We start from the raw sequence: 57,248 nt of genomic DNA, 5'->3' as shown, positions 1-57,248 counted from the left end.
CTGGTCGTAGACGACGTCCGGGGTCATCCGGCACAGGGTCAGGTCACGCTTGCGCTGGCGGATGATCTCGTGCCCCGCGGCGAAGCAGATCAGGTGGGTGAACCCCTCGATGGCCACCGAGTCGCCGTCGCGGACCAGCTCGCGCACGGCCTCGCGCATGGACGTGACCTTCGACTCGGCCGGGGTCACCGGGTGGCGGCGACCTCGGCGCAGGCTTCCTCGAAGATCCCGAGCGCGGTCTCGGCCTGGTCGGGCCGGACCACCAGCGGCGGCGACATTCGCACGGCGCTGTCCCCGGCCCCCAGCACCAGCAGGCCCCGCCGGAAGCAGGCCTTCTCCACCGCGTCGGCCAGGTCGTGGTCGGGGAACTCGATCCCGATCATGAGGCCGAGCCCGCGAACGTCCTCGATCAGGCCGACCCGGGCGGCGACCGCCCTGAGGCCGTCCAGCAACTGGCCACCCACCTTCTCGGCGTTGGCCGCCAGCGCGCCCTCGATCAGCTCGAACGTGGCCAGCGCGGCCGCGCACGACAGCGGGTTCCCACCGTACGTCGAGCCGTGCATGCCGGTGGTCCACGTCATGAGGTCCTCGCGTGCGATCATGGCCCCGAGCGGGAGGCCGCTGGCGATGCCCTTTCCGGCCAGCACGATGTCCGGCTCGACGCCCCAGCGCTCCATGGCCCACATCCGGCCGGTCCGGCCCATGCCGCTCTGGACCTCGTCGGCCACGAGCAGGATCCCGTGGCGGGTGCACAGCTCGCGGAGGGCCGCCAGCCACCCATCCGGCGCCGGGACATACCCGCCCTCGCCGAGGATCGGCTCGACCACCACGGCGGCCACCTCGTCCGGCTTCACCAGCCGCTTGAACACGACCTCCTCGATGAAGTCGCCGTCGAACGCCTGCGGGGAGTCCGGCTTGTTCGGCCGGAACTGGTTGCCGAACGGCGCGTGGATGATTCCGGGGAGCAGGGGCCCGAACGTCGCCCGGTACAGGGACTTCGACGCCGTCAGCGACACGCTGCCGTAGGACCGCCCGTGGAACGCACCGAAGAAGCCGATGACGTACTGCCGGCCGGTGTGGTGCCGAGCGAGCTTGATGGCGGCCTCCACCGCCTCGGTCCCCGAGTTCGTGAGGAATGAACGAGCCGGGCCTCCCACCGGCGTGATGCGGTCGAGCTCCTCGCACACCTCCGAGTACACCGGCAGGTAGAAGTCCGTCCCGGAGTAGTGCAGCAGCTCCTCGGCCTGGCGGCGGACCGCCTCGACCACGCGAGGGTGGGTGTGCCCCGTCGAGCACACGGCGATGCCGGCGTTGAAGTCGAGGAACCGGTTCCCGTCGACGTCCTCGAGCACCGACCCGGCCCCCCGCCGGGGGACCAGGGGGTAGGCCCGGGGAAGCGACGGAGAGGTCACCCTGCCGTCGCGTTCCATGACCTCACGAGCCCGGGGCCCGGGGACGTCGGTGACCAGCCGGGGCGCGGCCGCGGAGGCCAGGTCCTCGGCCGCCGCGGCGACCTCGCGAGTCTGCACGCTAGCCCTCGATGACCGTGCGGCTCTGCTCACGCATGTACTGGAGCAGGTAGTAGTCGCCGCCGCCGGCCTTGCCGCTGGTGCCGGAGCCCTTCCAGCCGCCGAAGGGCTGGTAGCCCGGCCACGCGCCGGTGGTCGCGCCGGCCCGGCGGTTCACGTACACCACGCCGGCCTCGATCCTGTCCAGGAACTGGTCGACCTCGCCCCGGTCCTCGCTGAAGAACCCGGCGGTCAGCCCGTACTCGGTGTCGTTGGCCAGCTCGAAGGCCTCGTCGAGCGAGTCCACCGGCCCCACCGCCACGAAGGGCACGAACAGCTCCTTCTTCCAGATCCAGTTGTCCAGCGGGACCTCGGCCACGGTCGGCTTCACGAAGTTGCCGCGGGACAGGTCGCCCTCGGTGAGCCGTTCGCCGCCCGCGACGATGCGGCCGTTCTTGCGGGCTTCCTCGGCGGCCTCCTCGAAGGTCTGGACGGCGTCCTCGTTGATGACCGGCCCCAGCCAGTTCTCCCGCTTCAGCGGGTCCCCGACCTTGATCGCTTCCGCCTTCTGCTTCAGCAGGTCCACGAACTGTTCGTACACCTCGCGCTGGACGTACACGCGCGAGGTGGCCGAGCACTTCTGCCCGCCGAACCCGAACGCCGAGCGCATGACGCCGTCGGTGGCCTTGTCCAGGTCCGCCTTGGCGCTCACGATCGTGGGGTTCTTCCCGCCCATCTCACAGATGGCCGGCTTGGGGAAGTCCTTCGGGAAGTTCCGGTAGATGCCCATCCCGACCTCGTACGAGCCGGTGAACGTGAGGCCGTCGACGTCGGGGTTGTCCTGGAGCTCCTGGCCGACCTGCGAGCCGCGCCCGGTGATCATGTGGAACGCGCCCGCCGGGACGCCGGCGTCGCGCAGCGCCTCGTACAGCTTCACGCCCATGTACGCGCCGGCGTTGGAGGGCTTCAGCACGACGGTGTTCCCGCTGACCAGGGCGCCGCCCACGGGGCCCGCCGCCAGCGCGAGGGGGAAGTTGAACGGGCTGATCACGGCCCACACCCCGTAGGGCCGCAGCACGTCGATGTTCGTCTCCGCCTCCGACAGCCGGCCCATGGGCTTGGTGAAGCCCTCGTTGCGCTCCATGGCGTCGCAGTAGTAGGCGATGAGGTCCGCCGACTCCTGGACGTCGCCCATGGCCTCCAGGCGGTTCTTGCCGACCTCGATGGCCATGAGGGCGGCGATGTCGAACACCCGCTCGGAGATGAGGTCGGCGGCCCGGCGCAGGATGGCCACCCGCTCCTGCCACGGCGTGGAGGCCCAGGTCGGGGCGAACGCGCGAGCCGCGGCGATGGCGTCCTTGGCATCCTGCTTCGTTCCCTGCGCGAACTTCCCGACCACGATCTCGGAGTCGATCGGCGAGCGCTCCTCGTGGAAGCCCTCGCCGTGTCGTTCCTCGCCATTCACGAAGAAGGGGTGCTCCTTGCCCAGGTCGCCCCGGGCGCGCTCGACGGCCTCGTCGTAGCGCTGGTGCAGTTCCTCGTTGTCGGCCGTCATGGTGGCGTAGGTGATCCGGAACGTCTGCTGAGCCATGGAGAGCTCCCTTCGCGATTGCCTTGCCCTGTATCGTAGACGGGGGTTCGCACGGGTGCCCAGGCAGGGCCACGGAGGATGACCTGGCAGGGTCGATCAGACCCGGATGACCTGGAGTCCCGGCACGTCGTCGTAGTCGTCGTCCTGCGAGACGACCGGGATGTGGTGGGCGATCGCCGTCGCCGCGATCCACGAGTCGTTGATCGGCATGCGCTTGCCCTGGTCACGGAGGGCGAGGCGCAGGGTGGCCCACGCGTGCGCGACCGGCGCATCGATCGGTAGGGGGTCGAGAGCCTCCACTCGAGACAGCGTCTCCAGACGTCGGGCTCGGGTCGGCCCATCTGCCGCTGCCAGCACTCCCAACCGAAGCTCACCCACAGTGATCACCGACACGGCGACGCGTTCGGGCGGCGCTCCGGCCAGGGGTCGGTCGCGCTCCACCGCGATGAAGAGCGACGTGTTGGCGAGAGCCAGCTCGACCGGCCGGCGTCCCCGGCCCGTCACTGGATTGGGACGTCGTCGGTGGTCTCGGGAAGGAGGTCGCGAAGCTCACTGGCCAATCCCGGGTCCGCGCGCCAGTCCTCGCTGCCGCGGATGAAATCGTCCCACCCGATGGAACGTGGCCGCCCGGGCAAGGGAACCAGTTCGGCGATCGGGCGGCCACTGACCGTCACCCGGAGCCGCTCCCCGGACGTGGCGCGCCGTGACGACTTCGTGGAACCCGCCCCGTGATCGGCGCCACGGCGGCGCGGCGGGAAACGGCCGGCCGCAGGCCATCACCGGTCGCACCGCCTTCATGTGAGCAACCCGCGCCGCAGAAAAGCCTCGCCGCTTCCATGAAAACGGTCCTTGCCAGGGGTACCATCGCGGTCCCTGTGAAGCTCGTCAGCTATGACAAGCGGGGGCACAGGCGGCTGGGGGCACTGACTGGGGGAAGGGTCGTGGACCTGCCGGACGCCGTCGGGCATCCGGTATTCCCCACCACCATGGAAGCCCTTGTTTCCTCCAGTCGGGGGACCGTGCTCGACGCGGCCCGCGAGGCGCTGGAGCGGGACGGCGCGCTCGAGTTCGCCGTCCGAGGGCCACGCCTGCTGGTCCCGCTGCTGCCCACCTCGATCCGGACGGTCCGCCCTCCCACGCCGGCCAGGGGCAAGCGCGACCCCATGGCCTGGTACGGCATGCCCGGCTACGCCGAACGCGACCCCCGCCGTGTCACGGGCCCGGACGAGGAGGTTTCCGGCCCCGGCCCCGGCCGCGCCACCGGGTTCGAGCTGTGGCTGGCCTGCGTGGCCGGCTCGGCGGGCCGGGGCCTGTCTCCGGAGGAGGCCGGCGCGAGGATCCTCGGCTACACCGTGATGACCGGGTCGGTGGAGACCGACGGATGGACATCGCTCGGTCCCTGCGTCGTCACCGCCGACGAGATCGACCCCCAGTCGGTGGTGCTGACCGCGCGCGTGGGCGCCGATGTCCCCGCCCAGTCCGCCATCCAGGACGTCCCCTGGGGGTTCCCCGAGTTGATGGCCCATCTGTCGTGGAACCGCGACGTCTGCCCGGGAGACGTCCTGGGGGCAGGTGGCGTTCGGCTTGCGAGACCGGTGCCGTCGGGCTCGGTGGTGGAGGTGGAGGCGCCGGGGATCGGGGTCCTCAGGAACCGGATCGGCTGACTCCCGAGCCGGCGGCCGCCGCGGTCGCCGGTCCCGGTGCGGCCGTGGGCGCACTCAGGGGTGCGTTCGCCGGAGGGGTCGCCGGCTTCCGCAGCCACAGCGATGCCTGCGACGGCTGCATGGTGTCCTGGACCACGGCCACGAGATCCGCCGCCAGCGCCTCGAGATCCACCTCGTCGCGGAGCTGGGCGGTGAACGACTGGAGTGTCCGTATGGCGTCGTACTTCCGGCGGTAGAAGCGCCGGTCGATGAACGACTGCACGCGGCGGCGGAACCCTCGGAACAGCGCCGCCACCAGCAGGGTGGAGCCCGCCACCACCACCGCGCTGTCGGACTGGCGGGTCACCGAGCGCGCCGCGGCACCCAGCCCGAGCACCGCCCCCAGATACACGCCCGCCAGGAGCGCGGTGAGGACCAGGTAGACCAGCGTGCGGTTGACCAGGCGCTCGATGTCGTAGAGGCGGTACTTCAGGATGGCCACCCCGAACGCGGCCGGGATGCCGAGGGCCACGATGGCCGGGAAGCCCCGAGAGATGACCTTGCCGAGCGGGCCGCCCCACAGGAACTGAAGCGCGTTCCCCAGCACGAACAGGACCGCGGCCGCGATCGCCGCGTAGCGAAGCCACTTGATCTGCTGCCGCTCCTCGCCCCGGGACCGGCGGTACCGCCGCGCGAGCGAGACCACCGCGGCGAAGGCGGCACCCAATCCGCCCAGCCCGGCGAAGCCCAGCAGGCTGCCGGCATGGCGCCGGAAGCCGTGGACGCCGGTGGGATTGGCGATGTGGAGGTCCCTGCCGGCGAACGGAACGTACATGGGCTTGGGATTGAGGACGGTGGCGATGATGGCGACGATCCCCGCGGCGACGGCGATCGCCACCACCGGCCACCACCGCCTGGACAGGAGCCGGCCGTTCGGGAACAGCAGGAACAGCAGCGAGATGGGCGTCGCCGCCCCCACCAGCACCCAGCCGGCCAGCCACGCGGCCCACCGGGCCGCAGGAAGCGATCCCGGGGCCAGCGCCAGGCCCCGCGCTGCGTACCCGGTGCAGACCGCCTCGATGGCGAACCCGAGGCCCATGAGGCACAGCAGCCAGCCGAGCGGGTTCCCGGGCTGCCTCGATGCGACGAGGGCGCCCACCGCGCCGTAGGCGATCCCCGCCAGGAGCACGAGCATCGCGAGGAACACGTCCTCCTGCCCGATGTCCGGCGCATTCTCGGCCAGCAGCACGGCGGCGGGGACGTCCAGCGCGACGGTGAGGCCGGCCGCCGACCACGCCAGCCGAGCGGAGCTCCTTGCCGTCATCCGCGGGAGAGAACCGTGCCTCCCATGCCCACCTCCTTGGTGTCGCGCCCGCTCGGGCGCCGGGCTCCTTCTACACCCTCAGCGTTCCGGAACCGTTACGGGAGCGGCAGAAGCGCGGTCTCGCCGTCAGCCTGCCCTCGGAGCCAGAGTGACACGTGCGCCGGCTGCATGGTCTCCTTCACCACCCCGACCAGATGACCGCGTAACTCGTCGAGGTCCACCTCGTCCCGCATCCGGGTGCCGAACCGCTCCAGCGTGCGGATGGCGTCGTACTTCCGACGGTAGAACCGCCGGTCGATGAATCCCTGGATGCGCCTCCGGGCCGGACGGAAGAGGGCGGCGGCGACCAGCGTCGACCCCGCGATGACGAGCGAGTTCTGGGAACCGGCGATCGAACCCAGCCCCACGGCGAGGCCCGCGTACAACCCTCCCAGGAGCAGGGTGAGTCCTCCGTACACGAGCGTCCGGTTGATGATCCGGTCGATGTCGTACAGGCGGTACCTCAGGATGGCCAGCCCCACCGCTCCCGGCACCACGAGGCCGATCCCGAGGTTGAACCCGATGAACAGCCCCACGCCGCCCACGATCTGTGACGCACCGGTCACCTGCTCGGTGGTGATAACCACGACCGACACTGCGGTGAGCACCATGGAGGCGCTCATGGCGTACACGACCCACTTGAGCTGCTGGCGCTCCTCACCGCGGGCACCGCGGAGGCGGAGGACCAACGACGCGATTGCCAGTGCCAGCGGGATGGTGAGGGTGAACCACAGGAGGCCGAGGGAGCTCGTTCCACTCTGGAACCCGCGGATGGCCCGGATCGCCGTGGGGCTCTGCACAGGGGGGAGGCGCGGCGAGAGACGGAGCGGCGAGGGGTCCAGGGCGGAGAGGGTCGTGAGCATAACGATGACGAGGACCACCGTCCAGGCACCCCATCGCCACCGCCGGCTGCGCAGCTTGCCGTTGGGAAAGAGCAGGAAGACGAAGATCAGCAGGAATGCGGAGAGAAGCGGAGTCAGGTTCTGTAGCCAGGCGAGCCACCGAACCCACCCGTGAACCGTCGCTTCAGCCAGCAGGCCGTGGATGGCGACGAACAGCGCCAGCGCGGCCACGCCGAGGGCGGCCCCGGCCCCGAGCAGCAGCCAGCCGATCGGGTTTCCAGGCCGGCGCGAGGCAACGAGCGCTCCCAGCACCGCGAGGACCAGGGCCGAGACGATGGATGGCAGGCTCTGGGCGGCCAAGGACGAATCGATCGCAGCCCGGTCCAGGTAGAGAAGCACGAGGATCGCGGTGATCATGGCGAAGCACGCGAGCGCGATCGCCCATGCCAGCCGGGCCGCCGTCCGCGGGGTCACGGCCTCGCCGTCCCGGTCGGGGCGCGTAACCACAGCGACACCCTGGCGGGCTGCATGGTCTCGTGCACCACCGATATCAGGTGCCCCTGGAGCGCGTTCAGGTCGACCTCCTGGCGAAGGCGGGCGCTGAAGGCCTCCAGCGTGCGGGCGGCGTCGTACTTCCGGCGGTAGAACCGCCGGTCGATGAAGGCCTGGACCCAGCGGCGGGCTGGCCGGAAGAGCGCGGCCACGGCGAGCGTGGAGACGGCGACGACGAGTGAGTTGTTCTTGCCGCCCGAAACGGACCGGGCGACGGCCCCCAACCCGAACACGCCACCCACGTACACGCCCGCCAGCAGCGCGGTCAGCGCTCCGTAGACGAGGGTTCGGTTGATGATGACGTCGATCTCGTACAGGCCGTACCGGAGGATCGCGAGGGCAGCCGCCCCCGGGAGGGCGACGGCGAACCCGAAGGTGAAGGCCGCGCCGAACGCAGCGTTGGAGAGCGCCTCGCTGACGGAGGACAAGGGGATCGCGACGACGAGGAGGCCGACGGAGAGGGCGGCCGCGAAAGCGAACCACTTCAGCTGTTGGCGCTCCTCTCCACGGGACCGGCGCAGGCGCAGGAGCAGCGCCGCCACCCCCATGACCAGGAGGACCACGATCCCCAGGAACGCGGGCGAATTGGCGAACCCCGCCAGTGCCTTGATCCCGATCGGATTCCCCAGCCGTGGCAGGCGCGGGGAGAGCTGTACCGGCGCGGGGTCGAGGGCCACAGCGGCCACGAACCAGACCGAGACGAGGACCGTGACCGACGTGACCCACCGCCACCGTTTGCTGAGGGGCTTGCCGCTCGGGAACAGCAGGAGCAGAAGGATCAACAGCCCCAGACTCAGGTTCCCGACCCAGTTGTGGAGCCACGCCCACCAGCGAGGCCAGCCGTGCGAGGACACCCCGGCGAGCAGGGCGTGCATCGCGACGTGGCCGGCCAGCAGGGAGACTCCCACGAAGGCCGCGATGCCGAGGAGCAGCCACCCGATGGCGTTCGCCGGCCGGCGGAATGCGACGAGCGCCCCGAGCGCGCCGACGGTCACGGTCGGGACGAGGTCGCCGACGTCCCCCGACCCGACGGAGCGGATCGCCGTCCGGTCCAGGTAGAGGAACACCAGGGTCGCGACGACCATCGCAGCGCACGCGAGCGCGATCGCCCATGCCAGCCGGGTCGCCGTCCGCTCGGTCATCCGCCCTCTCCCATCTCCGCCTGCCGCGCCGTCCGCGTGGCGGCGCCCAATGTGTCACGCGCGTGTCGAAAACGCCCGTCCGGTCAGGAGCGGGTTGGCTCGGCCCCCGAACGGGCCGCGACCCCGTCTCCCGACGCGCGAAGCCACAGCGAGACCTGCGCGGGCTGCATGGTCTCTTGCACCACCCCCACCAGGTGGCCGGAGAGCTCGTCCAGATCCACGTCGTCGCGGAGCCTCGCGCCGAACGATTCGAGCGTCCTGGCGGCGTCGTACTTCCTCCGGTAGAACCGCCGGTCGATGAAGGCCTGGAGGCCCCGGCGGGCCGGGCTGAACAGCGCCGCCACGGCCAGCGTGGACGCCGCCACCACCAGGCCGTTGTTCCCGTGCCCACCGATCGACCGGACCAGTGCACCCAGGCCGAACACCGCCCCCACGTAGATCCCGCCGAGCAGCGCGGTGAGGCCGCCGTACACCAGAGTCCGGTTGACGATGAGGTCGATGTCGAGCAGCCGGTAGCGCAGGATGGCCACGGCGACGCACGCGGCGAACCACAGCGAGCCCGAGATGGCGGCTCCCCACTGGAACCAATTGCCGGGGATCCACACGGCGGCCAGGGCCGCCGCGAGCCCGATGGAGCCGTACGTCCCCCACTTCAGCTGCTGACGCAGATCGGCGGATGCCCGACGGTATCGAGCGACCACCGCAACCACCGATCCAACCAGGCAGCATCCCCCCAGCACCTCCCCGAGGAACACCGCGAACTGGAGATGCAGCAGAAGCGGTGTGGGGGTGGGCTCGCGGCCGGCGAACAGATCGCCCTGGATGAGCCACGACTCGAGGGCGTGCAGCGCGGTCGTGGCGATGATGACCGCCGCCGAAGCGATGGCAAGCGGCCACCACCGGCGCGAAGGCAGATGACCGTCGGGGAACAACAGCAGGACGAACGTGGCCAGCAGCCCGAGAGCGGGCATCCAGTTCCACGACCCGATCCACATCACGGTCCACGCCCCGGGAAGCCAGGACCCGGTCCTGGTGAGGTGATCGAAGTAGCCCTCGCTGACCGTCCCGGCCGCATACAGCAGCCCAACGGCCAGGATGATCCAGCCGACCCTGTTTCGAGGTTGCCTCGCTGCGATGACCGCTCCAACCGAAGCGAAGATGAGAGCGAGCAGGTCGGACCCGCCGATCCCCTGCTGGATGAACTGGCGGCTCACGTGCCCGGCCTCGAGGATCTGGACGCCGGAGAACGCGACCATCGCGATCGCCGCCAGCCAGGCCGCTCTGGCCAGCCAGGACAGGGGCGACCGTTCCGTTCGGGCCGCTGGCACGGCGACCGTGGCCATCAGCTCTTCGGCCCCAGCTTCTTCAGCGCCGCCTTCGTCGCGTGGTGGCCGCACATGCCGTGCACACCACCTCCCGGAGGCGTCGACGACGAGCACAGGAACACGCCGTCGAGCGGCGTCTCGTAGGGCGAGAACAGTCCGGTCGGCCGGGAGAACAGCTGGCCGAGGTCCTGGAGGCCGCCGTTAATGTCGCCGCCGACGTAGTTCTCGTCGTAGCGCTCCAGGTCGGCCGCCACCACCGTTCGCCGGCCCAGGATCCGGTCCCGAAACCCGGGCGCGAACCGTTCCACCTGCTCCTCGATCCGCTCGGTCATGTCCACGTCGGAGCCGTTGGGCACGTGGCAGTAGGCCCATGCGGTGTGCTTGCCCTGGGGCGCCCGCGAGGGGTCGAACGGCGTCTGCTGGGCCAGGACCACGAAGGGCCGCTCGGCGTGCTCGCCCCGCCACACGGCGTTCTCGCTGGCGTCCAGCTCCTCGATGGTCCCGCCGACGTGGACGGTGGCCGCCCGCTCGCACCCGTCCGCCTTCCACGGGATCGGGGCGTCCAGGGCCCAGTCCACCTTGCACACACCGGGCCCGTAGCGGTAGCGCTCCAGGGCCCGGCGGTAGCGCGACGGAACGCGATCGCCCGCGATGGCCAGGAACTGCCGCGGGGTCACGTCCAGCAGCACGGCCCGCGCCTGGGGCAACTCGTCCAGCGAGCCGATCCGGCGCCCGGCCTCGATCTGGCCCCCCAATTCCCGGAGGTACGAGGCCATGGCGTCCACGATGGCCTGCGACCCACCCTTGGCCATGGGCCACCCCACCAGGTGGCCCAGCATCCCGAAGGTCAGCGCATAGGCGCCGGTGGGTGACTGGTCCAGCTTGAGCATGGAGTGAGCCGCCAGGCCGGCGAACAGCGCCTTCGGCCCATCCGAGGAGAACCGACCGGCCAGCCCCGACACGGACCGCAGGGCCCGCAGGCCGAACCGGACCAGCGTGAACGGGTGCCGCGGCAGCTTCACCGGCCCCAGGAACTGCTCCAGGATGACCTCGCCGGAGCGGAGCATCGGGTTCATGAGCCCGCGGTAGGCGCGTCCGTCCTCGCCGAACGCGTCCGCCGTCTCGTCGACCGACCGTTCCAGCACCGCGGCCGTCCCGTCGGGCATGGGGTGGGCCAGCGGTGCGTCCGGCTGGACCCATTCCAGCCCGTGATCGGCCAGCGGGACCGAGCGAAAGAACGGCGACGCCAGACCGAGGGGGTGGATGGCCGAGCACACGTCGTGGCGGAATCCCGGCAGCGTCACCTCGGCCGTCCGGGAGCCGCCTCCCACGGTGTCCGCGGCCTCGATGACCTTGACGGACCATCCGGCCCGGGCCAGCTCGATCGCCGCCGCCAGGCCGTTGGGCCCGGCTCCGACGACGACCGCGTCCAGGTCAGGCACCGGCAGCGCGGACAACGGCGGGCGTCCGCGCCTCGAGGACCATCCGCATGCCATGTGCCGGGCGGAGCGTGAACCTGGCCTGTGGCTCCACCGGATGGCCTTCCACCAGCCGGAACCGGAACCGCTGCGCCATGGTGGCCAGCAGTAGCGTGGCCTCCATCGTGGCGAACGAGCTTCCGATGCAGGTCCGCTGCCCTCCCCCGAACGGGAAGTAGGCGAACCGGGGGATCCGCCGGGCCAGGTCGTCCTCCCAGCGTTCCGGCCGGAAGGCTTCCGGGTCGTCGAACCACCGGGGGTCCCGCTGGATGACCCACTGGCTCACGATGACGTCCGTGCCCTTCCGAACCGGGTAGCCGGCGACCTCGCAGCCCTCCACGGCCTCGCGGCCCAGGGCCGGGGCGGGCGGATACAGCCGGAGCGTCTCGGTCACGACGTGCCCGGCGTACTGGAGGTTCGGGACGTCCGCCACCGTCGGGGCCCGACCGCCGAGCACGTCGTCCAGCTCCTCGTGCAGCCGCGCCTCGGCTTCGGGATGCTGCGAGAGCAGGTACCAGGCCCACGTCAGCGCGATCGACGTGGTCTCGTGCCCGGCCAGGAACAGCGTCATGGCCTCGTCCCGGACCTGCCGGTCGGTCATGTGGCTGCCGTCGTCCTCGTCCCGGGCCCGCAGCAGCGTGGACAGCAGGTCGCCCCGGTCGATGCCAGAGGCCCGGTGCTCCTCGATGATCCGGTACAGCACGGCGTCGAGCCGCTTCACGGCCCGCTTCAGCCGCAGGTTCGTGGGGATGGGGACGCCCGGCGGCACGAAGAACAGGAAGCTCGTCAGCACCTCGTTCAGGCACCCCACGGCGACCTCGACGGCCGAGCCGACCTCGGTCTCGGCCTCCCGTGACACGTCGGCGTCGAACAAGGTCTTGACCACGATCTCCAGGGTCAGGCCCATCAGCTCCTCGTGGACGTCTCGGGTCTCGCCGTCCGACCACGTGTCGAGGCGCCGCTCGGTGAAGGCCACCATCGTGTCGCCGTACGCAGCGATCCGGCCATGATGGAACGCCGGCTGGATCAGCCGGCGCTGGCGGCGCCAGAAGTCCCCCTCGCTGACCACCAGGCCGTCGCCGGTGACCCGCCCGATCAGCAGCACGGCCTTGCCCTTGGCGAACGAGCGCCGCTGGGTCACCAGCACCTGCTCCACCTGGTCGGGATGGGACAGCAGCAGGGCCCGGCTCGGGCCGAACCGGAGCCCCACCACGTCCCCGTGCTCGCGGGCGGCCCGGGTCATGAACCCCAGCGAGTCCCGCCGCATGGGGACGATGTGCCCGGACAGCAACCGTCCCTTCGGGCTCGGCGGCCGTCCGGGGGCGGGCATCAGCCTCGCCTCTTCCTCCGGAACAGGCCGGCCAGCGCCCGGAACGGACGCCCCAGCGGGTGCAGGATCGAGCGGATGGCCGCGTTGTGCCGGATGTTCGTCCAGTACTTCCACTGGCGATGCCGGTCCACGCACACCGCTTCCTTGGAAAACGTTCCCTCCACCAGGAAGTGGCCCGCCAGGTTGCGCAGCACCTGCTCCCAGAACCGGTCCTCCTTTCGGAGGATCACCGGCATTCCCAGCTCGAACAGCGGGTCGTTGGCCCGGATCAGCGGCTGGACCTGCGCGACGGTCTCGCCATTGTCCTCGTAGGCGCTGAACGTGATCCAGCCCGCGAACATGTGCCCCTCGGGGTCCATGAAGGTGAACGACTCGTCGTCCGCGTACATCACCATGATCCCGGTGGAGAGCTTGGCCCGCCCCGCCAGGGCCAGGTTCAGCACGGCCACCTCGCCCGGCGCGATCCCGGAGAGGGAGCCGAAGAACTTCCCCTGCTCGGGCCAGAACTTGGGGAAGTTCTGCTTCCAGGCCCGGATCACGTCCTTCGGCGGGACCTGGACGGGGCCGAACCGCATGCGGTAGGTCTTCTGCCACAGCCGTCCGAAGCCCTGGAGCGGACTGACCACCCGCCGCCCCTCGACGTTCAGGTTGACCGCCCCGGGGGCGACCTCGCCGACCGTCAGCGTCTTCACGGTCTTGGCCCAGTACCCGGCGTCGCGCGCGGCCGGCGCCGACGCGGGCTCGGGCTCCGGCTGCTCCTCCTCCACCTCGACCTCGTGGGTCTCCATCTCGCCGACCCTCCCTACGCCGAGGTGGCCGCGGCGATCGCCTCGGCCTCGGAGTCGAAGATGCCGATGGCCTCGTCCAGCCGGGTCAGCTCGAAGATCTGCCGGTAGTGGTCGTTCAGGCCGAGGGCCAGCAGGCGCTGCTTCTGCCGGTTGGCCCGCACCAGCAGCGTCACCAGCAGGCCGATCCCGCCACTGTTCATGTAGCCGAGGCCGCTGAAGTTCAGGATCAGCGAACGCGCGCCCTCGTCGGTGGCCCGCGAGTACGCGTCCATCAGCGGGCCCTCGCTGGCCGCGGTGATCTCGCCCGAGATGTCGACGATGCTGGTGCGGTCGGCGATCGAGCGGACCTCCATGGTCACGGTTCCCTGGGTCATTCCTCGCTCCTTCCTGTTGCTCGTTCCTCGTGCGGTGCCTTGATGCCTTACGACGCCGGGGCCGGCGACGGCGTCCCTGCCAGGGCAGCGTCCTCGTCGGAGAACATCGGCATGAAGTCCGACAGCCGGGTGACCTGGAAGATCTCCTGGTAGTGCGGCGAAAGCCCGCACGCCAGCACGGTCTGGTGGGCCTTCCGGGCCTCGGCCAGCAACCCGACGATCAGCGCGATGCCGGTGCTGTTGATGTAGCTGACCTGCTCGAAGTTGAGCACGACGGTGGCCGGGCCTCCGGCGACGGCCTCGTGGTACAGGGCCCGCAGGCCCTGCTCGGCGTTGCCGTCGATGTCGCCACTGAGGTCGAGCAGGACGGATGGACCTCTTGGTCGTACCTCTCCGTGGAATTGCTGTGCGCTCATTGCTCCCCTCCTTCCAGGTGGAGCACCAATTCGATGGTGTGATGGGTGTCGTCCGAGCTGACGTGCATCTCGTCGACCATGTTCTTGATCAGGAACAGCCCCCAGCCCCGAGGCGTCTGCTTGCCCTCGAGCTTGGCATCGAGGTCGGGCACCTCCGCCTCCGGGATGTCGCGGCCGCCCCCGTGGTCGGTGATCCGGACGGACAGGTCGCCGCCCTTCTGGGTGACCACGACGGCCACGGGAAGCTCCGCCTGGAACCCGTTGCCGTGCTCGATGGCGTTCATCGCGGCTTCGGACACGGCGGTCTTGAGGCGCTCCCGGCGCGCGTCTTCGAAATCGACGTCAGCCACCGCTTCCGCCACCCGGTCCATGACCAGCCGCTCGTTGCCCGACACGCTGGGGAGGCTGAACTCCGCGAGCACGCGTCCGGCCTCGGCGGATTCCGGCACCGCCGTCGACTGGGCCCCCCGCTCCGCCATCTCCTCGCTGGACATGGGCGGAGCGCTGGCCCGCCACAGCGTGACCAGGGTGACGTCGTCCTCCTGGTCCCACCCCGGACCGACGAACCGCCGCAGCTCGGACAGCAGGTGGTCCAGCAGCCCACTCCCGCCGGGATGCTCCGCCATGAGCTGGCGGAGCCGCGGGAATCCGAACATCTCCCCGTCGGGGCTGTGGGCCTCGACCAGGCCGTCGCTCGACAGCAGCATGGTCTCGCCCGCGCCGAGCACGGCCTCCTTCTCGTCGTAGGACATGTCCGGCATGAGCCCGAGGGGCAGGCCCGTGGCCCGGAACTCCACCACGCCGTCCTCTGTCCGCGTGTAGGGGAGGTTGTGCCCCGCGTTCGCATAGCGGAAATGCCCGGTGCTCGGGTCGAGCACGCCGTACAGACAGGTCACGAACATGTTCGGGGGCATGTCCGGGCACAGGATGTCGTTGACCCGCCGCAGCACCTCGTTCGGCGAGATCAGCCGCGGCGCCGCCGCCCGCAGGACGCTTCGGGTCGCCGCCATGACCAGCGCGGCGGGGACGCCCTTGTCGGTGACGTCGCCGATCACCAGGCCCATCTGCCCCTCGGGCAGCTCGATGAAGTCGTAGAAGTCGCCGCCCACGGCCTGCTGCGGCTGGTAGTACGCGGCCAGCTGCCAGCCCGGCAGGTCCGGGATCGTCTTCGGCAGGAAGTTCTGCTGGATCAGCTGGGCCACCTGGAGCTCGTGCTCGACCCGCTCCCGGCGGCGGGCCTCCGCCTCCTGCTCCCGGACCAGCTGGGCCACCCGCACCGCCGGAGCGGCCTGGGCGGCCAGGTTCTCGAGCAGCTTGCGGTCGTCGGTGGAGTACTCCTGCTCCGACAGCCGAGGCCCCAGGTTCAGCAGGCCGATCAGCTCACCCTGGGCCACCAGCGGCACCACCAGGCGCAGGCCCATCGAGCGCATCTGCTCGAGGGCCACCGAGTCGAGCTGGAGCTTGTCCACGTCCACCGGGCCCGGCGAGCTCTGGAGGTACGCCAGCAGAGGGTCGTTCGGGGCGATGTCGAGCGGAGGAGCCTCCGCCCGCTCCGGCGCCGGGGCCGGACTGGTCGCCTCGGGGGGCGCCTGGCGGTCCGCCCGGCGTCCGGTTCGTCTCACTCTCGTCAAGATGGTTGCCATAGCGCCTCCTGTATACAGCCGTCAGCGTTCGGAAATCGTTACGGAAGCCGTGACGGCGGCCGAAACCGTCGCGATCGTCGAGCCCCCCTTCAGCCACAGCGCCACGTGCGCTGGCCGCATGGTCTGCTGCACCACGTCGACCAGGTCCGACGACAGCGCATCGATGTCGGTCTCGTGCCGGAGCCGAACGCTGAACGCCTCCAGCGTCCGCGCGGCGTCGTAGCGGGTCCGGTAGAAGCGGCGGTCGATGACGTCCTGGGTCCGCCGCCTCCCCGGGCGGAACATCGCGGCCACGGCGAGCGTCGAGGCCGCCGTCACCACCGGGCTCTGGCGGTGGCCGGTGATGGATCGGGCTGTCGTGCCGAACGCGAGCACCAGTCCGAAGTACACGGCCGCCAGCACCCCGGTGAGGACCGTGTACACGATGGTGCGGTTGATGACGACGTCGATGTCGTAGAGGCGGTACTTCAGGACAGCCACCCCTGCCGAGATGGGCAGGAGCACCGCAACGATCGGGGCGAACCGCTCGACGGCGGGGATCCGCACGCCCGCCCCCACCAGCACGATGAAGGCGGCCAGCCCTCCCACCACCACGGCGCTCGCGAACGTCAGCCACTTCAGCTGCTGCCGCTCGTCACCGTGGGCCCGGGACAGCCGCACGAACAGCGCCGCCATGCCGACCAGCCCCAGCGCCACCAGGGCGGGCACGCCGATGAACTTCACCCACCGACCGGCGTGTCCCGTCGCGGCGCCGAACACCCCCAGCGGGTTGGCCTGGAACGGGTAGTTCGGGAACGGCCCCCTGGCCAGCATGGCGCCGACGACGTAGGCCACGTCGACGATCCCGAGCGTCCAGGCCAGCCATCGCCACCGCGGCGACGGCAGCCGCCCCTCCGGGAACAGCAGGTACAGGAAGCCGATGAGCCCCCATCCCGGGATCCAGACCCAGTTCCCCACCCAGGCCATGTACGCACCCCCCGGGAGAGACCCGGGGTGGGCGCGGAGCGTGTAGATGGCCCAGCCGTCCGCCAGGACCCACACGGCCATGGACATGCCGACGCCGAGCAGGATCCAGCCGATGGCGATCTCGGGACGGCGGAGCGCGATCAGCGCGCCCACCACCGGCATGGCCAGGAACACCACGGCCAGCACGAGGTTGGCCTCGCGGGAGCTGAAGTCCATCGGGACGTGCGTGTCGAACGTGAAGACCTGGAGCGCCAGGCCGGCCACGGTGAGGGCCAGGCACAGCCCCCCGATCCCCCAGGCCAGCCCCCTCGCCGTCGTCGTGCTCACTCTCACGGCTGGCCCTTCTCCGTCCGCAGCCACAGCGACGCCTGGGCCGGCTGCATCGTGTCCCGCACCACGCCCAGCAGGTGGAGCTGGAGGTCGTCCAGGTCGACCTCCTCCCGGAGCCGGGAGGTGAAGGATTCGAGCGTCCGGGTGGCGTCGTACCGGCGACGGTAGAAGCGCCGGTCGATGAAGCGCTGGATCCGCCGGCGAGCGGGGCCGAACAGCGCCGCGACCGCCAGCGTGGACCCGGCGATGACGAAGGAGTTGCTTTGCCCCGTGAGCGAGCCGAGTCCAACCGCCAAACCGGCGTACACACCTCCCAACACCACCGAGAGGAGGACGTAGACCAGCGACCGGTTGATGATCCGGTCGATGTCGTACAGGCGGTGTCGAAGGATGGCGACGCCGATCGCCATCGGTACGAGGGCGATCGTTCCGGAGCTGATGGCATTCTCGGCATCGCTGAGCGCCTGCGGAGACTTGATGACAGCCGACAAGGGCACCTGCGCCAGGAGACCCAGCCCCACCGCGGCCACGGCGTACACGAGCCACTTGATCTGCTCTCGTTCCGCCCCCCTGGCACGCCTGAAACGAACCACGATGGAGACGAGGGCAAGCACGCCGGAGATCGCTACCAGTCCGAAGCCACCCTGCAATCCCCCGAGCACGTGGCCCACCGCCCCGCCGATCGCGAAGGGATTGCGGATGTGGGTCCCGCCGATGAACCGCGTCCCGAAGCCCATCCCCACGACGAACCCCACCAACCCGACCACCGCGAGCCACAGGACCGGCCGCCACCTCCTGGATGGCGGCCTGCCGTCGGGGAACACCAAGAGGGACAGGACGGCCAGCCCCAGGCCGACTCCCCACATCCAGGCGCCGGCCCACTGCCCCAGAACGACGGGCGAGAAACGGCCTCCCCCAGTGCTCCCGGGAAGGGTGAGCCCGAATCCCGCCAACGTGAAGGAGAGCGCCGAGCCCAGGAGCAGCCACCCGATTGCGTTTCCGGGACGCTTCGCGGCGACCAGCGCTCCAACGGTCGAGAACGCGATGACCCACGCCATGTACGCGACCGTGTTGGCCAGGTCTCCCGTCTGGTCGCTCCCAGGCTGGGTGGCGCTGTACACGTTGAACACGACGACGAAGGCCAGGACCAGTAGCCACGTGGACCACGCCAGCCGGCCGGCGGCCCGCGTCTTCATCGGGCGGTCTCCGAAACCCGAAGCCACAACGAGGCGTGGTCCGGCTGCATGGTCTCGGCGACCACCCCCAGGAGGTGCTCGCGGAGCTCCTCCATGTCGACCTCGTCGCGAAGACGCGACGTGAAGGCCTCGAGCGTGCGGACAGCGTCGTACTTCCTGCGGTAGAACCGCCGGTCGATGAACCCCTGGATCCGGCCGCGGACCGGCCGGAACAGCGCCGCCACCACCAGCGTGGAGCCGGCGATGACCAGCGAGTTCTGGTTCGACCCGACCACCGACCCGAGCCCCACGGCAAGCCCCGCGTAGACCGCGGCGAGCAGTGCGGTGACCGCGCCGTACACGAGCGTCCGGTTGACGATCCGGTCGATGTCGTACAGGCGATACCGGAGCATGGCCACCGCCACGCAAACGGTGAACCAGGTGAACCCGAAGGCGGGAACCAGCGCGCTCACCAGCGCGCTCTGCCCGAAGCTGCCCGCGAGCCCGGCGGCGAGGGCGATGGCCCCGTACGTGAACCACTGGAGCTGCTGGTGCTCCCGACCCGTGGACCGCCGCAATCGCACGACGGTCGCGACCACCGACGCGACCATGCAGACCGCGCCCACCAGGACACCGATCTCGAAGACGGCCTGCGGCACCGGCCCCGCTTGAAGGTTGGGGAGCCGGTGTCGCGCCATGTCGGCGAACTGCCGCGGGCTGGCCCGGAAGACGATCGGGGCAGCCCCGGCCGCGTAGCCCGCCGTCGCGGCCGAGATGGCGAGCCCCGAGAGCCAGCCCACCCAGCGCCAGCGTCCGGACGGGAGGTGGCCGTCGGGGAACAGCAGGAACAGGAAGGTCGCCGTCATCCCGAGCGCCGGCGCCCACGACCACAGCCCCGCCCACAGCAGTTCCCGGTCGGCCGGGAGCGGCCAGTGGTGGGCGACCGCTGCGGTTCCGTACTCGGCGGAGAACACCAGGTAGGCGTAGCAGCCACCGATGGCGAGCAAGACCCAGCCGATCCGGTTCCGGGGCTGCGCCCTGACCACCAGCACCCCGACCGTGGAGAACATGAGCGTGATGGCGCCGATGTACGCCACGGAGTTCACCGCCACGAACAGCAGCCCGAAGGCCGCCAGGACCATGGCGATGGAGACGGCCCACACGGCGACGCCCAGGCGAACCCGCGTCCGGTCGGTCACCGGGAGGCCTCCGCCGCTCGAAGCCACAGCGACGCGTGCGCGGGCTGCATCGTCTCGTCGACCACGGTGAGCAGGTGGTCTTGGAGCTCCCCGAGATCGACCTCGTCCCGGAGCCGGGCCGTGAAGGACTCCAGCGTCCGTACCGCGTCGTATTTCTTGCGGTAGAACCGCCGGTCGATGAAGGCCTGGACCCGCCGCCGGGCCGGGCTGAACAGCGCCGCCACCACGAGGGTGGAACCGGCGATGACCAGCGAGTTCGTGTTCGACCCGGCCAAGGACCCGAGTCCCACGGCCAGGCCCGCGTAGATCGCTCCCAGCAGAATGGTGACCGCCCCGTAGACCAGCGTTCGGTTGATGACCCGGTCGATGTCGTACAGGCGGTGGCGCAGCAGGGCCACGGCGGCGCCGACGGGCGGGCCGAAGAACCCGACGGTGGAGACCGTGCCCGACGCCCCCGGATGCCCCAGGCCACTCAGCACCCCGCCCACGGCGAAGCAGACCACCAAGAAGGCCGCGCCGTACACGAACCACTTGATCTGGATCCGCTCCTCGCCGCGGGTCCGGCGGTATCGCAGCACCAGTGACCCGGCGCATGCGATCGACAGGACCAGGGCGATGGGCAGGCTCACGCTGGCCAAAAGGACGAGGAGGCCCCGCGCGCTTCGGAGCCCCAACGGATTGGAGGTGGGCAGGTCCTCGTACCGGCCGGGCAGGATCATGTAGACCGCCATCGTCAGGGCCAGGAAACACCCCGTCGCCCAGGCGAACGGTCGCCACCTCGGGGACGGCAGCCGGCCGTCCGGGAACAGCAGCGGCAGGAAGGTGAGGAGCATTCCGATCGGGACCAGCCACAGCCAGTTCTCCAGCCACGCCCACCACACGGCGCCGGGCACCGATCCCCGATGGAACTCCAGCCCGTGGAGGGCGAGGGCGTTGGCCGTGGCCTCAACGATCGCGACAAGCCCGCTTCCCAGGAACAGCCATCCGATCGGGTTCCGGGGCCGGCGCGACGCGACCACCGCCCCGACGCTTGCGAGGACCAGGAAGAGCCCCAGGGTCGCCAGCAGGCCACCGACCGGACGGTCCTGGACCAGCACGAAGACGTCGAACCCTGCGAACGCGAGGCCTGCGGCCCACGACGACCAAGCCAGCCGGGCCGCTCCCTTGGCCGTCACCGGATGCCCTCCGCCGTCCGGAGCCACAGCGTCGCTTGCGCCGGCTGCATCGTCTCCCCGACCACGTCGAGCAGGTGCTCGCGGAGCTCCTCCAGGTCGACCTCTTCGCGCAGGCGCGCCGTGAACGCCTCCAGCGTTCGCGCGGCGTCGTACTTCCTCCGGTAGAACCGCCGGTCGACCAGGCCCTGCAAACGCCGCCGGGCCGGCCGGAACAGCGCCGCCACCACGAGCGTCGAGCCCGCGATCACGAGCGAGTTGTCCCGGCCGGCGACCGAGCCCAGTCCCACGGCCAGGGCCACGTACACGCCAACCAGCACCGCGGTCAGCGCACCGTAGACCAGGGTCCGGTTGACGACCCGGTCGATGTCGTACAGGCGGTACCGGAGGATGGCCAGTCCCGCCGCGACAGGAAGGATGGGGATGCTGAGGAGGCCGAGGGCGACCATCGCCGGAACGTGCGCGAAGACGATCACCCTCCCCGGGATCAGGACGACCGTGGCCACGCCCGCGTAGGCGAACCACTTCATCTGCTGACGCTCGGCACCTGTGGAACGGCGAAACCGGCGGACCAGCGCCACGACCGAGGCGACGGACGCGACCAGCGCCGAGAACGAGCTGGAGAGCTGGAAGAAGCCGACGACCGAGTCAGGCCAGGTGGGAAGCGGGCTCTGGTATCCGGCGGTTCCTCCCGCAGTGCGGTCGAACACCCCTGCCAGGACCATCAGGACGACCGCGGTGCCCGTCACCCAGGCCACCCATGCCCACCGGCGCGAGGGCAGGCGGCCGTCCGGGAACAGGAGCAGCAGGTACGTGATCATGAACACCCAGCCGGGAGCCCAGCTCCAGGTCTGGAGCCAAGTTCCCCACTGCCAGGTGGCGCTCCGGAACGCGAACACGTCCGTGATCGCGCCGCCGACGGCGGAGATGCCGAAGGACACGCCGATGGCCAGGAACAGCCAACCGAGGGGGTTCTCCTTCCGGCGGGAGGCCACGATCGCTCCGACGGTCGGGAAGACCAGGGCCCCGAGGGCCTCCTGGGCGTTGAACCAGCTACCGCCGAGATCCGAAGAGTGCCTGGTGGTCTCGAGGACCACGAACACCGCACAGCCCGCCACGCCCACGGCCCACAGTGCCCACGCCAGCCGGGTGGCCGAGCGTGTGCTCATGCGACGGCCCTGATTGCGGTTCGGATTGATTCCGGGCACGGTGCGGCACTTTCAGACCACTGGAAACCATTACAAAGGCCCACGAATATTACGAGACGGCGGGCCGACTGACCCCGCCGGGCAGAAGGAACACCTCCGCGAACCGTCACGGGCGCGCCCCGGTTCCCCGCAGCCAGAGAGAGGCCTGCGCCGGCTGCATGGTCTCGTCCACCACCGCCAAGAGGTGGAGCCGGAGCTGCTCCAGGTCGACGTGGTCGCGGAGCCGCGCCGTGAAGGCCTCGAGCGTCCGCTGCGCGTCGTACTTCCGCCGGTAGAACCGCCGGTCGATGAACTCCTGGACCCTGCGACGGGCCGGTCGAAACAGGGCCGCCACGACCAGCGTGGACCCCGCGATGACCAGGGAGTTGTTCCTGCCGGCCAGCGAGCCCAGGCCCACGGCGAGACCCACGTACAGGCCTCCCAGGAGCACGGTCAACGCGCCGTACACCAGGGTCCGGTTGATGATCCGGTCGATGTCGTACAGGCGGTACCGCATGACCGCGATGCCCGTCGCCACGGGCAGCGCGAGCAGCCCTGCCGAGAGGGGGTAGTTCACCCAGAACCCCGCGCCCAGCGAGTCCCCCACCACGCCAACCGTGACGGTGGCGGCGAAGAGCGCTCCGGCGTAGACGAACCAGAGCAGTTGCTGCCGCTCCTCACCCCGGGCCCGGCGCAGGCGTATCAGCGGCACCGCACCCGCGACCACGAACACGGCCCCCGCCACCACCCAGCCACCCTGGTTGACGGCCCAGGGAAGGGAGCCCAGCGCGTGGACGCCGGTCAGGTTCGAGGTGTGGAGCGGCACGAGCCGGAACCAGCTCTCCACGCGCTTGGCGCTCAGCATCGCCGAGGCCACCAGCACCGCGGCGACTCCGACCAGCCCCCACGCCAGCCACCGCCATCGCCTCGACAGGAGCCGGCCGTCCGGGAACAGCACCACCAGGAACCAGAGCAGGGTAAACGCCAGATATCCCCCCCAGTTCTGGAACCACGCCGCGACGCGCGCCCACTCGAGCGACCCGGGCGCCGATACCAGGCCTCGCGTCGCGTACTCCTCGGCCAGGGCCGTCAGCGCGATGACCAGCCCGTTCGCGCAGAAGATCCATCCGATCGGGTTGGACGGCCGCCTGGACGCCAGGATGGCCCCCACCGTCGCGTAGCCCACGGTCCACAGGGTCCCCAGGAGGGCGAACGTGGTTGCCCGCCCCGCGCCCCCCAGCGTGTCGACGTTGCGAGATGCGAGGGCGATGGCTCCGGCAGTGAGCAGCACGGTTGCCGCCCACGCCGACCAGGCCAGACGCGCCGCCGACCGGTTGCTCATACCGACGGCCCTCGCAGCCACAGCGACGCGTGGGCGGGCTGCATGGTCTCGTGCACCACCGCCTCGAGGTGCGCGCGGAGCTCGTCCAGGTCCACCTCGTCACGGAGCCGCGCGCTGAACGCCTCCAGCGTGCGCACGGCGTCGTACTTGCGCCGGTAGAACCGCCGGTCGATGAAGCCTTGGATCCCCCGGCGGGCCGGCCGGAACAGGGCCGCCACGACCAACGTCGACCCCGCGATGACGAGCGAATTGTTCTTTCCCACGAGCGAACCGAGCCCCACGGCCAGGCCCACATACAGGCCGGCCAGCACCGCCGTGAGCACACCATAGACGAGGGCGCGGTTGATGACCCGGTCGATGTCGTAGAGGCGGTACTTCAGGATCGCCACCGCGATCGCCACCCACAGGCAGGTCAGCGCCACCTGGAAGAGGACGTCGAGCCACGGGGTGGACCAGAAGCTGTTCGGGACGAAGACGGCCCCCACGAGGGCCGCCGAGAAGACGAACCACTTGAGCTGCTGGCGCTCCTCCCCGCGGCTGCGCCGGTACCGCATGATCGAGGCGGCGGGCCCACCCAGCATCCCGACCAGGAAGAGGATGAAGCTCACCCAGAACACGGCCGCCACCACGGGCGACGGGCTCGGCCCCGAATGGTTCGTGAACGGCCGCGACCATTCCGACGACGCCTGGATCAGGGAGAAAAGCGTGATCAAGGCTGCCCCCGCTCCTGCCGCCCACGCCACGGGACGCCACCGGCGTGAAGGCAGCCGTCCCGTCGGGAACAGCAGGAGCAGGAACGCCAGCGCCCCGATGGGGATCCCCCACGTCCAGTTTCCGAACCACGCCAGGGCGTACGCACCTGGAAGCGAGCCCGGGTCCGCGTACAGGGCGTGCGCGGCGTACGACTGCCCGAATTGCCCGACGGCCAAGGCCAGCGCGGCGACGCAGAAGATCCACCCGATCGGGTTCTCTCTCCGCTTCGACACGAGGAGGGCTCCGATGGCCGGAACGGCCAGGTTCGAGACGATGTCCACGATCTGCTGCGACGTCGGGCTGAGGCCGGGCGGATGTCGGGCGGACCGGTCGATCACGACGAAGACCAGCGCCACGACGTACATGGACGTGGACACCGCCCAGGAAGACCACGCCAGCCGGGACGCCGTGCGCTGCGTCATCCCGCCTGCTCTCTGAGCCATAGCGACATCGATGCGGGCCGCACGGTCTCGTCGACGACCTGGAGCAGATGGGCGTGCAGCTCGTCCAGGTCGACGTGCTCGCGCAGCCGGGCGGTGAACGCCTCCAGCGTCCGCTGCGCGTCGTACTTGCGGCGGTAGAAGCGCCGGTCGATGAGTTCCTGGATCCGATGGCGAACCGGCCGGAACAACGCCGCCACCACCAGGGTCGACCCCGCGATGACCAGCGAGTTGTCCTTTCCCGCGAGCGAGCCGATTCCCACGGCGAGCCCCACGTACACGCCGGCCAGGACGGCCGTGAGCGCTCCGTAGACGAGCGCCCGGTTGATGATCCGGTCGAGGTCGTACAGCCGATACTTAGTGATGGCGATGGCGATCGCGGCGGGGATGCCGAACAGGACGATGAGTGCCGTTACCGTGTACACGACGACCAGGACCGGTGAAAGGTCACACTGGCAGGCGGCGTTGTCCAGCAAGGCTACCACCTGGCCCACGAGCAGGACCGCCGCTGCAAAGGCGATCCACTTGATCTGCTGGCGCAGCTCGCGGCCGCCGGCTCGATACCGCCCTGCGACGGCCACGACTGCCCCGACCAGGAGCACCGCCAGCAGTGTGGCCACTCCGTTGATGGTCCCGGCCAGCGACGTCGGGAGGACCCGGCCGAACCACTCGACGCCCAGCGGGTTCGGGAACTTCACCGAGACGCCGCCCGGCGCCGGCAGCGCGACGAGCCTCGGCGTCCAGACGAGGGCCACCAGCTCGACCACGCTCGCCAGGACCCCCAGCGTCACGATGGGGCGCCAGCGCCTCGACGGCAGCGCGCCGGTCGGGAAGACGAAGAAGATGAACGCGACCCCGGCGGCGCACGGGACGAAGTCCCACTCGGCGATCGCGCCCACCAGCCTGGGGGCGGGGAGCGCGCCCGGGTGCGCGACGACTCCCACGACGGAGTAGGCCGAGGCCAGGCACAGGATGGCAAAGCTGACCCCCTCGCCGAGCAGCATCCATCCGATGAGGTTGCCCGCGCGCCGCACGATGAGCACCCCGAGCCCCGCGTACACCAGGCCCGCGGCGGCAGCGCCCGCGTTCGCGAGCGCGTCTCCGAGCGCCAGATCGCCCCACGCCACGCCGGTCAGCGCCGCGCCGGCCGCCGCGATCAACGCCGTGGCGACCAGGACCCACCGGGCGGCTCGAACGGCCCTTCGGTCAGCCACCCGGGACATCCCCGGGCGCCTCCTCGGCTGCGTCACTGCCCTGGCGGGCCTCCCATTCCGCGACGGCGATGAACCCCAAGCCGCCGACCAGCGCCACCAGGCCCCATCCGACTCCCTCGCTCCCGGGGTAGGGAACCTGGGTTCCCGGAAAGCGTGAGAAGACGATGGACGCGAGGCCGTACACGGCGGCTCCGATTCCCGCGCACCACGCCGTGAGTCGCCAGCCCCGGACCCGCGCCGACGCGAGGAGCCCGACCAGCACCAGCGCGAAGGCCAGCGCGGCCATGTTCGCCCAGTGGTCGTTTCGAACGTGAGGGTCGGCGGGGACCCCGTCCCGTTGGAGCCTGGCCATGGCCAGCCCAAACCACACCAGGGGAACTGCTCCGCCCAGCGCGAACGCCGCCATGATCCGGCTGGGGTCAGGCGACGGGTGGAGGACGCCGGCGCGGTTCGGGTGCAGGGCCAGCAGGACGGCAGCCCCCGCCGCCACGATCAGGCCGAACAGCAGGTAGCCCGCCTCGAGCGAGACCAGCGCCGACAGCAGGGTGGCCACGGCGATCGCGACGATCTGGAGGAAGGCCGATGGCTTGGCCTCGGGCCGCCGGGCCAGGGCCACCGCCGGCACGGTCGACAGGATGCCGAACAGGATCCCGAACCCGACGATGTGCACCCGGTGGATCCCTCCGGCTTCGGAATCGAACCATCCGTAGAAGAGGCCGATCCCGAGCAACCCCCCGAACGTGCCCGCCGCGAGGATGAGGGACAGCACGGTGAATGCGACCCGGCGAGGTTTCGACGTGGAGGGCGCCGATCCGGCCGGACTTCGAACATCCACAACGCTCATCTGGACCTCCCTTCACCCGCGGGCCAACCGGATCCTCATGCCCCGCCCTCCCGCAGCCACAGCGAAATCGATGCCGGCCGCACGGTCTCGTCGACCACCGCGAGCAGGTGCGCATGCAGCTCGTCCAGGTCGACCTGGTCGCGCAGCCGCGCCGTGAAGGCCTCCAGCGTCCGCTGCGCGTCATACTTCCTCCGGTAGAACCGCCGGTCGATGAACCCTTGGATGCGGCGCCGCGCCGGCCGGAACAGGGCCGCCACCACGAGCGTCGAGCCCGCGATGACCAGCGAGTTGTCCCTCCCCACGAACGACCCCAGCCCGACCGCCAGTCCGACGTACACACCCGCCAGGACCGCCGTGAGCGACCCGTAGACCAGCGCCTTGTTGATCACGACGTCGATGTCGTACAGGCGGTACCGCAGGATGGCGAAGCCGATGGCGATCGGGATGAGGAAGAAGGAGAGGACCCCCATCGTCTGGATGACAGAGACGTAGGCGGGCGCCTTCGTACTCCCCCAGTTGCCCGGAACGGCGAAGGCGAACGCGTACAGCACTGCGGTGACTGCCGCTGCGGCGGTCAGCCACTTGAGCTGGAGCCGAACGGTTCCGGTGGAGCGGCGAAACCGCCGGACCAGGCTGATCGCCGACAGCACGATGGAGATGGGGATCAGAGGGATGAACAGGAACGCGATCCATTCGACCCCGCGAAGCGCCTCGATGCCGAGCGGATTGATCACGTTGGGATAGCCGCTGTCGGCAAAGTTTCCCGGAACGATCGTGAGGCCCACCATCGTCCCTCCGATCCCCACGGCGCTCAGCCAGCCGACCCACCTCCAGCCGGGGGAAGGGGGCCGGCCGTCGGGGAAGAGGAGGAGGAGATAGGTGCCGATGATGCCGATGATGGGCGCCCACGACGGTCCGGAGATCGCCAGGGCCACGTCGGCCCCGGGAAGCGAGCCGGGGTGCGTCCGCAGCCCGTACTCGGCGTAGCTGGTGAGGACCCCACTCGCCGCCGCGACCCCGCCGATGGCCAGGAGGATCCAGCCGATGGTGTTCCCGGACTGCCGGGTCAGGATCAGGATCCCCACCAGGGGGAACACGAACACCAGCAAGCCGAAGGGATCCGTGGAGCCACCAGAGAGGATCGAGATCGCCAGGCCGATCGCGTAGACGAGGACGATCGCGATGAACCCGGCCCACGCCAGCCGGCGCCGCCAGACGTCATCCAGCCTCGCGGCGCCCTGCCCGTCGCCCATGCCCGGATCCTCCCCCCGTTCCGTTCCGGGATCGTTACGAAATCAGGTTCCATCGGCAAGACCGTTGCGTTTCTCGAATCCCCGCCACAATGAAGCCAGCATGAGCACGTTCTCCGTGGCCCTGCTGGGCCCGCCGCATCTCGAGCTCGACGGCGCACCGATCGAGGTGGACACCCGCAAGGCCGTGGCGCTCGTCGCGTACCTCGCGGTCACCGCCCGCACGCACCGCCGGGACTCCCTGGCGGCCCTTCTGTGGCCCGACCAGGACCAGGCCCACGCACGCGGAGCGCTCCGTCGCACCATTTCGGTGCTCCGCAAGGCGCTGGGCGGCGGCTGGCTCCACGCCGAGCGTGAGGAGGTCGGCCTGGGCCGCAACGACCTGTGGTTCGACCTGGACCGGTTCCGGGAGCTCCTCGCCGAGACCGGCCGGCACGGCCACCCCGCCGCTGAAACGTGCCCACGGTGCGTCGCGGCGCTCGAGGAGGCCATCGCCCTGCACCGGGGAGACTTCCTGGAAGGATTCTCGCTTCGGGACGCCGAGGACTTCGACGATTGGCAGTTCCGGGAGGCAGACGCTCTTCGCCGCGACCGCGGAGGGGCCCTGGAACGGCTGGTCCATGCCCTGGAAAGCGGCGGCCGGCACGAGGAGGCAATCTCACACGCGCAGGCCTGGCTGAGCCTCGACTCCCTGCACGAACCCGCTCATCGGGCGCTGATGCGCCAGTACGCGGAGACGGGGCAGCGAGCCGCGGCGGTCCGCCAGTACCGGGAGTGCGTCCGGATCCTCGACGCCGAGCTGGGGGTCCAGCCGCTGGCGGAGACCACCGAGCTGTACCGGGCCATCAGCGAGAGCCGCCTCCCGTCGCGTCCGGCCGCCGGGGGTCCGGCGGCAGTGGGTCACGCGCCCGGGGGTCCGTCGCGCGAACCTGGCTATCCGCTGGTCGGGCGGGCCGCGGAGCTCGTCGCCATGCAACGGGCGTACGAGGCCGTGGGCCCTGCCGGCAGGCTCGTGGTGGTGGAGGGCGAGCCTGGGATCGGCAAGACCCGCCTGGCCGGCGAGTTCGCCGCGTGGGCCAGTCGGGCGGGAGCCCTGGTGCTCACGGCGCGCTGCTACGAGGGCGAGGAGACCCTCGCGTATGGCCCGTTCGTCCAGGCCATCCGTGCCGCCGCCGTGACCGCAGGTCCGGGCTGGACCGGCGCCCTCTCTCCGCGTGTCCTGGCCGAGGCGGCCCGACTGGCCCCGGAGCTGGCCGAGGGGACGTCCGGCGCGACGCTCGCCGGACCGGTCCCGGAGGACCCCGGAGCGAGGTCCCGCTTCCTGGACGGCGTCGCCTCGTTCCTGCTGTCGGCCCTGGACGGGCCCCGGCCCGGGGTCCTGGTGCTGGACGACCTCCACTGGGCCGACCAGGCGTCCCTGGAGCTCCTCGCCTTCCTGGTCCGCCGGCTTCCCGGCCGCCGGGTCTGTCTGGTGGCGACGTGGCGGAGCGCCGACGTCCCGGCGTCGCATCCGCTCCGGCGCCTGGCCGCGGAGGCGGAACGGGCCGGGACGGCCACCGTGGTCCGCCCGGGCCGCCTGGATCGGGCCGGCGTCGACGAGCTGGCCCGCGCCGCGGGAGTCGAGGCCGCCGGGCTCACGGAGCGGCTGTTCCAGGAGACGGAGGGCCTTCCGTTCTTCCTGGTCGAGTACCTCGATGCGCTCCAGAGCGGCTCCGTCGAGGCCATAGAACAGACCCCCGAGGACGTTCGCGCCCTGATCCAGTCGCGGCTCTCGACCCTGTCGCAGCCCGCCACGCAGGTGCTGGCGGCGGCCGCCGTGATCGGCCGGTCGTTCGACGTCGAGACAGTTCGGGAGGCCAGCGGCCGGAGCGACGAGGAGACGGTGGCCGCGCTGGAGGAGCTCACCGGCCGAGGCGTGCTCCGGGAGGGAACCGACCCGGCGGGGCGTCCCCGGTACGACTTCGACCACGAGCGGATCCGGGCGGTGGTGCAGGAAGGCACCAGCCTGGCCCGGCGGCTCCTGCTGAACCGGCGGGTGGCCGACGTGCTGGCGGCCCGAGCCCGGCGGGAACCGGACCTTGCCGCCCTGGCGGCCGGCCACTACCTCCAGGCGGGCCGGGAGACGAAGGCCGCGCAACACTTCGATATGGCCGGGCGCCATGCCCGATCGTTGTTCGCCAACGCCGAGGCGCTGTCCCACTTCGAGGCGGCCCTCGCGCTGGGCCATCCCGACGCCGCCGCGCTCCACGAGGCCATCGGCGACCTGCACACCCTGCTGGGGGAGTACCAGGCCGCCGTGGCCAGCTACGAGGCCGCCGCGGCGCTGTCCCCCGAGGACGCGATGGGCCGCCTGGAGCACAAGCTGGGCAACGTCCATCAGCGGCGCGGGGAGTTCGAGGCGGCAGACCGCCACTTCGAGGCGGCCCTGGCCGCCATGGACTCAGGGAGCGAAGCCGACCGGGCCCGGGTGATGGCCGACCGCAGCCTGAACGCCCACCGCCGGGGAGCGTCCAAGACGGCGCGTTCGCTCGCCACCCGGGCCCTGGCCCTGGCCGAGCAAGCCCGGGACCGTCCGGCCCTGGCCCAGGCGCACAACATGCTCGGCGTGCTGGCGTCGCGGCGAGGCGATCTGCCGGAAGCCCGGGAGCACCTCGAGCAGAGCCTCTCGCTCGCGGAGGGCCTCCCCGAGCCGACTGCGCGCATCGCCGCGCTCAACAACCTGGCCCAGGTCCGGGCGGCGGCCGGCGACGTTGCAGCCGCCATCGCGCTGACCGACCAGGCCCTCGCGCTGGTGCGAGTCCAGGGCGACCGCCACCGGGAGGCCGCTCTGCACGGCAACATGGCCGACCTGCTGCACGCCGCCGGCCGGGGCGAGGGAGCCATGGAACACCTCAAGCAGGCCGCCGCGGCCTTCGCCGAGATCGGCGCCGAAGCCGGCGAACCTCAGCCGGAGATCTGGAAGCTCGTCGAGTGGTGAGGATCGGAGACCTCTGATGGAGATCAGCGAGGAGGCGCAGAAGCGAGAAGCTGTGCGACTGGCTCAGGCAATTCTTGATGGCTCACTTTCACCGTACGACGGCGCCAAGAGCATCTGGTGGGACGTGACGACACGGATTACCTCTGACGAAGCCTGGGGTGTCCTTGCGAGATTCATCGGTGGAGCAACCGAGTGGGAGGAACACCCGGAGGCACGCGCGGAGATCAATAGGGAGATCGAGGAGGGGGCAAGAGCACTGATCGCACTCTGGGGAGAGAAACCCTAGGAGCGCCTAAAGAGCCAGCGCTTGGCCCAACGCGTGCTAATCGATCAGGCCGAGGCCTCGGGCCCAGGACGTGGCGTAGCCTTCGATCTCAACCTGGGCCAGCGCCTCGTCGCGCTCGAAGGGCAGGTCGGCCTCGACCATGATGGCGTACTCGTCGGCGAACTCCTTGGTCTTGCCCGCCTCCAGCGCCGCGGGCTGCGGCCCGTGGTGCAGGCCCTGCGGGTGGTGCGTGATGAACCCCTCGCCGATCCCGGCCCGGGAGAAGAACTGCCCCCGGTGGTAGAAGAGCACCTCGTCCTTGTCGATGTTCGAGTGGAAGAAGGGCACCCGCAGCGCCGTGGGGTCGCCGGTCTCGGTGGGCCGGGGCGCGAACGTCCCGATCTCGAACCCCTTCGACTTGAACGTCACGTGCACGCTGGGCGGCAGGTGGTACCGCGGCGACACCACCGGCCGGATGTCCTCGACGTTCAGCCGGATCGGGCACAGATCCCCCTGCCAGCCCACGACGTCGAGCGGGTGGAACGGATAGGTCAGCGTGGTGTACTCGTCGCCCCGCTTCACCCGGACCTGGAACTCGCCCTGCTCGTCGTGGGGCTCGGGCTCCGGGGTCTCCAGCACACCGGGGTCGAAGATGGCGTGGCGGCCCAGGATGCCCTTCTCCGGGAGCGCGTACTCGCCTCGGCCTTCGATGCAGTACAGGAAGGTCTCGCCGCCGCCGGAAGGCACAAGGCGGTGCGTGGTCCCCTTCGGCAGCACCAGGAAGTCGCCGTCGCGGTACCGAAGCGGGCCGTAGTCGGTCTCCAGCACGCCGGTTCCGTGGTGCACGAAGTAGCAGAGGTCGCCGTCGGAGTCCCGCAGGAACCACGGCATCGGCTCGTTTCGCCGGGAGACGTACAGAGAGACGTCACCGTTGTGCAGGATGCGGAGCCACTCCCCGGCGGCTTCCGTCATGTCCGGCGGCTTCAGCCCGTTCAGGTCGTAGGCGTGCGGCGAGAGCGGCCCGTCGATCCGCACCCACGCGGTGGGCAGGTGCGTCCGGTACAGGTGCGAGGCCCGACCGTCGAAGGCCTCCCGCCCGTGCTCCTCCTCGTACGTCCCCTCGGGCAGGCCGACGTGGGCCTGCTTCGTCACCCGGCCCTTCGACAGCGGAAACATCCCAGCCTCCCCTCGAACCTCGAACCTCGAACTCGACCCTCGACTCCGCTACTTCTTGGCGGCAGCCTTCTTCGCTGCGCCACGCTCGGCCGCTTCCCGCTTCTCGCGCTCCTTCTTCTTTCGCGTGCGGTCGTGCGCCCACCGAACCTTGTGCCGGTCTCCTCTACCCATCGCTACTCCTCCGGTTCCTCTCCTCGTGCCAGTTCGGCGCTCCGCTGGCACGCCGCGTCGATGGCGTTCAGGAACGCCGCCCGCACCCCGGCCTGCTCCAGGTGCCGGATCGCCGCGATCGTGGTACCTCCCGGCGACGTCACCATCTCCCGTAACTCCACCGGGTGCCTGCCCGTGTCACGGAGCATCTTGGCCGAGCCGAGCATGGTCTGGATGATCAGCTCGCTGGCCACGTCCCGGGACAGCCCCAGCAGGATACAGGCCTCGATCATGGCCTCGGCCAGCAGGAAGAAGTACGCGGGCCCGCTTCCGCTCGTCGCCGTCACGGCGTCCTGGTGCTTCTCCGGCAGCCGGATGACGCGGCCCACGTATCCGAGCAGCTCCTCGGCCACGGCCAGGTGCTTGTCCTCGGCCTGCCGCCCCGGGCTCACCACCGACATGGCCTCGTCCACCAGCACCGCCACGTTCGACATGACCCGGACCACCGGGACGTCGTCAGGCAGGCGCCGCTCGATGAACGAGGTCCGGATCCCTGCGGCGAACGAGATGACCAGGTGCCGGGTCTGGACGTGCTCGGTGATCTGCTCCAAAAGGCTCTCCATGTCCTGCGGCTTCACCGTGAGCACCAGCGTGTCCGCCCACGAAACGGCTTCGGCGTTGGACAGCGTCGCGGCGACGCCATAGCCGCCCTGGAGCTCCGCGGCCCGCTCCTCCCGCCGGGCCGTCACCATGATCTCGTCGACCCGTCGGCCGCCGGAGCGGATCAGCCCGGAGACCAGCGCCTCCCCCATCTTGCCCCCGCCCAGGAAGGCCACCTTCCTCCACTCCATCGGTCTCATCCCCCTCGGATCAGGTTCGACGCGAAGAACCACATGTTGGCTGGACGCTCGGCCATCCGGCGCGTCAGATACGGATACCACTCCGTGCCGTACGGCAGGTACACCCGCACCGGATACGCGTCGCGCGCGTAGGCCTGCTGGAGGTCCCGGCGGATCCCGTACAGGAACTGGAACTCCACGCGCTCCCACGACTCGCCGCGCCGCTCCACGAACCGCCGCGCCCCGTCGACGAGGGATGGATCGTGCGTGGCCAGGTGCACCGTATGGCCGAGCGACACCAGCGTCGCGAACAGCCGCGCGAAGCTCTTGTCCACGTCCGCCCGGCTGGGAAACGCGACGTCGGGGGGCTCCAGATAGGCCCCCTTGACCAGCCGGACGATGGAGTCCGGGGGAAGGGCGTGGACGTCGGCGCCGGTCCGGTACAGGTACGCCTGGAGGGCCAGCCCCACCCGGGGAAACCGCTGCTTCAGCTCGAGGTGGGCGCGCAGGGTGGGGTCGACGTACTCGTGGCTCTCCATGTCGATCATCACCAACGTGCCTCGCTCCGCGGCGGTGCTCAGGACCCGCTCGCAGTTCTCCATGCACAGGTCGTAGGACTGGTCGAGCCCGAGCTGGGTCAGCTTCACCGAGATGTTGCAGTCGAGGTCGTCGAACTCGTGGGCCCGCTTCAGGGCCCGGACGTATGCATCCGCCGCCGCCGAGGCCTGCTCCACCGACGTCACGTTCTCGCCCAGGTGGTCGAGCATGGTGGCGACGCCCCGGCGATTGAGCGCGCGGGCCGCCCGGAACGCGTCCTCCAGGTCCTCCCCGGCCACGAATCGCATGGCCACCCGCCGTCCGATGCCCCGCTCGGCCGCCAGCCACCGGAACCACCGCTGACCGGCCAGCCACAGCACCGGCGCCCGGAGGAGAGGACCGTTCACGACGTCGACGCGCGCGGGATCACGGGACCCCGAGTATAGGCAGCGAGCCCTGCCGCCGGGGCCGAGGGGTCAGGACGCCGCGGGGGCCCAAGAGCGAAATGGGAAGGGCCCGAGAGACTTCTGGCTCGTCACCGGCCGAAACCGGCGACCACCGTTGGCCTCTCGGGCCCAGGTGCCCCGAGCAACCTCGCGCGTCGCGGGACTGGAACAGTCGCCCTTTCGTTGGGCTTTGGGGCCTCCCGAACCTCCCCACCCGTAAACCGAGGTGGCCTCCCCCAGCGTACGAGCAGGTGCGCCCAGTTGGCCTTACGGCTTTCCCAGGGGGTTCTGCTTCCTTCTCTGCGACTGCCGCTCCAGCTGCTCGGAGCGAGGCGAAATGTAGCGGCGGGCCCTCGCCCCGTCAAGGACACAAACCCGCAGGTCAGAAGGCATACCCGCTGGTAGGGGCGTTGGGAGAAAGAGTGACAAGAAGCGCCGCTAGTCTGAGTCAGACTAGCCGACGGCCTCTTCCGCATGGTCCGGTGCCGGCTCTGCCATCCAGCGAGCCCGCGCGGCGTCGAACTCCTTGCGGTTCACGCTCATCACCACGTGGTCCACCCAGCGGCCGTCCTTGAACGACCGCTCCCGCAGGGTGGCCTCACGGGTGAATCCGCACCGCTCGTACGCGCGGATCCCGCGGTCGTTCTCCGCGAGGGTCCACAGCTCGACCTGATGCAGGTCGAGGCGGTCGAACGCGTGCGACAGCAGCGCCATCACCGCGTCACCGGCCAGCCCCCGTCCCAGGAACTCCGGCTCGCCGACGTACAGGTACATGGCGCAGATCCGGTCGCGCCGCCGGAACCGGTTCAGCCCCACCCGGCCGATGGGGCGGCCGTCCACGCAGATGACGAAGGGATGGCCGTCCATGCGGGAGCGCGTCTCGTCGTCGCGGACGTCCTCCATCGAGAACGGCCGCTCGTAGTCCATGTTCCACCACACGTCCGGCTGGTTCTGCCACCGCAGGATCAGCGGAAGGTCGGACTCCTCGATGGGCCGGAGGGTCACCCGGCGGCCCCGGATCACGACCGGACCGGGGACGGGCTGCGCGCGCCGAGGAGCTCCCGGTACACCGAGAGGATCTCGCCCGCCGTGGCGTCCCAGGAGAACCGGAGCGCATGCGCCACCGCTGCGTCGCCCATGCGCCGGGTCCGATGGGGGTGCGACAGCAGCTCCAGCAGCCGGTCGGCGTACGCCGCGGGGTCGTAGCCCGGAACCAGGAACCCCGTCTCGCCGTGGCGGACCACGTACCGGAGGCCGCCGGTCTCGGCGGCCACGACGGGAGTCCCGCACGCCTGCGCCTCCAGCGACACCAGGCCGAAGGACTCGGAGCGAGACGGCACCAGCACCGCCTCGGCGGCCGAGTAGAAGTCGGCCAGCCGGCCCTGGGGCTGAGGTGGGAAGAACATGACCCGGTCCCCCATCCCCACGGCCGAGGCCAGGTCCATGAGCCGGGCCACCTCGGTGGTGCGGTCGGTGCTGCCGCTCGGGCCTCCCACCACGGCCAGCACGACGTTCGACATGGTGGCCGGGTCGCGGGCGATCGCTTCGGCCATGGCGCGTACGGCGATGTCCGGCCCCTTGTGGGCCTGGAGCCGCCCCACGAACAGCACCAGGCGAACCCCCGCCAGGTGCAGCCGGCGCTTGGCCTCCTGCCGATTCCGGGGGAAGAACGTCTCGTGGTCCACGCCGCCCGGGACGATCCGGATCCGGTCCGGGTCCGCCCCGTACAGGCCGACCAGGTGGGCCGCCTCCGCCGGCGTGGGGGCCAGGATGCGGTCGGCCCGCTCGATGACGCGTTCCTCGCCGGCCAGCCGCGTGGCCGGCTCGGGGCCCTCGCCCAGGGCCAGCGAGCGGTTCTTCACCTTGCCGAGGGTATGGAACGATGCCACCAGGGGCACGCCCCAGATCTCCTTGGCGCTCCGCCCCACCCATCCCGAGAGCCAGTAGTGACTGTGCACCACGTCGTAGTCGACGCCCTCGTCGTAGCGGTGCTCCAGGATCCCGCTCAGGAACGCGGGGACCAAGCGCGGGAGGTCCTCCTTCGGCACGGGGGAGCAGGGCCCCGCCTGGACCTGGATGACCCGGGACCCCGGCACGACCTCCTCCACCGTCGGAACACCCCGGCCGGCGCAGCGGGTGAACACGTCGACGGCGACACCCTGCTCGGCCAGGCGCTCCGCGACCTCCCGGATGTACACGTTCATCCCGCCGGAGTCGCCCATCCCCGGCTGGTCGAGCGGGGAGGTGTGCACGCTCACCATCGCGACGCGGCGGCGCTGGGGCTCGGTTGCCATCGGGGTCCCTTCGAATTGCATGCTTGTATCGATGTTACGCGAGGTTTGAGTTTTCCCTGCCCGAGTCGTTTCGAAGCAGGACGCCGAATGCAACGAACCCGCCCTCGAGACCTGGACGGATCCGGGTTCCCGGGACGGGTTCGCTACAGGTGGCCGCTCATGTGGAGTTGGCCGGCGTCAGCCGACCTTCTCCGCGGCGGTCCGGGCAGCCTCGGCGTTGGCCACCGCCGCCTTCTTCACGCTCTTGGCGGCGGTCTTGACCCGGCGCCGGGCAACCTTCGTCTCTTCGGAAGCCCGCTTCACCGGCTGCGAGCGCTTCACGCCCGACAGCAGGGCCGCGCCGCGCTTCACCAGCCCGTTGTAGGTCCTGGTGAACTTGCGCTGGCGGGTGGTCGCGAACCTCTGGAAGTCGAAGTCCCGGACGCCGCCGGCGAACTCCTTGGTCTTCTCGACCGCGAGGTCGCCGAGCCCGAGGGCCGCGTGCAGGGCCTCCCGGCCCTTGGCCTGGACCTTCGTCTGTACCGTCATCGTGCACCTCCCTTCGTGGTCGCTCGAGAGGATGGAGAGCGGGAGGGCGAAGGGGAGCCGGGTGAGGGCTTTGGATCAGCCTGTGTCTCCGCCCTCCCGCTCGCTCGGTTCCGGGACCGGGTCCTTGCGGAGCCGGACCGGACGTCGATGGAGATGGGGATGACCTCCGCGGACGGCGCCGCCACCGCGGGGGGCGCTGCCGCCTGCTGCTCGGGAAGCACCTGCTTGCGGCTGGCCCGGCGCCGGTCGGTCTCGTCGCGGAAGCTGTGATACACGGCGATGAGCGCCTGCTTCTGCCGTTCGGTGAGCCCGGGATCGCCCATCACGGCGGCCACGACGTCGGCCCGCGGCTGCTCCTCGAGGATGCCCGCCTGCACGTACAGCGTCTGCGAGGAGATCCGAAGCGCCTTCGCGATCGCCTGGAGGATCTCGGCGCTCGGCCGGCGAAGACCGCGCTCGATCTGGGACAGGTACGGCAGGGAGACACCGGCCAGCTTCGACATGGCCCGCAGCGAGAGCTGCGCGCCCCGGCGCTGGGTCCGGATGAACTCCCCGAGAGCGGCCTTCGTCTTCATCACGACGTGAGTCTACTACCGGTGTATAACAGTTGCAAACGCGCGGAAGCCTTTAGCAAACGCTTCGGTGGCTCGGGAGGCTAGTCGGAGGTGAGGTCGAATGACACCACGATCTCACCCGCCGGGCGGCCGCCCCCCAGCACGTCCGGGCGGGCATGGGGACGGAGCCGGTCGACCTGGGACTCGTCCAGCACGTCCAGCTGGGCCAGTGCATGGATCAGCGCGGGGCCGGCGGCGCGGGCCGTCCCGTCCGCCACTTTCACCGCGACGCCCAGGCCCCGGTCCAGCGCCGACGCGCACATGAGGCCTTCGGCGCCGCCCTTCACCACCACGTTCGGCGCCACCTCCATCACCGCCGTGTCGGTGCGCTTCCTTCCGGCCACCAGGTAGGGCTCGGAGACCATGGCCGCCGTGGCCCGCCGGACGAACGGTCCCAGGGCGTCCCACCGATCGGGGTCCGCCAGGCGGGCGAAAAGCATCGCCATTCGAGACAGCGCCATCCCGTGCACGGGCACGCCGCAGCCGTCGATGCCCACCCGGACCTCCGGTGCATCCGTCCCCCGCAGCACCGCCTGGAGGACCCGCTGCTGGAGCGGCTCTGTGGCCTCCAGGTACTGCGACCGGTCCCAGCCGGCCCGCACCGTGGCCAGGACCATCCCGGCATGCTTCCCGGAGCAGTTGTGCAGCTCGCGGCGCTGGGCCCCGGCGTTCGCCATGGTGTCGGGATCGAGGGGCCATCCGGGCGGGTTGCGCAGGGCCTCGGCGTCGAGCCCGGCTCGTCCCAGGATGCCCAGCACCGTGGCGACATGGACCTCCTCACCGTTGTGCGAGGCGCACATCACCGCGACCTCTCGATCGGAGAGCTGCTCGGCGTCGTCGCCCATCACGGAGAGCGACACGGCGGCCTGGAGGGGCTTCATGCAGGACCGGGCGAACACGGACTGCTCCGGCTCGCCCGCGTGCGCCAGCAGGCGACCCTGCGCGTCCCACACCGCCACATGGCCGAGGTGGATGGACTCCTCGAGCCCCGATCGGAGCACACGGACCAATGTGGCCGGATCGTTCACCCGATCGAGCCTAGTCGAGAAGTCGGATCGCTAGGTGACGATCAGGGAGGGGTCGTCGCGGTACCGGCGCCGAAGCTCAGCCTGGAGCCGGTCGTGCGCCTCGATCACGGCGGCCCGGTCCGCCGAGACGCCCTGCTCCTCCGAGCGGAGGCGATCCACGACCTCGGCCAGATCGTCGTCGGAAAGGGCCCGGGGGTCCGAGATGGCCGGGTCGGCGATCAGGCTCTCCACCCGCCGCCGGGCCAGGCTCATCTCCTCGGGCGGGACCAGCAGTCGAAGGACCTCGCCGCGGGACCCCGAGCCGCCGCCGGGAGGCGCCATCGAGTGGGCCAGCTCCTGCACGATCGACTCGTCGTCGGGTCCGAACGGCTCGACGTCTCCGGCCCGGCGATGGTCGAGGTGCGCGCTCAGGATGTCCAGGCGACCCTGCAGCAGCCTCCGCAGCAGGGACTGGTACTCCCGTTCGGCCAGGCACTCGTCCCGGCGGCGCCTCACCTCGTCCAGGGGGAGGCGCTCCAGGTCCTCGGCGTAGCCGGGGCCCTGGATCCGGTCGATTCTGCGCTTGCCGTTCGGCTCGGCCACGGACGACTCCTTCGCGAGGGCGTGGGGGCCGTGCGCATACTAGCCGCTCCCGGCCGGGACAGCCGGTCGCTCGCTACGCCTGGCCGGACGGTCGCTTCCGGCCCGACCAGAGCGTCCTCGCTGCGGCGGGAAGGGCGATGCCCAGTAGCCGCCTCCGCCACTCGATCCGCCACCGTAGCCGCCGCCGTGGTGGAAGAACACGAAGTACACGATGAGGTAGATCACGACCGCGGCGACGGCGTAGATGGCCACCCACTTCTTCCATCCGCCGCGGTATCCGGTCCGCTGCTCGGCCATGCGAGCACCTCCTCGGATCGGGAGCGCCATGTAGTACTACGGCCGGAAGGCGGGATGGGTTCGTTCGGACGCCGCCCTCTCGGTGCTGTCCTACCCAGCCCAGCCGCCAGGCCTGGCCCTACCCGAGGAGCGAGAACCCCACCCAGATCAGCTGCGGCGCCACGAACAGCGCGATCCCGAGCAGCGTCAATCCTTCGCCGCCCTCGTCAGGCTCTTCTGGCTCCTGCCGTGCTCCTCCAAGCAGGCCCCAGGTTCGCGTCCGATTGAACCCTGGGTCCCACCCGAGGCTCCCCGCTCCCGCCAGGACCATCATGAATCACGCGATCGCACAGCCGACCCCGAAGTTCCTGGAGAATCGATCGCGACGGGCCAGCGAGATGAGCGCACCCATCACCGCGGCCGACGCCCAGGCGACCGCCGACCACACGATGATCTGCCGGACCATGAGCCATACCCGCGACACGGCCGCAGAAAGGCTACGCGAACGAGAAGTTGCAGTTCTCCGACGCATGGTTCACCCCGGGTCGCCCTGGTCCGCCGGGGGACGTTTCCGCTGGTCAGGGGCCATGCTCGGGAGACGCGACGGACCGCATGTTGAGCCTGTTGCGTCCTGCGATCTTAGCTAGTTCTTAGCAGCGGTCTGCCCGAGCACGTTCTCCAACCGCTCCGCCGCCGCCTGGTCCGCCGACGGGATGAAGTGCGCGTAGGTCCGCAGCAGGACCGCCGCGTCGTGCCCGAGCCGACCGGCGACGGTCTTCACGTCCACCCCGGCGGACAACAGGGCCACGGCGTTTGAGTGGCGCAACGTGTGGAAGGTCGCGTCGAAGCCGTGCTCGGCGCAAAACGCCGCGAACAGGCCCCGGAACCGGGCCTCCGCCATCTGGTCTCCGAGGGCCGTGGCGACGACGCAGGTGTCCTCAGTCTGGCGAACCCCGACCCGGAGCAGGTCTTCGGCCTGCCACGCCCGGTACCTCCTGAGCGTGGCCAGCGCGCTGGTCGGCAAATACAGGCTCCGGGTCTTCCCCGACTTGGTTCGCCCCCACCAGGACCGGGAGACGGTGAGTACGCCTGTGGCGAAGTCAATGTCCCGCCACGTGACGGCGATCGCCTCGGAGACGCGAAGCCCCCCGGCGAGCCCCAATACGACGGCCGACTCGATACGGTCGCCCCGGACTGCCTCAAGCATCCGAAGCGACTCCTCGGCCGATAGGTGGCGTGCCTCATCCCGCTCCACCCGTGGCCGGCGCACGGCTAGGCAGGGGTCGGCCACGAGCACGCCCGTGCGGACCGCGTGGCGCATCGCGGCCCGTAGCACCGTGTAGGTGAAGGCGGCGCTGGAGCGCGACGGGATGCCGGCCAGGAGGCCGAGGACTTGATCGGAGTCCAGATCCCGTAGCGCGACGTCCCCCACCGTCGGGTCGATCTGGTTCCGGATGGTGCTCCGGTACCTCCGGAGGGTGAGGGGTCGCCGGCCGGCGACCTCAAGTGCCTTGAGCCAGTCCTCCATGAACGCGGAGACGGTCCCGGTGGCCTTCGCTGGGCGGAAGCCGCGGTCAACGTCGGTGAGGAACGTCCGCTTGGCGTCCAGGGCCGCCTTCTTCGTGTCCCGGGTGATCCACCGCTGCTTGGCCCTCCCGCCCTCGCGGAAGGTAGCCACCGCCACCCATCGGCCGTTCCGGCGGTACAGGCCCGGCGTGTCGGTGCGTTCGAGGTTCACTTCTCCTCCTTGTTCTCCGAAGTCGGCGGGGTCGGAAGCTGGACGATGGTGATTTCGTTGGGGGAGGTCGCCACCAGGTTCCCGGACATGACCTCGCCGGGGGTGTGAACGTTCTCTACGAGCAGGCCCTCGATCCAGTCGGGAAGCTCGTCAGGCAGTCGCTCAATGGCAAGCCCGCGCCGGCGGGCAGCCGTTAGGTGATTGCGGATCTCGATGGGGGTCCGGCCAAACTCCTGGGCCAAGCGCTTCCTCGGCGTAGGCTCGCCGACCCGCTCCAGCAGCCATCGTCTGGCCACTAGTTGCCGGAGGTACTCGTCCGGCAGTCGGTGCTTTCGGTCGCTGGGCTCAACGGAAACCTTCTGCTCGCCGGACTCGCGCCAGAAACGGCCCACGAGTTGGCCGAGAGCGAGCTCTCGCAACCGCGTAGCGGTGATCCCGCCCGGCGGTGAACCCTCACGCTCGGACACGTCAACCCTGGTGACCACCAGCTGGCCGTCGCGGTTCGCAAAGGTGATCGTCACCCGCCACGGGAAGCCGGGCTGCTCGAAAGCCTGTTCCTTTGTCCACCTGTCCACGGGAGGGACGTTACCACTTTGTTGCGACCTGTTGCCATGTGTTGCGCGACGTGACAGGGACCCAGCCTGACGCAACCCCCGGGGGGGTGCGGAAGCTGGCAGAAACGATAGCGACGCAACGCCCGACACCCGTTGCGCCGGTGCTACCGTGGAGGCGTGAGCGTAGACGACGTGACCGCCGAAGCCGCAGCGGATTCGCTGAGGGACCTCGTCCGCACCAGGAGGATGCTCCCGTCGCCGGTCATCCGCCGGGCGATCCGGGAGGCGGCAGGCGCGAGCCAGGCGGACGTCGGCCGGTCCCTCAGGGTCTCCAGGGCCACCGTCTGCCGGTGGGAATCCGGCAAGCAGACGCCTCGGGGCGAGCACCTGGCCGGGTATGTCCGAGCTCTCGCGGAGATGTCCAGTGTCGATCTGAGCGCCCTGTGACTGAGCGCCCCTGGCTCACCGCCCAGGACCTCATGTCCCCGCCGTGGTCGATGCCCAGGAGGTGGGCCTACGGGCTGCTCCGCGACCACGGAGTCCGGATCAGCGAAAGGCGGCTCGTGATCCTGCGGTCGGAGGTCGTGCGGGCTCTAGGCGGCGACAGGACCCGGCCGTGAAGCCCGAGGACCCTTGGGCCAGAAGGACGGCCCGCCGGCTCGGCTACCGGCGGCATGACGGCCACTGGCACCGCAGCCGGTGGAGGGGCCTGCTTGTCCGGCTCAAGTGGTGGCTTCTGTGGCCCCGCTCGTGATTCCGCCGGACCTCCTCGGGGCGGCACTCGCCTACGCGGCGCTAGGCCGGCCAGTGCTCCCGCTGTTCCCGGCCCAGGACGGGGCCTGCTCGTGCTGGAAGGTGGCCGAGTGCGACTCCCCGGGCAAGCACCCGCTGTCCGCGAAGGGGTTCGCCCCGAACGGGCTGAAGGATGCCACCACCGACCCCGAGCGGATTCGCTTCTGGTGGAAGGCCGAGCCGCGGGCCGGCGTGGGCATCGCCTGCGGGGACGGCCTGGTGGTGCTGGACGTGGACCCTCGCAAGGGCGGGAACGAGACCCTGGCCGCCCTGGAGGCTCGCCACGGGCCGCTTCCGCGGACGCTCACCGTATCGACCGGAGGCGACGACGGTGGGCGGCACCTCTACTTCGCCGGGGATGCCGGCACCGCGACACTGGGGGACGGCTTGGACTTCCGGGGACGAGGGGCCTACGTCGTGGCCCCCCCGACACCGCGACCCAACGGACGGCGGTACCTGTTCCGCGACCTGTACCGCAGCCGCGCCGTCCCCGTCCCGCGTTGGATGCTGAACGGCCACGCCGAGCGGGAGCCAGCCCCCCAGGACCTCTCGGGTGTCTTCCACGACGGCGAGGGCCGGTTCCGCATCCTGTCCTCCCTGGCCGCGTCCCTGGCGCGTCGCGGGCTCGGATTCGCCGAGATCGTGGAGCACCTGGAGCTCTACAACGCGAACCACTGCCGCCCGCCGAAGCAGCGGGCTGACTTGGAACGGTACGCCCGGCACGTCTTGGACCGCGGCTCCGCCGAGGGCCTGTTCGAACACGTAGCCTCGGCCCAGGTTTCTTCGGTCGCTTCTGACGCTTTGGTCGCATTCGCAGCCCCCGGTGGCCCGCCGTGGCCGACGCTCGACCCGGAGGCGTTGCACGGGCTGGCCGGGGAGTTCGTGCGGGCCGTCGAGCCGTACTCCGAAGCCGACCCCGCGGCCTTGCTCGGGTCGCTCCTTGTCATGTTCGGCAACGCCGCGGGCGACGGTGCTCACGCGGTGGCCGAGTCCGACCGCCACCCCGCCCGCCTCAATGTGGTCGTGGTGGGGGAGACCTCCCGCTCCCGGAAGGGGACCTCCTACTCCCGGGCCCGGGACGTGCTCTCCCGGGTGGACCCCGCATGGGCCGCGGACTGCGTGGCCTCCGGCCTGTCCTCAGGGGAGGGCCTGATCGCCGCAGTCCGAGACGGGGTGGACGAGGACGACCCCGGCGTGGCCGACAAGCGCCTGTTCGTGTTCGAGCCCGAGTTCGCCCGCGTCCTGGCCGTGGCCGGGCGAGAGGGCAACATCCTGTCGACGGTCCTCCGGGGAGCGTGGGACGACGGCCGCCTCCGGGTGATGACGAGGAAGGATCCGCTGCGGGCCACCGGCGCCCACATCGGCGTCCTGGCGCACGTCACGGCGGCAGAGCTCACCCGGCGCCTATCGGACACCGAGATGGCGAACGGGTTCGCGAATCGGTTCCTGTACCTCCTGGCCCGGCGCTCGAAGCTGCTCCCCCGAGGCGAGAGCTTCCCCGAGGACAAGCTGAACGGGCTGGTGCGGCGGCTCCACGAAGCCCTCGCCGCGGCCCGCCGCATCGGCCGGATGCATCGCTCCGAGGAGGCCGAGGAGTTCTGGGACGGCATCTATCGCCGCCTCGCTGACGGTCCCGAGGGGCTGGTCGGCGCGGTGACGGCCCGCGCCCAGGCCCAGTGCCTCCGCCTGTCCGTGGCCTACGCCCTGCTCGACGGCTCCCCCGTAATCGAAGGCCAGCACGTCCTCTCCGCCTATGCGGTGTGGGAATACGCGGAGCAGTCCGCGGTCCGCATCTTCGGTGACGCCACCGGCGACCCCGTGGCCGACCGCTTGCTCGAAGCAATCCAGGCGGCCGGCTCGGCGGGGCTGGACTTCACGGCTCAGCGCGACCTGTTCGGGCGGCACCGCTCCGCGGAGGTGGCCCGAGCACGGGCTGGCCTGGAGCGTCGTGGGCTCATCGTCACCCGCACCGAGGAGACCGGCGGCCGGTCCCGGAGCGTCTCCTACGTTGCGACCGAAGCGACGAAAGCGACCGAAGGGCCTGTCCGGTGAGCGCGAGCGGGGCTTCGGTCGCATCGGTCGCTTTCGTCGCAGACGCAAAGAGCCCGGCCGAGCCCTGCCGGCGAGTGGCCCACTGCCCGCCCGAGGAGCTTGCCACGCTCCGCCGCGAGGTCGAGCGGTTGGATGAGTGGCGGGCCAGTCTCCGCCGCGAGGTCGAGCTATACGGGTTCGGGAGGGTGCCGGCGTGGCTGGAAATCCGATGCCATCTGGCGGAGCAACTGCGGTGGGCGGTGGCCCAGTCCATAGCCCGCGGGCTGCGGCATCGGAAGGAATGCCGGGCCGGGAGGATAGCGGCGTGAGCATCCCGGCGGCGATGATCTCCTCGGAGCGGGAGGTCTACGAGACGCCGAACCCCCAAGGATCGCATGACCCACTGACACGACCGAGAGAGAGGAGCAGGACGTGCATGAGGAACTGACGGGTGACGAACTGACGGGTGACGAACTGAACGCCGAACTGGCCGCCGAGCCGCGACAAGTGGGCTCGCTAGTGCGCTCGGGCGCGTTGACGTGGAAAGTGCTGAGGCGTGAGAAGGAGCTTGAGTGTCCCCACTGCGGGGCTGGCGTCTCCATCGCCTACGACGAACCGGCAGGCGTTTCCATCGACGTGACGGCGCTCCCCCAGGTCCACGTCCTGGCCAAGCAGCTGGCGGCTCAGCATCAGCGCAGGGCCGTCGTGGAGCGCGACGAGGAGGGGCAGATGGTCGCGCTCCGCATCGAGCCGGCGTAGGGGGCAGTCGATGCCGATGGTCCCAGCCACTCGATGCTTCTTCTGCAACGGGCCCTCACCCTGCTCTACCCACAAGCGTCCGAAGACTTCAACGGGCGTGTACGACCGAGGACCGTGGCGCTACCAGATACGCCCAGCCTTCCTCCGCGACCACCCCACCTGCGAACGATGCGGCGCACCAGCGACAGACGTGGATCACGAACCACCCCGCCGAGTGCTAGTCCGTAGCGGAGTAGCGAACCCCGACGCCATCGAGTACCTACACGCGCTGTGCCGTCAGTGCCACTGGGCCAAGACCGGGGCGCAAGCTCGTAAACCAACTTGACCATCCCCGTGCTGTATGACGGTGGGGGGTGTATGAGGCCGTCCTCATACACGGGGGCGGGGGGGTGGTCAAAATCTCTGAGGTCGTGCTCACACAGGACACTCGTGTGGCGTCACGCACGCGCGTGACAGTTTTCGGCTCGACCCTTTCGTGCCTGGCCGCCTCGGATTCCTTGCCATGACCGGTACAACTGTCGGCAGAGACATGGGCGCACGACGGACGACGAGGTTGAGACCACCCGGCCCCCCCGCGATGTACGTGCGGCGGGTGGTGGTCATGGAGGACCCCGAGGTCGTGAAGCGGCTTGAGGCGCTGTCCCGAACCTACGGCCGCTCGCTCTCGGCCGAGGTCCGGGCGGCCGTGCGGTACTGGCTCGCGGAGTACGAGGCATGAGCGAGCTCGGTTTCTACGAACGCATGGAGCGGGCTCTCGCCGCGGGCGACACCGACCCCCAGACCGCGCTCACATCATCGAGAGCCCGCCTCGACCAGCTCCAGGCCCGCTACCACCAGGAGGCCCGGAACCCCTCGTCCTTCGCCGCCGTGTGGCTGGCGAACGTTGAGCTCATCCTGGCCATGGCCGTTGACCGGATGCTCGTGTGCCGCGTGAACGGCGACGAGCTCGGGCTGGCCGAGGAGGATCTACGCGCCCAGGCCATCGCCGCCGCGCTCGACAAGGCGAACAGTGCCCTCGGCAGCCTCGACCGCAGGGCCGCCCTCGCTGCGCTCGATGCGTGCTGGGCGATGCTGCGCGACGCCGTTCCTTGACGCCCGCCTGACCCTCAGACCAACGCGGCGAAGGAAGCTCCGCCCGGGGCGAGAACTGAGCCGCCGGCCAAGTAGCGCCCCACGCGGGCGCCCACGAGGAGCCGCATCCCGAACCAACCCGGCCCAGGAGGCCGGCAGTTCGCTTGCGGTTCCCCAGCCCACCGACCTCCTGGCCCCCAATCCAGGAGGTCCGTCCGTGAACACCGATGCACTCACAAGAGACCTGAGAGCGGCCCGCGCCCGCGCCCAGGAGGCATGGAGCGAGTTCGCCGGCGCCCGCGACGCGGCAGGCATCGAGGGCAAGACAGCCGACCCCGCCACGGCGCGGCACATCGAGCGCCTGCACCAGGGGTACGAGGACGCCGCCGAGGGCCTGAAGGCTGCAGAGAAGCGCTTCCAGGCCGGCTCCTTTCCGAGCTCCGGGCCGACCGAGCCGCCCCCGGAGACGGGCTTCCCCGGGGGGGCCGGGTCGTGGCGCACGATGGGAGCCCCGCCGCTGGCGCTCTCGGAGTCGGCGGTCCGGGATCTCCACAAGGCCGCCATGGCCGGGCGGATCGAGACGAAGGTCATCGACTCGACCGCCGACCCGATGGCCACGGTCGCGGAGTACCGGCTGTCGCCGTTCCCGTACCTCCGGGAGCAGACCCGGGTCCTCGACTACATCAAGGTCCAGGCGACCCAGAGCCCGAGCGTCATCTACTTCCGGGCGCTCGCCGCCGCCTCCGCCGCCGCGACGGTGGCCGAAGGCGCCGACAAGCCGGAGTCATCCCCGACCTGGGAGTCGGTGACGGCCCCGATTCGCAAGGTCGCCCATATTGCCCGCGCCACCTACGAGACGGTGCAGGACTTCGACGCGTTCACCTCGGTGCTCGGCCAGGAGCTCCTGGCGGGGCTGATCCAGGCCGAGAACGACCAGCTGCTCAACGGCAACGGCACCGCCCCCAACCTCACGGGCCTGCTCGCCACGACCGGCATCCTGACCCGGGCCCGGGGGACCGAGGCGCAGATCGAGACCCTGTTCTCCGCGACCTCCGACCTGCGCACGGGCGCCGCGTACACCGAGCCCGACGTCATCATCCTGAACCCGGCGAACTGGTCCACCGTCCGGCTGACCAAGGACTCCACCGGCCGCTACCTGGCCGGCGATCCCCTGGACCCCGCGCCGTCTCGCCTGTGGTCCGCCCCCGTGGTCCTCACCACCCAGATGCCCGCCGGCACGGGCATCGTGGCGAACCTGAAGCTCGCCGCCACGGCCTACGTCCGGGAGTCTCCCCGGGTGGACACCAACCCGAACGGGGGTCTCGCCGAGTGGAAGGCCAACATCGTGCTGTTCCGGGCCGAGGAGCGCCTGGCCCTCGCGGTGGAGCGGCCCAAGGCCATCGTGAAGGTGACCGGGCTGTGAGAGCGGGCGCCGAGAACAAGATGCGGGTCCGGGTGGCCGAGCGGACCCAGGTCAACCACGAGGGCAAGGTGTACAGGGCCGGCGAGGTGGTGGAGCTGCCCGAGGAGGCGGCCCGCCGGCTCCTGGAGGCCGGCGACGTGGTGGAGGCTCCCGCCACGAAGACGAAGCAACCGGCCAGGGCTCGCGGGAAGACCTGACCGCGTTCCTAGACGCGTCCTGGACGCTGGGGGCGTGCTCGACACGCTGCGGGCTGACGCGGGCACGTCGGCCTGCTCGACGTTCCTGGAGGCCCTGGAGCGCAACGAGTGGCACGCTGATGCCGCCTGCGCCGGTCAGGATGACGTGTTCCTCTCCGATCTCTCGCTCGGCCAGGACCGGCAGATGCCTTCCCCGAAGGTCCTCCTGGCCTTCCTGACCTGCGCCGGCTGTCCGGTCCGGGGGGAGTGCCTGGCGGAGTCCCTACGGCGCGTCAGGGTGCGTCTAGGGGAAGGCGTGGCGACCGAGGCGGCGGCGGCCGGCGTGTGGGGCGGCTCGACCGAATGGGACCGCCGAGGGGTGCGCCATCTTCCCCCGGACGAGGCGGCCGCCGAGCTCGAGCGGACCTTCCCCGAGCGGCTGGCCCGTCGTGTGGCCGCGTTCCACGCCGCCTACTCGAACGGACACCGGCCGCCGCGCTACTTCCAGGAGGTGCGGCGGATGCTGGTGGGGCCGAAGGCGCGGTGGCGGTTGACCTCAGACAAGCAAGAGTAGCCAGCGCCCGTTGTCTGACGGAGGCTCCTCAAACTGGAATCGCCGACACAGGGCGACGGCGCGGCCATAGTCAGGGTTCTTGGGGCTGATGATCGCTACGAGCGCGTCCAGTCTCGGGGGTCCCTGCCTGGCGTGTTCTATCAGGCGTTCCATAAGGTGGTTGGCAAGACCTCGCCCACGCTCCGCTTCGACTATCCCCATGAAGACCTCGCGGTTCTGAGGCCGGATGGGACCGTGCATGTAGTCGGGCTCTTCGCGATACCAGGCCGCCCCGACCGGGCGACCGCCCACCTCGGCCACGAGCGCGAAGTCTCCGGGTCGGCCCCAATCGACAACGGCCCGGGGGTTCGCCGGCGGGTCAAAGGGCAGGGCCATTTCGGCCATGAACGGAAGGTCGTCGCGGGTGGCCTCTCTGATCCGCCAGGGCCGCGGCTCATCGCTCATCGTGCAAGCCTAGAGCGGGCGGCCCCCTACTTCAGCACCGGCTGATGGCCGGGTGGCGCCGGCTCCGCGTGCGCCCAGTGGCCCGGCTCAGGGCCGACCCCGGGAACCCAATGCACCGTCCGCTGGCACCGCAGGCAGTCCCGGACGAATCGGCCGAGCTCCCGCTCCAGCTCGCCCTTCGTAGTGAGCAGCTGCATGCGGAGGCGCTTGGCCGCGAGCACCGTGGGGCCGTCAGCCGGGAAGCCGGCGGCGTGGAGCTCCTCGATCAGCGCGTAGGCGTCCCGGGCGTGCTGGGCGATAGCGTGGACGGAGCGTTCCAGGAGGTCTCGCTCACGCTGGGCCACCACGCCGAACGATCTTAGCTATTGCTTAGCAGCGGCCGAGAATGCGCTGGTCAGCGGCTATGGAAACGAGAAGTTGCAGTTCTCGCAGCGCCAGGCCCCGGTGGGGCCGGGGGCGCTGTGGCCCCCGCACCGGGAGCACCGGCGACAGCGTCCGCCGCTGCCGCAGGCCACGGGGTCGGTCGTGGTTCCCGGCTCGTCCCACGTGGTCATGCCTTCGGCGGGGCGGGGGAGCTGGATCGACAGCAGGTACATGGGCTCGTCGCCGGACAGGAACCCGTGGGGGTGGGTCGCGCCCCGGCCGACCACGACGCCGGTGGCGAGGGGGACGGGCGTGGGCCCGAACTTCGCCTCCCCCGCGCCCCCCAGGATCACCACCCACTCCTCGGAGTCCGGGTGCGAATGCGCATACGCGACTTGGTTCGGGGCGAACGCCTGGAGCGAGATGTAATAGTCGGGCCCGGTGGAGATGGCGATGCGCCGGAACCCGGTCGGGCACAGCTCGGCCAGGTCCGCCGGATGGGCGCCGAACACCCCCAGGTTGTCCAGGACCTCCGCGAGGTCCCCGATCGCGTGGTCGCTCACGGGTGGGAGTCAACCACCGGGGGCGGCGGACCCGCAAGGGGCGGTCATTCGCCCCCGTCCGTCTCCTGTCGAAGGGCCCGAAGCCATTCCAGGTGCTCCCGGTCCTTCGGCCTTCCGGATGCAGACTTCATGCGAATGAGGTCGTCCAGGGCCGCAACCCTGACCACCACACCTCCGATCGACATGTCCGTCGCTGCTGCATTCAGATCCTCGAACCCGCGAGTCCCGGACGGCGTCCCCAGGATGTCCACGGACCCTGCCGAGGTGCCGAACGTGAAGCTGTCCCCTGCTTCCAGAGTCGCAGCGTCCAGGATGAAGGGTAGGTCGGGTGGGACCCCGCGACCTCGAAGTCGTGCCCCCAGGTCTCGAAGAGCCGCGGTGAGGCGCTCCAGGTTCGAGGCGTCACGGGAATAACAGATGTCCACGTCGCCGGTGATGACGGGCGATCCCCTGGCCGAAGCGGCAAGTCCACCGATGAGGACGAAGCGCACCCCGTGCTTGGCCAGACCCTCCAAGACGTCGAGAGGGGCGAAGTCCGTATCGCTCATCCGACGGAGCGCGCCCGGCGGAAGGGTTCCGTCCTCACCCACTCGAGGGTGGCCCGACGAAGGCGCGCGTCGGGGGTCATCTCGATCCGCTCGTCGATGAGCGTGCGATCGACGTCGTGCTCTCGCGGCGTCCGAACGGGCTCCAGTTCCATGTCGCACGCACGGAGGAGCCGCTCCAGGGTGTCCACCGTGGGGGATCCAAGCCCTCGCTCGATTCGCGAGATGGACGGCTGGGGGATGCCGGAGCGGCGGGCCAGTTCGCGCTGGGAGAGCCCGGCCCGGCGCCGGGCCATGTTCAGGATCCGGGCCGCGTTCACGCTGCAATGATAGCAAATGAGCTATCAGTCGCAAGGCTTCGGGGTCACGCCCCCAGCAGGCGGGCGATGACGTCTTTCATGACCTCCGTCGTGCCGCCGCCGATGGGGCCGAGTCGCGCGTCGCGCCAGGCCCGCTGCACTGGGAACTCCATCATGTAGCCGTACCCGCCGTGGACCTGGAGGGCCTCGTCGGCGACCTTCCAGCCCAGCTCGGCCGAGTACCACTTCGCCATCGACACCAGCATGGTGGCGTCCTCGCCGGCCGCCATGGTCCGCAGCGCGTGGTAGGCCAGCGAACGGGCGGCCTCGATCTCCGTGGCCAGGTCGGCGAACCGGTGGCGCCACACCTGGAACCTCCCCACGGGCCGGCCGAACGCCTGGCGGTCGGCCGCGTAGTCGATGCCCAGCTGGAGGGTCCGCTCCGCGCCCGACACCGCCGCGAGAGCCATGGCCAGCCGCTCCCACTGGAAGTTGGCCATGATCGCGTAGAACCCGCGGTTGACCTCGCCGAGGCGTTGGGAGTCGGGGACCCGAACGCCGTCCAGGGCCAGCTCGCCGGTGTGCGAGGTGCGCCATCCCACCGTCTCCAGCCGGCTGGACGACAGCCCGGGCGCATCGCGGTCCACCACGAACAGCGTGATGCCGCGGTGGCCCGCTTCGGGGTCCGTCTTCGCCGCGACCACCGCGAAGTCCGCGATCGAGCCGTTCGTGATGAAGGTCTTCCGGCCCGTCAGGACCCAGTCCTCGCCGTCACGGGCGGCCCGGGTCTCGATGCCTCCGACGTCGGATCCGGCGCCGGGCTCTGTCACGGCCAGCGCGCCGATGGCCCGGCCGGCCACGGCCGGGACCAGCCACCGCTGCCGCTGCTCCTCGGTCCCGAACCGGTACACGTAGTACGGCCCCAGGTCCTTGTGCGCGCCCAGCGCCGCGGCGACTCCGCCCGAGCCGCACCGGGCCAGCTCCTCGGTGATCACCGCGTCGGCGACCAGGTCCGGCCCCGTGCCGCCGTACGCCTCCTCGTACTTCGCGCCGAACAGCCCGAGGTCCCCGGCCTGCCGGACGACCTGCCGGACCGGGAAGTCGCCGTCGCGTTCCCACTCGTCCGCGAACGGCCGAAGCTCCCGCTGGACGAAGTCCCGGACCAAAGCGCGGAGCTGGTCGTGGTCGTCGGTGAAGAGCCCGAACCGCGGGATGTCGTGGAAACGGCTACGGGGCGAACTGGATGCCACCGGCCGTCCCCATGAGCTTCGAGATGACCTCGCGCATGACCTCGTCGGTCCCCGCGCCGATCCGCAACAGGCGGGTGTCCCGCCAGGCCCGCTGGACCCACGAGTCCGCGGAGTACCCGTAGCCCCCGTGGACCTGGAGGCACTCGTTCATCACCCTGTTCACCACCACGCCCGAGTACAGCTTGGCCATGGAGATCTGCTTGACCGGGTACTCGCCGCGCTCCCAGGCCAGCGCGGTGTCGTAGGTGAGTTGGCGGGCCGCCTCCAGCTCGGTGGCCATCTCCGCGAAGCGGTGCTTGATGACCTGGAACTCGGAGATGGAGTGCCCGAACGCGCGCCGTTCCTTGGCGTACTCGAGGGTCCGCTGCATGGCCAGCCACGCGCCGGCCACCGAGCCCGCCACGCCGATCAGCCGCTCCCCCTGGAGCTCCCACATGATCTGGTAGAAGCCCTTTCCCTCGGTTCCCACGAGCGCGTCGCCGGGCACGCGGACGTCGTCCAGGACCAGCTCCGCGGTGTCCGAGGACCGCATCCCCAGCTTGTCGAGCTTCCGGGAGACGCCGTAGCCGGGCGTCGAGGTGTCCACCAGGAACAGCGAGAACCCGTCGTAGCCGGCCGGCTTGTCCGTTCGGGTCACCAACAGGCAGAAGTCCGCCCGGACCCCGTTGGTGATGAACATCTTCCGGCCGTTGATCACCCACCCGTCGCCGTCGCGGACCGCGGTGGTCTCGATCGCGGCGACGTCAGAGCCGGCGTTCGGCTCGGTGATCCCCAGGCAGGCGATCTTCTCGCCCCGGATGGCGGGGACCAGATAGCGCTTCCTCTGCTCCTCGGTGCCGTAGCGGTGGATGGGCGGCGTGGCCATCTCGGACTGCACGGCGATGGCCATGCCGACGCCGCCGGAGCCGCCCCGGGCCAGCTCCTCGGCCAGCACGATGGCGTGCCCCCAGTCGCCGCCCTGCCCACCGTACTCGGGCGGATACCGCAGCCCGAGCAGCCCCAGGTCGCCCATCCGCTCGAACACCGAGTTCGGGAACTCGCCCGCGCGCTCCCACTCCGCCGCGTGCGGCGCCAGCTCGGACTCCACGAACGCCCGCACGCTGGCCCGAAGCTCCTCGTGCTCGGGCGTAAACAAGGGGTGGAGCATGCCGCCGGCGACTCTACCGCACGACTGACCGCCGGTCAGCCGTGAGATTCGAGCTCCGCCAGCTGCGAGCGTGCCCGGTCTGCCAGCAGCGTCGCGCCCTTTCGCTCGTACATGGCGATCGCCTGGCGCACGCGTCGCGCGGCCTCCTCCGGTCGGCCCGCCGAGCCGAGCGCCTCCGCGAGCGCGGCCAGCACGTCGGCGTGCTCCACCAGGTAGTCGCTGCGTTCCACGATGGCCAGGGAATCCCGCAGCGTGGCCTCCGCCTCCTCGTGGCGGCCCTGGCGGGACAGGATGAGCCCGTGCGCCCGCCGCCAGAGGACCTGCGTGGAGAAATCGTCCTCCTGCCCGAGATCCCGTGCCATCTCCACGTACCGGGATGCCTCCTCGGGCTTCCCCAGCGACAGCAACGTGTCGGCGAGATATCCGGCGGCGGTCGAGAGGTACCCGGTCTCGCCCATTGCGGCGAGTTCATCCACGCCTGCGCGTTGGATCCGCTCGGCCGTCTCGAGGTCCTCGGCCAGCTTGAACACCTCGCCGACGAATATGGCCTGGCCCACGGCCACCATGAGCCGATTCCCGATGTCCCGCAGGATACGGAGGCACTCGATGCTCAGTGCTCGGGCCTCATCCGCCCGTCCGGTGAGGGCGGCCAGGTAGGAGCGGAGCCCGAGCGCGAAGGCCTCCAGCCGCTGCGTGCCCTGAAGCCCGCGGGCCGCGCGCTCCGCTTCATTGACCGGGGTCGGGCCCCACAGCAGCGGGCCGAAGAGGAGCGCCAGGCTGTCGATCTCCACCCTACGGTCGGCGGCAGCGCGGGCGAGCGCCAGGGCTTGCTCCATGGCCTCCAGGCCCTCCGCGCACGATCCCAGCCAGAACAACAGCAACCCCTTCCGGTTCCAGACAAGAGCCCTGCCCGACACATCTCCGATCGCGTCGAGCTCCCGGTCGGCCTGCTCGAGCAGTGGCAGGGCCGACGCCTGGCTGCCGCTTGGATCCATGGACATGTTCAGGAATGCCCGGAGGATCCGGGCGCGCCACCCGAGCCCGACGTCGCCCAGGGCTTCTGCGGCTCGGTCTGCCTCGTCGAGTGCCTCGACGCCACTGGCAAGGTCGCCGTGTTCGATCCGCGCTTCGACGAGATCGGGCAGAAGCCAGGCCCGGAACTCGGAGTTGTTCGGCAACAGCTTCACGGCACGACCGAGAAGGTTCGCGGCGGCGGTCATGTCGCCCCGGGCCAGCGCGCGGCGTCCGGCGGACGCCAACCGCTCGGCCGCCTCCTCACCGAGCGCCGCTGTCCGCTGGTCCGTCTGCCCCAGCTCCGAGCGGTACCGGACGGTCTCCTCCAGGTGGTACGCCAGGATCTCCTCGTACTCGACGACTCGATCGCCGGTGGCCCGTTCCAGCCAGGCGGCGAAGCGTTCGTGGAGCTCCGCGCGGACCTCCTTTGGGATGGAGTCGTAGGCCGCGTCGCGGATCAGCAGGTGCCGGAACCGGAAGGCCTCATCGCCGGCGAAGGCTGAACGCCCCGGCCGGATGAGCTCCTTCCGCACGAGGGCCATCAGGCTCTCCGGGACGGCCGGTCGAAGCGGCTCCTGCGTGAGCTCCATCACGGCGCCCCGCCAGAACTCCTTGCCCACCACCGAGGCCCGCTCGATCACGGCGCGCTGGTCGATCCCGAGCCGGTCCAGCCGCGCCGCCAGGAGCGCCTGGATGGTCGGTGGAACGGACACCGTGGACAGGTCCCCGACGGGAGCCCATGCGCCGCCCTCCCGAACCAGCAGGCCCTCGTCGATGAGCATGCCGAGCATCTCCTCGACGAACAGCGGGTTGCCTTCGGCGGCTTCGGTGATGCGGTCAGCCACCTGTGTGGGGAGGTCGGCCGCCCCGACCAGGTTGTGGACGAGCGTGGACGCGTCCTCCGCGGACAGCGGCTCGAGCAGGATCGAGGACGAGTTCATCTTGCCGCCGCCCCACGCGGGGCGTGCGTCGAGCAGCTCCGGCCGAGCCAGGCACACCAGCAGGATCGGAGCGTCCCGAGACCAGTCGGCGATGTGCTCGACGAGGTCCAGGAGGGTGGCCTCGCCCCAGTGGACGTCGTCGAGGACCAGCACCACCGGCCGCCTCCGGGCCAGGGCCTCGAACAGCGCGCGGATCGCCCAGAACGTCTCCTCGGGGACGGCGGAGTCGGCGATGAGGCCGAGCACCTGCGAGACATGGCCGGCCACCACCTGCCCGTGCTCCTCGGATGCCACCAGCTCCGCGATTCGCTCCCTGGCCCGCTCCGGCGTGTCGCCGTCCTCGATCCCCGCGGCCTGCTTGACGGCTTCCGCGACCGGCCAGAACGTGATCCCCTCGCCGTAGGGCAGACACCGGCCCCGCAGCACCGTGCCGCGGTCGCCCACCCGCCCCAGGAACTCCGCCACCAGCCGGGACTTGCCCACGCCCGCCGAGCCCAGGACGGTGAACAGGTGGCAGGAGCGTTCGGAGGACGTCCGGTCGAACGCCTGGAGCAACAGGTTGAGCTCGCGGTCCCGTCCCACCATCGGCGAGTCGAGGCGGCGGGCATGCCCGAGCGCGGTGGGATGCACCTCGAGGAGCCGGTACGCCGGGACCGGCTCTGCCTTGCCCTTCGCGGCGACGGGCTCGACCGGCTCGGCCACCACCGCGTCCCGGACCAGGCGGTAGGTCGGATCGCCGATCAGCACGTCCCCCGGCGGAGCGGCCTGTTCCAGGCGGGCGGCCGTGTTCACGGCGTCGCCGGTGACCAGGGTCTGCCCGGCAGCGGGATCGCCCGCCACCACCTCACCGGTGTTCACGCCTGTGCGGGCCACGATGCTCACCCCCAGGTCCCGTTCCACCTCCTTGTTCATGGCGGCCAGGGCCTCCCGCATCTCCACGGCAGCCCGGCAGGCCCGCAGGGCGTCGTCCTCGTGGAGCACCGGGATCCCGAACACCGCCATGACGGCATCCCCGATGAACTTCTCCACGGTCCCCCCGTGCCGTTCCAGCACTGTCTTCATCTCGGCGAAGTACCGGGACATCAGTCGCCGGAGGGTCTCCGGGTCCAGGCGCTCCCCCAGCTGCGTGGAGCCGGTGACGTCGGAGAACACCACCGTGACGGTCTTGCGGGTCTCGCGGGAGGGAGCCGGCGCGGCCTGGAGCGTCGCCCCGCAATTCAGGCAGAACTTCGCCCGCTCGGGATTGTCCTCACCGCAGACACCACAGCGCGGCATCCCCGGGAGTGTAGGCGGCGTCGGAGGGCCGGTGAAGCGGCGTCCCTCTATGCTCGGCGTCCATGAGCGCTGGCGGACGGATCCGGCATCCGTTGGAAGGGAAGCTGGTCCGTCTTCGGGCCCCGGAGCCCGAGGACGCGGCCCGCCTCAACCCGCTGTTCAACGACCCCGAGGTCCTGGCCGGCCTGAGCTTCCCGTTCCCGCAGCCGGTCTCGGGCTTCGAGGAGTGGATCCGCACGTCGCGAACCTCCGACAGCGAGGTCAACCTCATCATCGAGACCCTCGACGGCGAGCCGATCGGCGGCTGCGGCCTCCGCTTCCTCAACCTTCGCAACCGGAGCGCGAACCTCGGCATCTGGATCGGCAAGCCCCACTGGAACCACGGCTACGGCACCGACGCCGTCCGCACCCTCTGCCGCTTCGCCTTCCGCCACCTGAATCTCCACCGAATCGACCTCCACGTCTACGCGACAAACCCGAGAGCGATCCGCTCGTACGAGAAGGTCGGTTTCCAACAAGAGGGCACGCTCCGAGAAGCGCAGTTTGTCGGTGGCCAGCACGTCGACGAGTACGTGATGGGCCTCCTGGCGCACGAGCTCATCGACCAATAGCAACCCGCGAACGCCGCATGGAGCGCTTGCAGGCGGGGCCGCGGGGGCGGTGGGGGGACCGCGGAGGGACGCGGTGCGGAGCCTCAGGGACCGCACAGC

57 protein-coding genes and 1 pseudogene (1 of these 58 running past the window's edge) are annotated in these 57,248 nt (G+C 70.6%); 12 read left to right on the top strand and 46 right to left on the bottom strand.

What is annotated here, in order from left to right; genetic code table 11:
• The 4 genes from M3Q23_13565 to M3Q23_13550 all read right to left on the bottom strand — a co-directional run.
• A protein-coding gene (locus M3Q23_13565) for a CoA transferase subunit A (GenBank protein ID MDP9343087.1) crosses the window boundary here: on the bottom strand, positions 1-159 show its 5' portion. The gene continues 756 nt to the left of window position 1, outside the view; 159 of the gene's 915 nt are visible here — the first part of the coding sequence; it begins with the start codon at positions 157-159; its stop codon lies beyond the left edge, outside the window.
• Positions 160-185: 26 nt separating this feature from the next.
• Positions 186-1,430: an aminotransferase class III-fold pyridoxal phosphate-dependent enzyme gene (locus M3Q23_13560; GenBank protein ID MDP9343086.1), complete on the bottom strand. Its 1,245-nt coding sequence runs from the start codon at positions 1,428-1,430 to the stop codon at positions 186-188.
• 100 nt (positions 1,431-1,530) lie between these two features.
• Positions 1,531-3,099, bottom strand: coding sequence for an aldehyde dehydrogenase family protein (locus M3Q23_13555; protein ID MDP9343085.1), 1,569 nt, complete (start codon positions 3,097-3,099; stop codon positions 1,531-1,533).
• A 96-nt stretch (positions 3,100-3,195) separates the two neighbouring features.
• A complete protein-coding gene (locus M3Q23_13550) occupies positions 3,196-3,603 on the bottom strand; it encodes a type II toxin-antitoxin system VapC family toxin (GenBank protein MDP9343084.1) in 408 nt (135 codons plus the stop codon).
• A 371-nt stretch (positions 3,604-3,974) separates the two neighbouring features.
• On the opposite strand from M3Q23_13550, the gene M3Q23_13545 reads away from it, so the two are divergent.
• Positions 3,975-4,763 carry a fumarylacetoacetate hydrolase family protein gene (locus M3Q23_13545; GenBank protein ID MDP9343083.1) on the top strand — a complete coding sequence of 263 codons (789 nt, stop codon included), beginning with the start codon at positions 3,975-3,977 and terminating at the stop codon, positions 4,761-4,763.
• Here the strand turns inward: M3Q23_13545 and M3Q23_13540 are convergent.
• From M3Q23_13540 to M3Q23_13445, 20 genes are all read right to left on the bottom strand, one after another.
• Entirely contained in the window at positions 4,744-6,066 is a 1,323-nt protein-coding gene (locus tag M3Q23_13540; protein ID MDP9343082.1) for a hypothetical protein, read from the bottom strand. The two genes, M3Q23_13545 and M3Q23_13540, sit on opposite strands and share 20 nt — an antisense overlap.
• A 95-nt stretch (positions 6,067-6,161) precedes the next feature.
• The gene (locus tag M3Q23_13535; GenBank protein ID MDP9343081.1) at positions 6,162-7,454 is read right to left on the bottom strand and encodes a hypothetical protein; all 1,293 of its coding nucleotides are present in this window, start codon (positions 7,452-7,454) and stop codon (positions 6,162-6,164) included.
• Positions 7,418-8,641: a hypothetical protein gene (locus M3Q23_13530; GenBank protein MDP9343080.1), complete on the bottom strand. Its 1,224-nt coding sequence runs from the start codon at positions 8,639-8,641 to the stop codon at positions 7,418-7,420. The genes M3Q23_13535 and M3Q23_13530 overlap by 37 nt, the downstream gene beginning before the upstream one ends.
• Positions 8,642-8,724: 83 nt before the next feature.
• Positions 8,725-9,984 carry a hypothetical protein gene (locus M3Q23_13525; GenBank protein MDP9343079.1) on the bottom strand — a complete coding sequence of 420 codons (1,260 nt, stop codon included), beginning with the start codon at positions 9,982-9,984 and terminating at the stop codon, positions 8,725-8,727.
• Positions 9,984-11,408 carry an NAD(P)/FAD-dependent oxidoreductase gene (locus tag M3Q23_13520; GenBank protein MDP9343078.1) on the bottom strand — a complete coding sequence of 475 codons (1,425 nt, stop codon included), beginning with the start codon at positions 11,406-11,408 and terminating at the stop codon, positions 9,984-9,986. The genes M3Q23_13525 and M3Q23_13520 overlap by 1 nt, the downstream gene beginning before the upstream one ends.
• Complete coding sequence (locus tag M3Q23_13515) at positions 11,401-12,774, bottom strand: cytochrome P450 (protein ID MDP9343077.1); 1,374 nt, start codon at positions 12,772-12,774, stop codon at positions 11,401-11,403. Before M3Q23_13515 ends, M3Q23_13520 begins: the two co-directional genes overlap by 8 nt.
• Positions 12,774-13,562 carry a hypothetical protein gene (locus tag M3Q23_13510; protein ID MDP9343076.1) on the bottom strand — a complete coding sequence of 263 codons (789 nt, stop codon included), beginning with the start codon at positions 13,560-13,562 and terminating at the stop codon, positions 12,774-12,776. The genes M3Q23_13515 and M3Q23_13510 overlap by 1 nt, the downstream gene beginning before the upstream one ends.
• A gap of 14 nt (positions 13,563-13,576) precedes the next feature.
• A complete protein-coding gene (locus M3Q23_13505; GenBank protein ID MDP9343075.1) occupies positions 13,577-13,936 on the bottom strand; it encodes an STAS domain-containing protein in 360 nt (119 codons plus the stop codon).
• A gap of 47 nt (positions 13,937-13,983) precedes the next feature.
• Positions 13,984-14,352: an STAS domain-containing protein gene (locus tag M3Q23_13500; GenBank protein MDP9343074.1), complete on the bottom strand. Its 369-nt coding sequence runs from the start codon at positions 14,350-14,352 to the stop codon at positions 13,984-13,986.
• Positions 14,349-15,995, bottom strand: coding sequence for a SpoIIE family protein phosphatase (locus M3Q23_13495; protein ID MDP9343073.1), 1,647 nt, complete (start codon positions 15,993-15,995; stop codon positions 14,349-14,351). The genes M3Q23_13500 and M3Q23_13495 overlap by 4 nt, the downstream gene beginning before the upstream one ends.
• Before the next feature lie 21 nt (positions 15,996-16,016).
• Positions 16,017-17,294, bottom strand: coding sequence for a hypothetical protein (locus M3Q23_13490; protein ID MDP9343072.1), 1,278 nt, complete (start codon positions 17,292-17,294; stop codon positions 16,017-16,019).
• Positions 17,291-18,487, bottom strand: coding sequence for a hypothetical protein (locus tag M3Q23_13485; GenBank protein MDP9343071.1), 1,197 nt, complete (start codon positions 18,485-18,487; stop codon positions 17,291-17,293). The genes M3Q23_13490 and M3Q23_13485 overlap by 4 nt, the downstream gene beginning before the upstream one ends.
• Entirely contained in the window at positions 18,484-19,665 is a 1,182-nt protein-coding gene (locus tag M3Q23_13480) for a hypothetical protein (protein MDP9343070.1), read from the bottom strand. Before M3Q23_13480 ends, M3Q23_13485 begins: the two co-directional genes overlap by 4 nt.
• Complete coding sequence (locus tag M3Q23_13475; GenBank protein MDP9343069.1) at positions 19,662-20,840, bottom strand: hypothetical protein; 1,179 nt, start codon at positions 20,838-20,840, stop codon at positions 19,662-19,664. Before M3Q23_13475 ends, M3Q23_13480 begins: the two co-directional genes overlap by 4 nt.
• Positions 20,837-22,006, bottom strand: a complete 1,170-nt coding sequence (locus M3Q23_13470) for a hypothetical protein (protein ID MDP9343068.1) — start codon at positions 22,004-22,006, stop codon at positions 20,837-20,839. Before M3Q23_13470 ends, M3Q23_13475 begins: the two co-directional genes overlap by 4 nt.
• Before the next feature lie 145 nt (positions 22,007-22,151).
• Complete coding sequence (locus M3Q23_13465; protein ID MDP9343067.1) at positions 22,152-23,366, bottom strand: hypothetical protein; 1,215 nt, start codon at positions 23,364-23,366, stop codon at positions 22,152-22,154.
• A complete protein-coding gene (locus M3Q23_13460; protein ID MDP9343066.1) occupies positions 23,363-24,541 on the bottom strand; it encodes a hypothetical protein in 1,179 nt (392 codons plus the stop codon). Before M3Q23_13460 ends, M3Q23_13465 begins: the two co-directional genes overlap by 4 nt.
• Positions 24,538-25,773 (bottom strand): hypothetical protein, encoded by a 1,236-nt coding sequence (locus M3Q23_13455; GenBank protein MDP9343065.1) that lies wholly within the window; start codon positions 25,771-25,773, stop codon positions 24,538-24,540. Before M3Q23_13455 ends, M3Q23_13460 begins: the two co-directional genes overlap by 4 nt.
• Complete coding sequence (locus M3Q23_13450; GenBank protein MDP9343064.1) at positions 25,766-26,617, bottom strand: hypothetical protein; 852 nt, start codon at positions 26,615-26,617, stop codon at positions 25,766-25,768. Before M3Q23_13450 ends, M3Q23_13455 begins: the two co-directional genes overlap by 8 nt.
• A 35-nt stretch (positions 26,618-26,652) precedes the next feature.
• The gene (locus M3Q23_13445; protein MDP9343063.1) at positions 26,653-27,870 is read right to left on the bottom strand and encodes a hypothetical protein; all 1,218 of its coding nucleotides are present in this window, start codon (positions 27,868-27,870) and stop codon (positions 26,653-26,655) included.
• 100 nt (positions 27,871-27,970) lie between these two features.
• Between M3Q23_13445 and M3Q23_13440 the strand changes: the two genes are divergently transcribed.
• Together M3Q23_13440 and M3Q23_13435 are read left to right on the top strand one after the other, a co-directional pair.
• Positions 27,971-30,844 (top strand): AAA family ATPase, encoded by a 2,874-nt coding sequence (locus M3Q23_13440; protein ID MDP9343062.1) that lies wholly within the window; start codon positions 27,971-27,973, stop codon positions 30,842-30,844.
• 16 nt (positions 30,845-30,860) lie between these two features.
• Complete coding sequence (locus M3Q23_13435; GenBank protein ID MDP9343061.1) at positions 30,861-31,130, top strand: hypothetical protein; 270 nt, start codon at positions 30,861-30,863, stop codon at positions 31,128-31,130.
• Between the two features lie 36 nt (positions 31,131-31,166).
• On the opposite strand, the gene M3Q23_13430 is transcribed toward M3Q23_13435, so the two are convergent.
• The 14 genes from M3Q23_13430 to M3Q23_13365 form a co-directional block, all read right to left on the bottom strand.
• On the bottom strand, positions 31,167-32,285 hold the full coding sequence (locus M3Q23_13430) for a homogentisate 1,2-dioxygenase (GenBank protein MDP9343060.1): 1,119 nt from the start codon (positions 32,283-32,285) through the stop codon (positions 31,167-31,169).
• A 173-nt stretch (positions 32,286-32,458) separates the two neighbouring features.
• Positions 32,459-33,286 carry a pyrroline-5-carboxylate reductase gene (gene proC / locus M3Q23_13425; protein MDP9343059.1) on the bottom strand — a complete coding sequence of 276 codons (828 nt, stop codon included), beginning with the start codon at positions 33,284-33,286 and terminating at the stop codon, positions 32,459-32,461.
• Between the two features lie 5 nt (positions 33,287-33,291).
• Positions 33,292-34,218, bottom strand: coding sequence for a proline dehydrogenase family protein (locus M3Q23_13420; protein ID MDP9343058.1), 927 nt, complete (start codon positions 34,216-34,218; stop codon positions 33,292-33,294).
• A gap of 492 nt (positions 34,219-34,710) precedes the next feature.
• Positions 34,711-35,280: a GNAT family N-acetyltransferase gene (locus tag M3Q23_13415; GenBank protein ID MDP9343057.1), complete on the bottom strand. Its 570-nt coding sequence runs from the start codon at positions 35,278-35,280 to the stop codon at positions 34,711-34,713.
• Complete coding sequence (gene mshA, locus M3Q23_13410) at positions 35,277-36,551, bottom strand: D-inositol-3-phosphate glycosyltransferase (GenBank protein ID MDP9343056.1); 1,275 nt, start codon at positions 36,549-36,551, stop codon at positions 35,277-35,279. The genes M3Q23_13415 and mshA overlap by 4 nt, the downstream gene beginning before the upstream one ends.
• Positions 36,552-36,728: 177 nt before the next feature.
• On the bottom strand, positions 36,729-37,079 hold the full coding sequence (locus M3Q23_13405; protein ID MDP9343055.1) for a hypothetical protein: 351 nt from the start codon (positions 37,077-37,079) through the stop codon (positions 36,729-36,731).
• The gene (locus M3Q23_13400) at positions 37,076-37,654 is read right to left on the bottom strand and encodes a helix-turn-helix domain-containing protein (GenBank protein ID MDP9343054.1); all 579 of its coding nucleotides are present in this window, start codon (positions 37,652-37,654) and stop codon (positions 37,076-37,078) included. Before M3Q23_13400 ends, M3Q23_13405 begins: the two co-directional genes overlap by 4 nt.
• Positions 37,655-37,734: 80 nt before the next feature.
• Positions 37,735-38,721, bottom strand: coding sequence for an asparaginase (locus M3Q23_13395; protein MDP9343053.1), 987 nt, complete (start codon positions 38,719-38,721; stop codon positions 37,735-37,737).
• A gap of 30 nt (positions 38,722-38,751) precedes the next feature.
• Positions 38,752-39,303: a hypothetical protein gene (locus M3Q23_13390; GenBank protein MDP9343052.1), complete on the bottom strand. Its 552-nt coding sequence runs from the start codon at positions 39,301-39,303 to the stop codon at positions 38,752-38,754.
• Positions 39,304-39,342: 39 nt separating this feature from the next.
• Positions 39,343-39,600 carry a hypothetical protein gene (locus M3Q23_13385; protein MDP9343051.1) on the bottom strand — a complete coding sequence of 86 codons (258 nt, stop codon included), beginning with the start codon at positions 39,598-39,600 and terminating at the stop codon, positions 39,343-39,345.
• Positions 39,601-39,718: 118 nt separating this feature from the next.
• Positions 39,719-39,913 (bottom strand): hypothetical protein, encoded by a 195-nt coding sequence (locus M3Q23_13380; GenBank protein ID MDP9343050.1) that lies wholly within the window; start codon positions 39,911-39,913, stop codon positions 39,719-39,721.
• Between the two features lie 3 nt (positions 39,914-39,916).
• Positions 39,917-40,063, bottom strand: coding sequence for a hypothetical protein (locus M3Q23_13375; protein MDP9343049.1), 147 nt, complete (start codon positions 40,061-40,063; stop codon positions 39,917-39,919).
• 159 nt (positions 40,064-40,222) lie between these two features.
• Positions 40,223-41,317, bottom strand: a complete 1,095-nt coding sequence (locus M3Q23_13370) for a site-specific integrase (protein ID MDP9343048.1) — start codon at positions 41,315-41,317, stop codon at positions 40,223-40,225.
• Positions 41,314-41,892, bottom strand: coding sequence for a hypothetical protein (locus M3Q23_13365; GenBank protein ID MDP9343047.1), 579 nt, complete (start codon positions 41,890-41,892; stop codon positions 41,314-41,316). The genes M3Q23_13370 and M3Q23_13365 overlap by 4 nt, the downstream gene beginning before the upstream one ends.
• A 156-nt stretch (positions 41,893-42,048) precedes the next feature.
• Between M3Q23_13365 and M3Q23_13360 the strand changes: the two genes are divergently transcribed.
• From M3Q23_13360 to M3Q23_13325, 8 genes and pseudogenes are all read left to right on the top strand, one after another.
• Entirely contained in the window at positions 42,049-42,318 is a 270-nt protein-coding gene (locus M3Q23_13360) for a helix-turn-helix transcriptional regulator (GenBank protein ID MDP9343046.1), read from the top strand.
• Between the two features lie 360 nt (positions 42,319-42,678).
• Positions 42,679-44,715: a bifunctional DNA primase/polymerase gene (locus tag M3Q23_13355; GenBank protein MDP9343045.1), complete on the top strand. Its 2,037-nt coding sequence runs from the start codon at positions 42,679-42,681 to the stop codon at positions 44,713-44,715.
• A 411-nt stretch (positions 44,716-45,126) separates the two neighbouring features.
• Complete coding sequence (locus tag M3Q23_13350) at positions 45,127-45,453, top strand: hypothetical protein (protein MDP9343044.1); 327 nt, start codon at positions 45,127-45,129, stop codon at positions 45,451-45,453.
• Positions 45,454-46,030: 577 nt separating this feature from the next.
• A complete protein-coding gene (locus M3Q23_13345; protein MDP9343043.1) occupies positions 46,031-46,171 on the top strand; it encodes a ribbon-helix-helix protein, CopG family in 141 nt (46 codons plus the stop codon).
• Positions 46,168-46,545: a hypothetical protein gene (locus tag M3Q23_13340; GenBank protein ID MDP9343042.1), complete on the top strand. Its 378-nt coding sequence runs from the start codon at positions 46,168-46,170 to the stop codon at positions 46,543-46,545. The genes M3Q23_13345 and M3Q23_13340 overlap by 4 nt, the downstream gene beginning before the upstream one ends.
• Before the next feature lie 196 nt (positions 46,546-46,741).
• Positions 46,742-47,947: a phage major capsid protein gene (locus M3Q23_13335; protein MDP9343041.1), complete on the top strand. Its 1,206-nt coding sequence runs from the start codon at positions 46,742-46,744 to the stop codon at positions 47,945-47,947.
• Complete coding sequence (locus M3Q23_13330; protein ID MDP9343040.1) at positions 47,944-48,144, top strand: hypothetical protein; 201 nt, start codon at positions 47,944-47,946, stop codon at positions 48,142-48,144. The genes M3Q23_13335 and M3Q23_13330 overlap by 4 nt, the downstream gene beginning before the upstream one ends.
• Positions 48,145-48,289: 145 nt before the next feature.
• Positions 48,290-48,505 (top strand): annotated as a pseudogene (locus tag M3Q23_13325) (WhiB family transcriptional regulator).
• A gap of 174 nt (positions 48,506-48,679) precedes the next feature.
• Here the strand turns inward: M3Q23_13325 and M3Q23_13320 are convergent.
• From M3Q23_13320 to M3Q23_13285, 8 genes are read right to left on the bottom strand one after another with little or no spacing between them, the layout of a single operon-like run.
• On the bottom strand, positions 48,680-49,141 hold the full coding sequence (locus M3Q23_13320) for a GNAT family N-acetyltransferase (protein MDP9343039.1): 462 nt from the start codon (positions 49,139-49,141) through the stop codon (positions 48,680-48,682).
• Between the two features lie 26 nt (positions 49,142-49,167).
• A complete protein-coding gene (locus M3Q23_13315) occupies positions 49,168-49,488 on the bottom strand; it encodes a hypothetical protein (GenBank protein MDP9343038.1) in 321 nt (106 codons plus the stop codon).
• Between the two features lie 54 nt (positions 49,489-49,542).
• Positions 49,543-50,067, bottom strand: coding sequence for a cupin domain-containing protein (locus tag M3Q23_13310; GenBank protein MDP9343037.1), 525 nt, complete (start codon positions 50,065-50,067; stop codon positions 49,543-49,545).
• A 44-nt stretch (positions 50,068-50,111) separates the two neighbouring features.
• Entirely contained in the window at positions 50,112-50,615 is a 504-nt protein-coding gene (locus M3Q23_13305) for a hypothetical protein (protein MDP9343036.1), read from the bottom strand.
• The gene (locus M3Q23_13300) at positions 50,612-50,932 is read right to left on the bottom strand and encodes a helix-turn-helix domain-containing protein (GenBank protein MDP9343035.1); all 321 of its coding nucleotides are present in this window, start codon (positions 50,930-50,932) and stop codon (positions 50,612-50,614) included. Before M3Q23_13300 ends, M3Q23_13305 begins: the two co-directional genes overlap by 4 nt.
• A 44-nt stretch (positions 50,933-50,976) precedes the next feature.
• Positions 50,977-52,161 (bottom strand): acyl-CoA dehydrogenase family protein, encoded by a 1,185-nt coding sequence (locus tag M3Q23_13295; GenBank protein ID MDP9343034.1) that lies wholly within the window; start codon positions 52,159-52,161, stop codon positions 50,977-50,979.
• Positions 52,139-53,308, bottom strand: coding sequence for an acyl-CoA dehydrogenase family protein (locus tag M3Q23_13290; GenBank protein MDP9343033.1), 1,170 nt, complete (start codon positions 53,306-53,308; stop codon positions 52,139-52,141). The genes M3Q23_13295 and M3Q23_13290 overlap by 23 nt, the downstream gene beginning before the upstream one ends.
• A gap of 35 nt (positions 53,309-53,343) precedes the next feature.
• Positions 53,344-56,538: an AAA family ATPase gene (locus M3Q23_13285; GenBank protein MDP9343032.1), complete on the bottom strand. Its 3,195-nt coding sequence runs from the start codon at positions 56,536-56,538 to the stop codon at positions 53,344-53,346.
• 62 nt (positions 56,539-56,600) lie between these two features.
• On the opposite strand from M3Q23_13285, the gene M3Q23_13280 reads away from it, so the two are divergent.
• Positions 56,601-57,149 (top strand): GNAT family N-acetyltransferase, encoded by a 549-nt coding sequence (locus M3Q23_13280; GenBank protein ID MDP9343031.1) that lies wholly within the window; start codon positions 56,601-56,603, stop codon positions 57,147-57,149.
• The last annotated feature ends 99 nt before the right edge of the window (positions 57,150-57,248 follow it).

This window comes from Actinomycetota bacterium (genome assembly GCA_030774015.1).
Lineage (GTDB): Bacteria > Actinomycetota > UBA4738 > UBA4738 > JACQTL01 > JALYLZ01.
This window is presented reverse-complemented; position numbering and strand designations above follow the sequence as displayed.

Excerpts from the sequence above, each read along its gene's own strand:
- M3Q23_13290 (MDP9343033.1), bottom strand. The coding sequence starts at position 53,308 with ATGCTCCACCCCTTGTTTACGCCCGAGCACGAGGAGCTTCGGGCCAGC.
- M3Q23_13465 (MDP9343067.1), bottom strand. The coding sequence starts at position 23,366 with ATGAGCAACCGGTCGGCGGCGCGTCTGGCCTGGTCGGCGTGGGCGGCA.
- M3Q23_13320 (MDP9343039.1), bottom strand. The coding sequence starts at position 49,141 with ATGAGCGATGAGCCGCGGCCCTGGCGGATCAGAGAGGCCACCCGCGAC.
- M3Q23_13525 (MDP9343079.1), bottom strand. The coding sequence starts at position 9,984 with ATGGCCACGGTCGCCGTGCCAGCGGCCCGAACGGAACGGTCGCCCCTG.
- M3Q23_13515 (MDP9343077.1), bottom strand. The coding sequence starts at position 12,774 with ATGCCCGCCCCCGGACGGCCGCCGAGCCCGAAGGGACGGTTGCTGTCC.
- M3Q23_13530 (MDP9343080.1), bottom strand. The coding sequence starts at position 8,641 with ATGACCGAGCGGACGGCGACCCGGCTGGCATGGGCGATCGCGCTCGCG.
- M3Q23_13345 (MDP9343043.1), top strand. The coding sequence starts at position 46,031 with ATGTACGTGCGGCGGGTGGTGGTCATGGAGGACCCCGAGGTCGTGAAG.
- M3Q23_13460 (MDP9343066.1), bottom strand. The coding sequence starts at position 24,541 with ATGACGCAGCGCACGGCGTCCCGGCTGGCGTGGTCTTCCTGGGCGGTG.
- M3Q23_13405 (MDP9343055.1), bottom strand. The coding sequence starts at position 37,079 with ATGACGGTACAGACGAAGGTCCAGGCCAAGGGCCGGGAGGCCCTGCAC.
- proC (MDP9343059.1), bottom strand. The coding sequence starts at position 33,286 with ATGGAGTGGAGGAAGGTGGCCTTCCTGGGCGGGGGCAAGATGGGGGAG.
- M3Q23_13505 (MDP9343075.1), bottom strand. The coding sequence starts at position 13,936 with ATGACCCAGGGAACCGTGACCATGGAGGTCCGCTCGATCGCCGACCGC.
- M3Q23_13540 (MDP9343082.1), bottom strand. The coding sequence starts at position 6,066 with ATGACGGCAAGGAGCTCCGCTCGGCTGGCGTGGTCGGCGGCCGGCCTC.
- M3Q23_13485 (MDP9343071.1), bottom strand. The coding sequence starts at position 18,487 with ATGAAGACGCGGGCCGCCGGCCGGCTGGCGTGGTCCACGTGGCTACTG.
- M3Q23_13495 (MDP9343073.1), bottom strand. The coding sequence starts at position 15,995 with ATGGCAACCATCTTGACGAGAGTGAGACGAACCGGACGCCGGGCGGAC.
- M3Q23_13510 (MDP9343076.1), bottom strand. The coding sequence starts at position 13,562 with ATGGAGACCCACGAGGTCGAGGTGGAGGAGGAGCAGCCGGAGCCCGAG.
- mshA (MDP9343056.1), bottom strand. The coding sequence starts at position 36,551 with ATGGCAACCGAGCCCCAGCGCCGCCGCGTCGCGATGGTGAGCGTGCAC.
- M3Q23_13500 (MDP9343074.1), bottom strand. The coding sequence starts at position 14,352 with ATGAGCGCACAGCAATTCCACGGAGAGGTACGACCAAGAGGTCCATCC.
- M3Q23_13280 (MDP9343031.1), top strand. The coding sequence starts at position 56,601 with ATGAGCGCTGGCGGACGGATCCGGCATCCGTTGGAAGGGAAGCTGGTC.
- M3Q23_13400 (MDP9343054.1), bottom strand. The coding sequence starts at position 37,654 with ATGAAGACGAAGGCCGCTCTCGGGGAGTTCATCCGGACCCAGCGCCGG.
- M3Q23_13385 (MDP9343051.1), bottom strand. The coding sequence starts at position 39,600 with ATGGCCGAGCAGCGGACCGGATACCGCGGCGGATGGAAGAAGTGGGTG.
- M3Q23_13305 (MDP9343036.1), bottom strand. The coding sequence starts at position 50,615 with ATGAGCGATACGGACTTCGCCCCTCTCGACGTCTTGGAGGGTCTGGCC.
- M3Q23_13430 (MDP9343060.1), bottom strand. The coding sequence starts at position 32,285 with ATGTTTCCGCTGTCGAAGGGCCGGGTGACGAAGCAGGCCCACGTCGGC.
- M3Q23_13450 (MDP9343064.1), bottom strand. The coding sequence starts at position 26,617 with ATGAGCGTTGTGGATGTTCGAAGTCCGGCCGGATCGGCGCCCTCCACG.
- M3Q23_13560 (MDP9343086.1), bottom strand. The coding sequence starts at position 1,430 with ATGGAACGCGACGGCAGGGTGACCTCTCCGTCGCTTCCCCGGGCCTAC.
- M3Q23_13445 (MDP9343063.1), bottom strand. The coding sequence starts at position 27,870 with ATGGGCGACGGGCAGGGCGCCGCGAGGCTGGATGACGTCTGGCGGCGC.
- M3Q23_13380 (MDP9343050.1), bottom strand. The coding sequence starts at position 39,913 with ATGATGGTCCTGGCGGGAGCGGGGAGCCTCGGGTGGGACCCAGGGTTC.
- M3Q23_13440 (MDP9343062.1), top strand. The coding sequence starts at position 27,971 with ATGAGCACGTTCTCCGTGGCCCTGCTGGGCCCGCCGCATCTCGAGCTC.
- M3Q23_13435 (MDP9343061.1), top strand. The coding sequence starts at position 30,861 with ATGGAGATCAGCGAGGAGGCGCAGAAGCGAGAAGCTGTGCGACTGGCT.
- M3Q23_13340 (MDP9343042.1), top strand. The coding sequence starts at position 46,168 with ATGAGCGAGCTCGGTTTCTACGAACGCATGGAGCGGGCTCTCGCCGCG.
- M3Q23_13555 (MDP9343085.1), bottom strand. The coding sequence starts at position 3,099 with ATGGCTCAGCAGACGTTCCGGATCACCTACGCCACCATGACGGCCGAC.
- M3Q23_13285 (MDP9343032.1), bottom strand. The coding sequence starts at position 56,538 with ATGCCGCGCTGTGGTGTCTGCGGTGAGGACAATCCCGAGCGGGCGAAG.
- M3Q23_13470 (MDP9343068.1), bottom strand. The coding sequence starts at position 22,006 with ATGAGCACACGCTCGGCCACCCGGCTGGCGTGGGCACTGTGGGCCGTG.